The 54,051-nt window shown below is 68.0% G+C and carries 50 protein-coding genes and 2 riboswitches (1 of these 52 running past the window's edge); of the genes, 31 read left to right on the forward strand and 19 right to left on the reverse strand.

The window, feature by feature from the left end; genetic code table 11:
- The 8 genes from AC07PV_RS03700 to AC07PV_RS03735 form a co-directional block, all read right to left on the reverse strand.
- Positions 1-2,669, reverse strand: partial view of a hydantoinase B/oxoprolinase family protein gene (locus AC07PV_RS03700; RefSeq protein WP_494629429.1) — the 5' portion only. It extends 994 nt beyond the left edge of the window; the window shows 2,669 of its 3,663 coding nt (coding positions 1-2,669); its start codon is at positions 2,667-2,669; its stop codon lies off the left edge, out of view.
- Between the two features lie 18 nt (positions 2,670-2,687).
- Complete coding sequence (locus AC07PV_RS03705) at positions 2,688-3,650, reverse strand: TRAP transporter substrate-binding protein (RefSeq protein ID WP_218295214.1); 963 nt, start codon at positions 3,648-3,650, stop codon at positions 2,688-2,690.
- A gap of 82 nt (positions 3,651-3,732) precedes the next feature.
- Positions 3,733-5,043, reverse strand: a complete 1,311-nt coding sequence (locus AC07PV_RS03710) for a TRAP transporter large permease (protein ID WP_494629431.1) — start codon at positions 5,041-5,043, stop codon at positions 3,733-3,735.
- An 11-nt stretch (positions 5,044-5,054) separates the two neighbouring features.
- On the reverse strand, positions 5,055-5,603 hold the full coding sequence (locus AC07PV_RS03715; RefSeq protein WP_492809073.1) for a TRAP transporter small permease subunit: 549 nt from the start codon (positions 5,601-5,603) through the stop codon (positions 5,055-5,057).
- Between the two features lie 67 nt (positions 5,604-5,670).
- Positions 5,671-6,639, reverse strand: a complete 969-nt coding sequence (locus AC07PV_RS03720) for a TRAP transporter substrate-binding protein (protein WP_494629433.1) — start codon at positions 6,637-6,639, stop codon at positions 5,671-5,673.
- A gap of 15 nt (positions 6,640-6,654) precedes the next feature.
- Positions 6,655-7,455 carry a putative hydro-lyase gene (locus tag AC07PV_RS03725; RefSeq protein WP_255594713.1) on the reverse strand — a complete coding sequence of 267 codons (801 nt, stop codon included), beginning with the start codon at positions 7,453-7,455 and terminating at the stop codon, positions 6,655-6,657.
- A gap of 335 nt (positions 7,456-7,790) precedes the next feature.
- Positions 7,791-8,729, reverse strand: a complete 939-nt coding sequence (locus tag AC07PV_RS03730) for a LysR family transcriptional regulator (protein ID WP_255590818.1) — start codon at positions 8,727-8,729, stop codon at positions 7,791-7,793.
- A 300-nt stretch (positions 8,730-9,029) separates the two neighbouring features.
- Positions 9,030-9,488: an Lrp/AsnC family transcriptional regulator gene (locus AC07PV_RS03735; protein WP_218338721.1), complete on the reverse strand. Its 459-nt coding sequence runs from the start codon at positions 9,486-9,488 to the stop codon at positions 9,030-9,032.
- Between the two features lie 448 nt (positions 9,489-9,936).
- Between AC07PV_RS03735 and AC07PV_RS03740 the strand changes: the two genes are divergently transcribed.
- The 10 genes from AC07PV_RS03740 (at position 9,937) to AC07PV_RS03785 (ending at position 22,160) form a co-directional block, all read left to right on the forward strand.
- Complete coding sequence (locus AC07PV_RS03740) at positions 9,937-10,911, forward strand: TRAP transporter substrate-binding protein (RefSeq protein WP_218295219.1); 975 nt, start codon at positions 9,937-9,939, stop codon at positions 10,909-10,911.
- Between the two features lie 205 nt (positions 10,912-11,116).
- Positions 11,117-11,629 carry a TRAP transporter small permease gene (locus tag AC07PV_RS03745; protein WP_218295220.1) on the forward strand — a complete coding sequence of 171 codons (513 nt, stop codon included), beginning with the start codon at positions 11,117-11,119 and terminating at the stop codon, positions 11,627-11,629.
- Positions 11,626-12,921 carry a TRAP transporter large permease gene (locus tag AC07PV_RS03750; protein ID WP_218295221.1) on the forward strand — a complete coding sequence of 432 codons (1,296 nt, stop codon included), beginning with the start codon at positions 11,626-11,628 and terminating at the stop codon, positions 12,919-12,921. Before AC07PV_RS03745 ends, AC07PV_RS03750 begins: the two co-directional genes overlap by 4 nt.
- Before the next feature lie 30 nt (positions 12,922-12,951).
- A riboswitch (glycine riboswitch) is annotated at positions 12,952-13,049 on the forward strand.
- Between the two features lie 13 nt (positions 13,050-13,062).
- Positions 13,063-13,184, forward strand: a riboswitch (glycine riboswitch).
- Between the two features lie 10 nt (positions 13,185-13,194).
- Positions 13,195-14,364, forward strand: a complete 1,170-nt coding sequence (gene gcvT, locus AC07PV_RS03755; protein ID WP_492910574.1) for a glycine cleavage system aminomethyltransferase GcvT — start codon at positions 13,195-13,197, stop codon at positions 14,362-14,364.
- An 84-nt stretch (positions 14,365-14,448) separates the two neighbouring features.
- Positions 14,449-14,823, forward strand: coding sequence for a glycine cleavage system protein GcvH (gcvH, locus tag AC07PV_RS03760; protein ID WP_218295223.1), 375 nt, complete (start codon positions 14,449-14,451; stop codon positions 14,821-14,823).
- A 70-nt stretch (positions 14,824-14,893) separates the two neighbouring features.
- On the forward strand, positions 14,894-17,803 hold the full coding sequence (gene gcvP / locus AC07PV_RS03765; RefSeq protein ID WP_494629435.1) for an aminomethyl-transferring glycine dehydrogenase: 2,910 nt from the start codon (positions 14,894-14,896) through the stop codon (positions 17,801-17,803).
- 174 nt (positions 17,804-17,977) lie between these two features.
- Positions 17,978-18,382: an FKBP-type peptidyl-prolyl cis-trans isomerase gene (locus AC07PV_RS03770; protein WP_218338724.1), complete on the forward strand. Its 405-nt coding sequence runs from the start codon at positions 17,978-17,980 to the stop codon at positions 18,380-18,382.
- An 8-nt stretch (positions 18,383-18,390) separates the two neighbouring features.
- On the forward strand, positions 18,391-19,452 hold the full coding sequence (locus AC07PV_RS03775) for a MerR family transcriptional regulator (RefSeq protein ID WP_494629437.1): 1,062 nt from the start codon (positions 18,391-18,393) through the stop codon (positions 19,450-19,452).
- 49 nt (positions 19,453-19,501) lie between these two features.
- On the forward strand, positions 19,502-20,791 hold the full coding sequence (locus tag AC07PV_RS03780) for an acyltransferase family protein (RefSeq protein WP_494629438.1): 1,290 nt from the start codon (positions 19,502-19,504) through the stop codon (positions 20,789-20,791).
- Positions 20,781-22,160 carry an MFS transporter gene (locus tag AC07PV_RS03785; RefSeq protein WP_494629440.1) on the forward strand — a complete coding sequence of 460 codons (1,380 nt, stop codon included), beginning with the start codon at positions 20,781-20,783 and terminating at the stop codon, positions 22,158-22,160. The genes AC07PV_RS03780 and AC07PV_RS03785 overlap by 11 nt, the downstream gene beginning before the upstream one ends.
- 108 nt (positions 22,161-22,268) lie before the next feature.
- Here the strand turns inward: AC07PV_RS03785 and AC07PV_RS03790 are convergent, their stop codons facing one another.
- Positions 22,269-22,931: an NAD(P)H-dependent oxidoreductase gene (locus AC07PV_RS03790; RefSeq protein WP_218295236.1), complete on the reverse strand. Its 663-nt coding sequence runs from the start codon at positions 22,929-22,931 to the stop codon at positions 22,269-22,271.
- 357 nt (positions 22,932-23,288) lie between these two features.
- Here AC07PV_RS03790 and AC07PV_RS03795 point away from each other — a divergent pair, with 357 nt between their 5' ends.
- Both AC07PV_RS03795 and AC07PV_RS03800 read left to right on the forward strand, forming a co-directional pair.
- Positions 23,289-25,505 carry a hybrid sensor histidine kinase/response regulator gene (locus tag AC07PV_RS03795; RefSeq protein WP_218295237.1) on the forward strand — a complete coding sequence of 739 codons (2,217 nt, stop codon included), beginning with the start codon at positions 23,289-23,291 and terminating at the stop codon, positions 25,503-25,505.
- The gene (locus AC07PV_RS03800) at positions 25,492-26,205 is read left to right on the forward strand and encodes an RluA family pseudouridine synthase (RefSeq protein WP_494629442.1); all 714 of its coding nucleotides are present in this window, start codon (positions 25,492-25,494) and stop codon (positions 26,203-26,205) included. Before AC07PV_RS03795 ends, AC07PV_RS03800 begins: the two co-directional genes overlap by 14 nt.
- A gap of 24 nt (positions 26,206-26,229) precedes the next feature.
- Here AC07PV_RS03800 and AC07PV_RS03805 read toward each other — a convergent pair whose 3' ends face one another.
- Positions 26,230-27,123 (reverse strand): EamA family transporter, encoded by an 894-nt coding sequence (locus tag AC07PV_RS03805; RefSeq protein ID WP_492244848.1) that lies wholly within the window; start codon positions 27,121-27,123, stop codon positions 26,230-26,232.
- Between the two features lie 77 nt (positions 27,124-27,200).
- Between AC07PV_RS03805 and AC07PV_RS03810 the strand changes: the two genes are divergently transcribed.
- From AC07PV_RS03810 to AC07PV_RS03825, 4 genes are all read left to right on the forward strand, one after another.
- Complete coding sequence (locus AC07PV_RS03810) at positions 27,201-27,716, forward strand: MarR family winged helix-turn-helix transcriptional regulator (protein ID WP_218295240.1); 516 nt, start codon at positions 27,201-27,203, stop codon at positions 27,714-27,716.
- A 28-nt stretch (positions 27,717-27,744) separates the two neighbouring features.
- Complete coding sequence (locus tag AC07PV_RS03815; protein WP_218295241.1) at positions 27,745-28,506, forward strand: SDR family NAD(P)-dependent oxidoreductase; 762 nt, start codon at positions 27,745-27,747, stop codon at positions 28,504-28,506.
- Positions 28,507-28,599: 93 nt separating this feature from the next.
- Entirely contained in the window at positions 28,600-29,784 is a 1,185-nt protein-coding gene (bktB, locus tag AC07PV_RS03820; RefSeq protein ID WP_494629444.1) for a beta-ketothiolase BktB, read from the forward strand.
- A 173-nt stretch (positions 29,785-29,957) separates the two neighbouring features.
- Positions 29,958-30,941, forward strand: coding sequence for a tripartite tricarboxylate transporter substrate binding protein (locus AC07PV_RS03825; protein WP_494629445.1), 984 nt, complete (start codon positions 29,958-29,960; stop codon positions 30,939-30,941).
- 198 nt (positions 30,942-31,139) lie between these two features.
- On the opposite strand, the gene AC07PV_RS03830 is transcribed toward AC07PV_RS03825, so the two are convergent.
- The 3 genes from AC07PV_RS03830 to AC07PV_RS03840 all read right to left on the reverse strand — a co-directional run bounded on the left by AC07PV_RS03830 (position 31,140) and on the right by AC07PV_RS03840 (position 33,084).
- Positions 31,140-31,577, reverse strand: coding sequence for a universal stress protein (locus AC07PV_RS03830; RefSeq protein WP_218295244.1), 438 nt, complete (start codon positions 31,575-31,577; stop codon positions 31,140-31,142).
- 123 nt (positions 31,578-31,700) lie between these two features.
- Positions 31,701-32,480 (reverse strand): 2OG-Fe dioxygenase family protein, encoded by a 780-nt coding sequence (locus AC07PV_RS03835; protein ID WP_494629447.1) that lies wholly within the window; start codon positions 32,478-32,480, stop codon positions 31,701-31,703.
- Positions 32,481-32,589: 109 nt separating this feature from the next.
- The gene (locus AC07PV_RS03840; RefSeq protein WP_218338732.1) at positions 32,590-33,084 is read right to left on the reverse strand and encodes a hypothetical protein; all 495 of its coding nucleotides are present in this window, start codon (positions 33,082-33,084) and stop codon (positions 32,590-32,592) included.
- Positions 33,085-33,350: 266 nt separating this feature from the next.
- Here AC07PV_RS03840 and AC07PV_RS03845 point away from each other — a divergent pair, with 266 nt between their 5' ends.
- The 3 genes from AC07PV_RS03845 (at position 33,351) to AC07PV_RS03855 (ending at position 35,454) form a co-directional block, all read left to right on the forward strand.
- Entirely contained in the window at positions 33,351-33,725 is a 375-nt protein-coding gene (locus AC07PV_RS03845; RefSeq protein ID WP_218295247.1) for a PilZ domain-containing protein, read from the forward strand.
- Between the two features lie 222 nt (positions 33,726-33,947).
- The gene (locus AC07PV_RS03850; RefSeq protein WP_218295248.1) at positions 33,948-34,241 is read left to right on the forward strand and encodes a DUF2249 domain-containing protein; all 294 of its coding nucleotides are present in this window, start codon (positions 33,948-33,950) and stop codon (positions 34,239-34,241) included.
- A gap of 22 nt (positions 34,242-34,263) precedes the next feature.
- A complete protein-coding gene (locus AC07PV_RS03855) occupies positions 34,264-35,454 on the forward strand; it encodes an NnrS family protein (protein WP_494629449.1) in 1,191 nt (396 codons plus the stop codon).
- A 105-nt stretch (positions 35,455-35,559) separates the two neighbouring features.
- Here the strand turns inward: AC07PV_RS03855 and AC07PV_RS03860 are convergent, their stop codons facing one another.
- Together AC07PV_RS03860 and AC07PV_RS03865 are read right to left on the reverse strand one after the other, a co-directional pair.
- A complete protein-coding gene (locus AC07PV_RS03860; protein WP_218295250.1) occupies positions 35,560-36,651 on the reverse strand; it encodes a helix-turn-helix transcriptional regulator in 1,092 nt (363 codons plus the stop codon).
- Positions 36,652-36,909: 258 nt separating this feature from the next.
- A complete protein-coding gene (locus AC07PV_RS03865; RefSeq protein ID WP_494629450.1) occupies positions 36,910-37,191 on the reverse strand; it encodes a hypothetical protein in 282 nt (93 codons plus the stop codon).
- 326 nt (positions 37,192-37,517) lie between these two features.
- Between AC07PV_RS03865 and AC07PV_RS03870 the strand changes: the two genes are divergently transcribed.
- Positions 37,518-37,640 (forward strand): hypothetical protein, encoded by a 123-nt coding sequence (locus AC07PV_RS03870; RefSeq protein ID WP_494629451.1) that lies wholly within the window; start codon positions 37,518-37,520, stop codon positions 37,638-37,640.
- 241 nt (positions 37,641-37,881) lie between these two features.
- Here the strand turns inward: AC07PV_RS03870 and AC07PV_RS03875 are convergent, their stop codons facing one another.
- Positions 37,882-38,979 (reverse strand): helix-turn-helix transcriptional regulator, encoded by a 1,098-nt coding sequence (locus AC07PV_RS03875; protein ID WP_492809019.1) that lies wholly within the window; start codon positions 38,977-38,979, stop codon positions 37,882-37,884.
- Positions 38,980-39,016: 37 nt separating this feature from the next.
- Positions 39,017-40,138: a helix-turn-helix transcriptional regulator gene (locus AC07PV_RS03880; protein WP_494629452.1), complete on the reverse strand. Its 1,122-nt coding sequence runs from the start codon at positions 40,136-40,138 to the stop codon at positions 39,017-39,019.
- Between the two features lie 312 nt (positions 40,139-40,450).
- On the opposite strand from AC07PV_RS03880, the gene AC07PV_RS03885 reads away from it, so the two are divergent.
- The 6 genes from AC07PV_RS03885 to AC07PV_RS03910 all read left to right on the forward strand — a co-directional run bounded on the left by AC07PV_RS03885 (position 40,451) and on the right by AC07PV_RS03910 (position 46,359).
- Positions 40,451-40,891 carry a hypothetical protein gene (locus tag AC07PV_RS03885; RefSeq protein WP_218295253.1) on the forward strand — a complete coding sequence of 147 codons (441 nt, stop codon included), beginning with the start codon at positions 40,451-40,453 and terminating at the stop codon, positions 40,889-40,891.
- A gap of 237 nt (positions 40,892-41,128) precedes the next feature.
- On the forward strand, positions 41,129-42,379 hold the full coding sequence (locus AC07PV_RS03890) for an IPTL-CTERM sorting domain-containing protein (protein ID WP_494629454.1): 1,251 nt from the start codon (positions 41,129-41,131) through the stop codon (positions 42,377-42,379).
- 74 nt (positions 42,380-42,453) lie between these two features.
- On the forward strand, positions 42,454-44,001 hold the full coding sequence (locus tag AC07PV_RS03895; protein ID WP_494629455.1) for an IPTL-CTERM sorting domain-containing protein: 1,548 nt from the start codon (positions 42,454-42,456) through the stop codon (positions 43,999-44,001).
- 445 nt (positions 44,002-44,446) lie between these two features.
- Positions 44,447-44,758 carry an HU family DNA-binding protein gene (locus AC07PV_RS03900; RefSeq protein ID WP_494629457.1) on the forward strand — a complete coding sequence of 104 codons (312 nt, stop codon included), beginning with the start codon at positions 44,447-44,449 and terminating at the stop codon, positions 44,756-44,758.
- Between the two features lie 145 nt (positions 44,759-44,903).
- Positions 44,904-45,815, forward strand: a complete 912-nt coding sequence (locus AC07PV_RS03905) for a DMT family transporter (protein WP_218295258.1) — start codon at positions 44,904-44,906, stop codon at positions 45,813-45,815.
- Between the two features lie 100 nt (positions 45,816-45,915).
- The gene (locus AC07PV_RS03910) at positions 45,916-46,359 is read left to right on the forward strand and encodes a helix-turn-helix domain-containing protein (RefSeq protein WP_218295259.1); all 444 of its coding nucleotides are present in this window, start codon (positions 45,916-45,918) and stop codon (positions 46,357-46,359) included.
- 19 nt (positions 46,360-46,378) lie between these two features.
- Here the strand turns inward: AC07PV_RS03910 and AC07PV_RS03915 are convergent, their stop codons facing one another.
- A complete protein-coding gene (locus tag AC07PV_RS03915; RefSeq protein WP_255594675.1) occupies positions 46,379-47,098 on the reverse strand; it encodes an META and DUF4377 domain-containing protein in 720 nt (239 codons plus the stop codon).
- Positions 47,099-47,521: 423 nt separating this feature from the next.
- Between AC07PV_RS03915 and AC07PV_RS03920 the strand changes: the two genes are divergently transcribed.
- Both AC07PV_RS03920 and AC07PV_RS03925 read left to right on the forward strand, forming a co-directional pair.
- A complete protein-coding gene (locus AC07PV_RS03920) occupies positions 47,522-48,469 on the forward strand; it encodes a helix-turn-helix domain-containing protein (protein ID WP_492255257.1) in 948 nt (315 codons plus the stop codon).
- 146 nt (positions 48,470-48,615) lie between these two features.
- A complete protein-coding gene (locus tag AC07PV_RS03925; RefSeq protein WP_369644018.1) occupies positions 48,616-49,800 on the forward strand; it encodes a serine hydrolase domain-containing protein in 1,185 nt (394 codons plus the stop codon).
- Between the two features lie 298 nt (positions 49,801-50,098).
- Here AC07PV_RS03925 and AC07PV_RS03930 read toward each other — a convergent pair whose 3' ends face one another.
- The gene (locus tag AC07PV_RS03930; RefSeq protein WP_494629459.1) at positions 50,099-50,767 is read right to left on the reverse strand and encodes a helix-turn-helix transcriptional regulator; all 669 of its coding nucleotides are present in this window, start codon (positions 50,765-50,767) and stop codon (positions 50,099-50,101) included.
- A gap of 69 nt (positions 50,768-50,836) precedes the next feature.
- On the opposite strand from AC07PV_RS03930, the gene AC07PV_RS03935 reads away from it, so the two are divergent.
- From AC07PV_RS03935 to istA, 3 genes are all read left to right on the forward strand, one after another.
- A complete protein-coding gene (locus tag AC07PV_RS03935; protein WP_494629460.1) occupies positions 50,837-52,288 on the forward strand; it encodes an MFS transporter in 1,452 nt (483 codons plus the stop codon).
- Positions 52,288-52,773, forward strand: a complete 486-nt coding sequence (locus AC07PV_RS03940; RefSeq protein ID WP_494629461.1) for a DUF2165 family protein — start codon at positions 52,288-52,290, stop codon at positions 52,771-52,773. The genes AC07PV_RS03935 and AC07PV_RS03940 overlap by 1 nt, the downstream gene beginning before the upstream one ends.
- Before the next feature lie 613 nt (positions 52,774-53,386).
- Positions 53,387-54,051: IS21 family transposase (istA, locus tag AC07PV_RS03945; RefSeq protein WP_494629462.1), on the forward strand; the 665-nt coding region annotated here is incomplete at its 3' end.

Below are 54,051 nucleotides of genomic sequence, written 5' to 3' on the forward strand. Positions count from 1 at the left end.
GCCGCGATCTGCGCGCGCAGGTCGGCCAGGTTCTGCTCTGGGTTGCGGCTCGGGTACGCCGTGGTGCCGCCGCCCGTGGCCAGCAGGGTGCGCACCTCCTCTTCCAGGAAGATGCCGCGGTCCACCAGCTTCACGTTGTTGATCTGCACGCCCTCTTCGTCGATGCGCGTGGAAAACGGCGGCATGGAGCCCGGCGTGGTGCCGCCGATGTCCGCATGGTGGCCCCGGCTGCCGACGTAGAACGTGGGCTCCGCGCCTTCGGCCACGTACACCGGCGTGATCACCGTCACATCGGGCAGATGGGTGCCGCCATGGTAGGGGTCGTTGAGCATGAACACATCGCCGGGGTGCATCTTGCCGGTGTTCTCGCGGATCACCGTCTTGATGCTCTCGCCCATCGAACCCAGGTGCACCGGCATGTGCGGCGCGTTGGCGATCAGGTTGCCGGTGGCATCGAACAGCGCGCAGCTGAAGTCCAGCCGCTCCTTGATGTTCACCGAGTACGCGGTGTTCTGCAGCTGCAGGCCCATCTGCTCGGCGATGTTCATGAACAGGTTGTTGAACACCTCCAGCAGCACCGGGTCCACCGTGGTGCCGGCGGCGTACTGCACCTTGCGCGCGGTCACGCGGTCCAGCACCAGATGGTCCAGGTCGGTCAGGCGCGCCGACCAGCCCGGCTCCACCACGGTGGTGGTGTTCTTCTCGGCAATGATGGCGGGGCCGGGGACCACGTCGCCGGGGCGCAGGTCCTCGCGCACCACCAGGGCTGCGTCGTGCCACTCGCTGCCCGAATACATCTTCACCGTCTCGCGCAGCGGGTGCTTGCGGTGGGCGTGCACCGGCAGGCGCGGCTCTGCGGGCGCATCGCCGGCGATCACCGCCTCGACCGACACGGCTTCCACCACCAGGCCCTTGCCCACCATCAGGAAGGCAAAGCGCTGGCGGTACGCCGCTTCGAAGGCGGACTGGATGGCCGCCATGTCGCCGAAGGGCACGACCAGCGCCGAGTCGGTGCCCTCGTAGCGCACATGCACGTTGTGGCGCACCTGCACGGGGTTGGCGCTGACCTGCTGGCGCTCCAGCTCGGCCTGGGCGGCAGAGCCCAGCGCGTCCAGGCGCTCGGCGATCAGAGGCAGCACCTCGGCGGCCAGCGGCATCTCCACCGCCTGCTCGCGGATCACGTTCTGGTCCGCCAGGCCCATGCCGTAGGCGCTGAGCACCCCGGCCAGCGGGTGCACGAACACCCGCGTCATGCCCAGGGCATCGGCCACCAAACAAGCATGCTGGCCGCCCGCGCCGCCAAAGCATTGCAGCGTGTAGCGCGTGACGTCGTAGCCGCGCGCCACGCTGATCTTCTTGATCGCGTTGGCCATCTGCTGCACGGCGATCTGGATGAAGCCTTCGGCCACTTCCTCGGGCTTGCGCCGGGTCTGCGTGGCGATGTCCTGAAAACGTTCGCGCACCGCGTCGGCGTCCAGCGTCTCATTGGCGGCCGGGCCGAACACGCTGGGGAAGTAGCGTGGCTGCACCTTGCCGACCATCACGTTCGCGTCCGTCACGGCCAGCGGGCCACCCCGGCGGTAGCTGACGGGGCCGGGGTTGGCACCCGCGCTCTCCGGGCCCACGCGGAACCGCGAGCCGTCGTACGCCAGCACCGAGCCGCCGCCGGCCGCCACCGTGTGGATGCTCATCATGGGCGCGCGCATGCGTACACCCGCCACATGAGTCTCGAACTCGCGCTCGAACGCACCGGCGTAGTGGCTCACGTCGGTGGACGTGCCGCCCATGTCGAAGCCGATGACCTTCTCGTGCCCCGCCAGGCCCGCCGTGCGCGCCATGCCCACGATGCCGCCCGCCGGGCCGGACAGGATCGCGTCCTTGCCCTGGAAGGTGCCCGCATCGGTCAGGCCGCCCGACGACTGCATGAAGAACAGCTTGACCCCTGGCATCTCGCTGGCCACCTGGTCCACGTAGCGGCGCAGGATGGGCGAGAGGTATGCATCCACCACCGTGGTGTCGCCCCGGCTCACGAACTTCATCATGGGGCTGGTTTCATGCGATGTGCTGATCTGCGTGAACCCCACCGACAGGGCGATGCGCTGCGCCGCCTTTTCGTGCTGCGCGTAGCGGTAGCCGTGCATGAACACGATGGCCACGCTGCGCAGGCCGCGCCCATAGGCGGCCAGCAGGTCGCCCCGGAGCGTGGCTTCATCCAGCAGCTGCAGCACGTCCCCCCGGGCGCCCATGCGCTCGCGGGCCTCGATCACGTCGCTGTACAGCAGCTCGGGCAGCTGGATGTGGCGGTCGAAGAGGCGTGGGCGGTTCTGGTACGCGATGCGCAGCGCGTCGCGAAAGCCGCGCGTGGTGACCAGCAGCGTGGGCTCGCCCTTGCGCTCCAGCAGCGCGTTGGTGGCCACCGTGGTGCCCATCTTCACGCACTCCACTTGCGCTGGCGTGACCGGCTCGCCGGGTTTCAGCCCCAGCAAGTGCCGTATGCCCGCCACCGCCGCGTCCTTGTACTGCTCGGGATTTTCGGACAGCAGCTTGTGGGTGGTGAGCGACCCATCGGGCCGCTTGGCCACGATGTCGGTGAAAGTGCCGCCCCGGTCGATCCAGAACTGCCAGCGGTTGCCAGCCGGTGCGGTGGTCACTGTAGAGGGAACTTGCATGGTGATGAGACTCACTGGTTAACGTTGAAAGTAGTACGGAATGAAAATCTTGTTGGCCTCATTGCCGACGGACTGCACCCACTCGCGGGAGAAGCGTTCTCCCAGGCGCCGGAGTTCGGAGTCCAACTCGGCAGGGGCGCGGTCCACCTTGATGCCCCTGCGCTGAAGTTCGGCCACCGACTCTTCGGCCACCGCCGCGCTCAGAGCCCAGCCGCGCGCCTCGGCCTGCGCGGCGGCCTGGACCACCGCCTCGCGCACGCTGGCGGGCAGCGCATCGAAGGCCTGCTGGTTGACAAAAACGATGTTCTTGGGAAACCAGGCGTTGATGCCGTAGTACTGCCGGATCTGGCCCCAGACCTGGTTTTCCACCCCGGTCAGGGCCGAGGTGATCATGGAGTCGAGCTTGCCCGCCGACAGCGCCTTGTTGACGTCGACCATGGGCACATCCACCGGCGTGGCGCCCAGCATTTGCGCGATGCGCACCGTGGCGGGGTTGTACGTGCGCATGCGGGTGCCCTTGAAATCGGCCGATGAGCGCACGGGTGCAACGCTCAGGAGCCCCTGCGGCGGCCAGGGCACGGCGTACAGCGCCTTGATGCCCTTGGCCGCAAGGTGCGTGTCGATCAAAGGCCGCTGCAGGTCCCACAGGCGGCGCGCATCGGCATAGCTGTGCACCACGAAGGGCACGGCATCGGCCCCGGCGATGGGCATGTCTGCCACCAGGCTGGTCATGATGGTCTCGCCCGCCTGGGCCTTGCCGCCCTGCACTGCGGCCGGAATGTCCGCCAGCCTGGCCAGCGTGTTGTTGGCGTGCACCTCGATGCGCAGGGCGCCTGAGGATGCGCGCTCCACATCCTGCGCAAACTGGACGATGTTGCGCGTGTGGAACGACTCCACCCGGTAGCCGGTGGCCAGCTTCCACTGTGTCTGGGCGTGCAGCGCCGGGGCCACGGCGAGCGCGGCCAGCAAGACCATCTTCATGGCAAGCTCCTGTTGGGGGATGAGGGGCCGGCGCGGGGGCCGGCAGACACAGGGGAAAACGGGCCGACGCAGGCCGCGGTTGCTACTTCGGCTGGCCCATCACGAGGTCAGGGACGATGGTGACGATCTGCGGGAAGACCGTGATCAGGCCGATGCACACCACCAGGCACAGGAAGAACGGTATGGCCGCCTTGGCGATCAGGTTGCTGTCCTTGCCGGTCATGTTCTGCAGCACGAAGAGGTTGAAACCGACGGGCGGCGTGACCTCGGCGATCTCGACCAGCAGGATCACGAAGATGCCGAACCAGATGAGATCGAACCCGGCCTTCTCGACCATGGGCATCACGACCGCAGCGGTCAGCACGATCATGCTGATGCCGTCGAGCGCGGTGCCCAGCACCAGGTACACGCCCACCAGGCAGGCGATCAGCGCGTAGGGCGACAGGTGCATCGAATCGACCCATTCGGCCAGCTCGCGCGGTATGCCGGTAAAGGCCATGGTCTTGGTGAGGAACGCGGCGCCCGCCAGGATGAACATGATCATGCAGCTGGTGCGCGCCGAGCCCGCCAGGCCTTCCTTGAAGTTCTGCCAGGTCAGCGCCCTGCACCATGCGGCCAGTGCCAGGGCACCCACCACACCGTAGGCCGCGCACTCGGTGGCCGTCGCCCAGCCGGCCACCAGGGACCAGCAGATGAACACGATCAGCAGCGCACAGGGAATCAGGTTGCGCGACAGATACAGCTTTTCGCGGAAGGTGGTGGGCGGCTCGTCGGCAGGCATGAGCTGCTTGTTGCGCACGGACCACCAGGCGATGTAGCCCGAGAACAGCAGCATCAGCAGCAAGCCGGGCAAGAAGCCCGCCAGGAAGATGCGGATGATGGAGGCATCGGCCGCCACGGCGTACACCACCATGGTGATGGACGGCGGAATCAGGATACCGAGCGTGCCTGCCGTGGCCAGCGAACCGATCGCGATGCTCTCGTTGTAACCGCGCTTCCTGAGCGCAGGCAGCGAGACCTTGGCGATGGTGGCGCAGGTGGCCGCCGACGAACCCGACACCGAGCCGAAGATGCCGCAGCCCAGGATGGTGGTGTGGAACAGCCGGCCGGGCACACGGCTCAGCCAGGGGGCGAGGCCGCTGAACATGTCCTCGCTCAGCCGGGTGCGAAACAGGATCTCCCCCATCCAGATGAACAGGGGAAGCGCCGCCAGCTCCCAGCTCGCGTTGCTCTCCCAGAAGGCCGAAAAGAGGTTCAGCCCGGGCTGGCTGCTGGTGAAGAAGGCCTGGCCGACCCAGCCGCAGATGGCCAGCGTCATGGCGATCCAGACACCGCCGGACAGCATGAGCAGCATGAGCAGCAGCAGGAAGGCGCCGATGGAAAGAATGTCCATGGGGATGCTCCTTAAAGATCCGAAGAAAAGTCGCCCTTGGCGTGGCGCTCTTCCACCAGCCGCACAAAGGTAGGCACGCCGCCCTGCACCACGATCCACCACTCATCGACCACGGCGACGAGAAAGAGCACGGAGCCCAGCGCAAAGCTCATCTGCGGGATCCAGATGGGAATCGCCCACAGGCCCTGGGCCAGTTCCTTGAACTGCCAGCTTTCGTAGGTGAAGACACAGGCCCACCAGGTGAGGTAGCCGATGGCCACGGCCGCGACGGTCAGGCAGGCCACCTCGTACTTGCGGCGCGTGGCGGGAGACAGCTTCTCCAGCACCAGCGTCACGCGCACGAAATCGCCGTGCTTGAAGGCATGGGCCATGGTCAGGAAGGCCGCTGCGGCACACAGCCAGGCCACCACGTCGTTGATGGCGCCGGTCGGAAAGCCGAACTGGCGCCCGAGCGACTGGACCACCATCAGCACGCAGATGATGGCGATGCAGGCAGCCCCGACGGCGCCGGCGGCCAGGTACGCGCCGTCCAGCGCGCGCCGCAGCACGTGCGGCGGCATGGCCAGGGCCGGGGGCGCATCGCCCGCAATGGCCGATGTAGGAGGCATGAGGGACATGGCGGCCTGCTCACTTCTTGCCGTTGTAGGCATCGATGACAGCCTTGCCGTCATCGCCCGCGGTCTTGATCCAGTCGGCCGTCATGCGCTCACCCACGGTCTTGAGCTCCTTCTTGAGGTTCTCGGCGCTCACGTCCACCTGCATGCCCTTGGCGGCCAGTTCCTTGAGGTACTCCTGGTCCTTTTGCTCGCTCAGCGCCCAGCCGCGCTGCTCGGCAATCGCGGCCTGCGCCAGCACCGCGTCCTGCGTGGCCTTGTCCAGGCTGTCGAAGGCCTTCTGGTTCACCACCACGGCATTGCGCGGCAGCCAGGCCGCCACGCCGTAGAAGTACTTCACGCTTTCGTAGAGCTTGCTGTCCACGCCGCTGGCGCTGGAGGTGAGAAAGTTGTCCACGGTGCCCGTGGCCAGCGCCGCCGACAGCTCGGCCAGCTGGATCGTCACCGGCTGCGCGCCGATGAGGTTGGCGATGACCGACGTGGCCGGGTTGTAGGCCCGCATCTTGGTGCCCTTGAGGTCCTTGAGGGCCGTGACAGGCTTCACCGAATACAGGCTCTGCGCCGGCCATGGCACGGTGTAGAGCAGCTTCATGCCCTGTGCCCCCAGCGTCTTGACCAGCAGCGGGCGCGAGGACTGGTCCAGGCGCTTGGAGTCCGCATAGCTCGTGGCAAGGAACGGAATGGAGTCCACACCGTAGACCGCCGCCTCGTTGGCAGCGCCGGAAAGGATGAACTCGCCGATCGCCACCTGCCCGGACTGCACGGTGCGCTTGATTTCATTGGCCTTGAACAGCGATGCGTTGGGGTGCACCGTGATCTTGAGCTTGCCGCCGCTGGCCTTGCCCACGTCCTGCACGAACTGCTGCAGGTTCTGCACCTGGAAGGTGTTGACGGCATAGCCCGAGGGCAGGTCCCACCTGGTCTCGGCATGGGCCAGGCATGCGGCGGCCGCGGCGCACAGGCCGAACATCATTTTCTTCATGGGGAAACTCCTTGGTTAAAAGCTGGCGAGGTGGTGATTGAGAAGGTCGGTGACCAACATGCACCCTGGGGAATGGGTGATGCAGAACGCGGGCTGGGCGTTCAGGATGGCGGACTGTGGCGTGACGCCGCAGGCCCAGAAGACAGGTATCTCGCCCGGCATCAGCGGCACGGCGTCGCCGTAGTCGGGTTCTGCGATGTCCGCAATGCCGATGAGCGCAGGGTCGCCGATGTGCACCGGCGCGCCATGCACGTTGGGAAAGCGCGATGTGACCTGCACCGCACGGATCACGTCGGCCGCAGGCATGGGCCGCATGGAGACCACCATGGCGCCCCCGAAGGGCCCTGCCGGCTGCGTGGCAATGTTCGTGCGGTACATCGCCACGTTCTTGCCTTCGTTGATGTGGCGCAGGCTGATGCCGGCCTCCTGCAGCGCGGACTCGAACGAGAACGAGCAGCCGAGGATGAAGGTCACGAGGTCGGGGCGCCACAGGTCGGCGATGTCTGGCACCTCCTGCGTGAGCTCGCCGTGGCGCCAGACGCGGTACTGCGGCACATCGCTGCGGATGTCGATGCCGCCCCCGAGCGTGGGCAGCGCGAACTGGCCGGGCTCGCTCACCGCCAGCACCGGGCAGGGCTTGGGGTTGCGCTGGCAAAAGCGCAGGAAGTCGCCCGCCTGCACTTCAGGCAGGATCACCAGGTTGCCCTGCACCCGGCCATGGGCCAGGCCGCTGGTGTGTGATGCCCAGCCGCCTCGCCGGATCACGCTGCGCACATGGACGGGGTCGTCGATGCCCTCGGACCCAAAAACCGCCAGCGCTTTTTCTTGAACTGAATCCACCGTGTTTCCTTGTCGTGGGAAATGCCATTCGTCTGGCGTTGGGCGGATTGTGTTGGGGGGTGGCAGGCGCTGGCAAATTCAAAAAATTTTGCTCAGGTCATCGATTTTTTCGATGCACTTCATTGGGGCAAGGGGAACCAAGTTGGTGCCAAGGGATTACCCTGATATCCGCTTCAGGGTTAACCCCAGGGTGTTGTGGAGCGCCCGCCACGGGGACGGTTGCGATGGCGACACCGAGGCACTGCGGCATCCGCAGATGCATGGCCCTGGGCTGTGGAGTGGCACGCCTGTGCTCGGGTGCCCTGTGCCTCTCAGGACCGCGGGGCGCTGCTTCTTTTGCGGGGAGTGCGGGTGGGCCCCTTGGGCCCCGGCTGGATGTTCTCGATGAAGTCGATCGAGGAGCGAACGATGGCTTCCATCGCGGGCGAGGAAGGATCCTCGCGGTAGCTCACGTGGATGGGCAGGGGCTTGAGCACGGTGTCGCACGCCAGGGCGCGCAGGTCTGGAAACGCCAGCATGCGTTCCACCGCCAGGCGCGGCAACGTGGCCACGCCGAAGCCGCCCTGCACCAGCTGCACCATCGCCGAAATGGACGACACCGTGTGCACGCGGCGCGGCTCCACCTGCGCATTGCGAAAGGTGTCGAGCAGGTACACGTGCGGCTGCGAGCCGCGCTGGAAGGTGAGGATGTCCGTGTCGGCAAAATCATCGAGCACATAGCGGCGCTTGCGGTGGATATTGCCGTTGCCCACGAACACCATCTCCATGGGCGTCACCGCCTGGCTGCGCATGCCGTCGGCCGATGCAGGCAGCGCCGCGAACACGACGTCGAGCGAGCCCCGCCGGATCTGATCGAGCAGCACGGGCGTGGACTCGACCGTGAGCTCGAGCTCCAGCAAGGGGTTGTCCTTGCGCAGCTGCTCCACCCATGGAATGAGCCAGGAGTGCAGCACCGATTCGATGGCGCCCAGCCGGATCGACACCTCCAGCGGCCCGCCCGATCCCATCTCGGTCTTGAGCTGGCGCTGCAGCTCCAGCATGCGCTTGGCGTAGGTCAGAAACCGTGTGCCGGCCACGGTGAGCTTGAAGTGCTTGTCGCGCCGGTCCAGCAGCAACACACCCAGCTCCTCCTCCAGCGCGGCGATGCGGCTGGACATGGCCGACTGCGTGAGAAACAGCTTTTCCGCGGCGCGCGTGACACTTTTGAGGGAGGCCACCCAGTAGAAGGCTTCGACGAAACGCAGGTTCATGGCGAGGGGTCCCAGGGCATCACTGACGAATGGCTGACGGGGCGCGCGCACCGCCGTGGTGCGCAGGAGCGCGCCAGGCTGGGTGGCGTCATGCCGTCCGGTGCAAAAACGGCGCCATTCTGCAACGGCCGACTCCACAACACTTTTTGCCGGCAGGAAAAAAAAGGCCACGGCGCAACGCCTGGTGACCCAGGGCATGGCGCGCCGTGCGCGCCGCCAGCGCAGTGCATCGACGACACGGATCAGGACCATCGATGTCCGAACCCCTCCCTCTGCACTGCAGCGCCACGCTGAGGCGAATCAGCCCGCAAACAGTGGCAGGTCTGCCTTCTTGAGCGTGCGCAGCACGAAGCTCGAGCGGCTGTGGCGTATGCCCTTGATCTTGTAGAGCTTCTCGCGCAGCAGGCGCTCGTAGTCGCGCGTGTCCTTGACCACGATGCGCAGCAGATAGTCATAGTCGCCGGAGACCAGATGCGCCTCGATCACCTCGGGAATGCTGGCCAGCGTTTCGCCAAACTTTTCAAGCGTGTTGTCCGAATGGCTGTCCAGCGTGACCTGCACGAGCACCGTGTCCGCCAGGTCCAGCGACTGCGGGTTGATGCGCACGGTGTAGCCCTGGATGACACCGGCCTCTTCCATCTTCTTGATGCGGCCCCAGCACGGCGAAGCGCTCAGGCCCACCGCCTGGCCGATCTCCTGCAGGCTGGCACGGGCGTTTCCCTGAAGCACAGCGAGAATTTTTCTGTCAAGACGATCCATGGCCACAATTATTCATGAATATCACCATATGCAGCAAATTTTTCTGCAAATTTGAAAATTCAAGCGAAACATGGAAAGAACTGCTGCGCCTCGCAGCGCATACTTTGGACATCAAGGCGCTCTTACCGGAGCGCACAAACTGACAGGGCCCCGGACTGGTTACCGCCAGACCGGGGCGCTTGACAAGCAAGCACCTACCTTCGCGGCCGCCCGGCTGCCCCTTCCCCCCTCCCCCTTGCCTGGCCCAGGCCAGCAGCCTGCCTTTGTCGCCCCGGCGACGATTGCCTCCTTCCAGCGCGTTAATAAGCACGCTTACCAGCACAAACCCCGATGCTCGGGGCCATGCTGCAGCGCCATAATTTTCAGAACCGCCAACCCATGCTGCCAGCACCCTTTCCGCTGGTGCGTGCAAGGGGGCGCGGCAAGAAACATACTCACAGGAGACACCATGCAATTGACTTCCCTCGCTGCGGGCCTGGGCCTTGCGCTCGGCTTGATGGCCACCGCCAGCGCGCAGACCACCACGCTCAAGATCGGCTACGCCACGGCGCCCGATTCGCACTACGGCGTGGGCTCCAAGGTCTTCTGCGACGAAGTCGAGAAGGGCACGCAGGGGCGCTACAAGTGCCAGTACTTCCCCAACTCTGCGCTGGGCGGCGAGCGCGAGCAGATCGAGGCCATCCAGCTCGGCACGCAGGACCTGGTGAACACCTCCACCGGCCCCGTGGGCAATTTCGTGCCCGAAGTGAAGATCGTGGACATCCCCTTCCTGTTCCGCGACTACGACCATGCGCGCAAGGTGATGGACGGCCCCATCGGCCAGGACATCCTGACCAAGTTCCCGAGCAAGGGCATCATCGCGCTGGCCTGGACGGAGAACGGTTTCCGCCACATGACCAACAGCAAGCGCGACATCGTCAAGCCCGAGGACGCCAAGGGCCTGAAGATGCGCACCATGGAGAACAAGGTGCACATGGACGGCTACCGCACCTTCGGCATCCTGCCCACGCCCATGGCCTTCCCCGAGCTGTTCGGCGCCATGCAGCAGGGCACGGTGGACGGCCAGGAGAACCCCATCCCCGTGATCCTGTCGGCCAAGTTCTCGCAGGTGCAAAAGCACCTGTCGCTCACCGGCCACGTGTACTCGCCGGCGCTGCTGCTGCTCTCGCCCAAGGTGTGGAACAAGCTCAACGATGCGGACAAGAAGGTCTTCACCGACGCCGCCAAGAGCGCCTCGGTGGCCCAGCGCAAGAAGGTCAACGACGACGAGAACAACGGCATCGCCCTGCTGGAGCAGCAAGGCATGAAGGTCACCAAGACGGTGGACGGCGCGGCCTTCCGCGAAGCCCTCAAGCCCGCCTATGTGGGCTACGCCAAGGAGTTCGGCGCCGACAACATCAAGAAGATCCAGGACGTTCGTTAACTCTTTTGAGCGACTCACACAGCCCTCCTGGCGTCGTTGTTGCGTCTTGCCGTACTGGTTGTACTCTCTGCGACGCAACGCCTTACCAGGACCGCTTCGCTGGGCTGTATGAGCCGCTCTTGACCCGCGCCCCGCATCGCCCGGCCCACACAAGGCGCCGGGCGCTTTTGCTTTGACCCTGCACGCCCTTGTCCAATACCGTCCCGTGAAAACCTTCGAACGCTATTTTCTGGCCGCCAACCGCTGGGCATTGATCCTGCTGCTGGCGGCCATGTCCATCATCATCTTCACCAACGTGGTGATGCGCTACGTCACCCATAACTCGCTCGAATGGGCCGAGGAGGTGTCGCGCCACATGATGATCTGGCTGACCTTCCTGGGCGCCGGCCCCGTGCTGCGCTATGGCGGCCACATCGCGGTGGAGAACCTGCAGGATGCCCTGCCCCGCGCGGGCGCCATCGCCCTGCGTGCCGTGGTCGCGGCCTTGCTGTTCGCCTTCTTCGGCTTCATGGTCTGGTACGGCTGGCTGTACATGCAGCGCACCATGTTCCAGATGACGGCCGTGACGCAGATCCCGTTCGCCTACATCTACAGCGCCATGCTGATCGGCGGCGTGCTGCTGATCGTGCACTTTTTGTTCATCGTGCGCGGCTACGTGCTCGACCGCAACTTTGCGGCCGATGAACACTTCGATGCGAATGCGAGTGCCTCCCTATGAGCGCGTCCATCATCCTCATCGTTTCGGCCTGCCTGTTCCTGGCCATGGGCGTGCCCGTGGCGTTTGCGCTGGGCCTGGCCACCGCGGCCACGCTGATCCTGGCCGAGAGCTACCCGCTGATGGTGCTGCTCAAGGAAACCTTCACCGGCATCGACAGCTTTCCGTTGATGGCCGTGCCCTTCTTCATCCTCGCGGCCGAACTCATGAGCGGCGGCTCGCTGACTGAGGTGCTGCTGAGGTTTGCCGGGCAGTTCGTGGGCCACAAGCGCGGCGGGCTGGGCTACACCAACGTGGTCTCGCTGACCTTCTTCTCGGGCATCTCGGGCTCGGCGCTGGCCGATGCGGCGGGGCCGGGGTCGATGCTGATCCGCATGATGGACAAGGCCGGCTACGACCGTTCGTACGCGGCGGCTCTCACGGCCTCGACGGCCATCGTCGGGCCCATCATCCCGCCGTCCATCATCATGATCATCTATGCGCTGCAGGATGAAACGGTGTCGGTGGGTGCGCTGTTCGTGGCCGGCCTGCTGCCGGGCCTGCTGATCGCGGTGGCCATGTGCGTCGTGAACTTCCACGTCTCCAAGAAGCGCAACTACAAGGGCGACGGCCGGATGCCGCCGCTGGCCGAGATCCTGCAGACCACCTGGAAGGCGCTGCCCGCCATTTTGCTGCCGGTGGTGATCCTGGGCGGCATGCGCGCCGGCTGGTTCACGCCCACCGAGGCCTCGGTGGTGGCGGTGTTCTATGCGCTGGTGTGCGGCAAGTTCGTCTACCGCACGCTGCAGTGGAAGGCGCTGCCCGACATCCTGGCACGCTCGGCCCTGCTGTCGGCCTCGGTGCTGATCATCATCGGGCTGTCGGCCGCGTTCGCGTGGATCCTGACCATCGAGGGCATTCCGCAGCAGATGGCCGACTGGCTGGTGGGCATGAACCTCTCGCCGTGGATGTTCCTCATCATCGTGAACATCTTCCTGCTGCTGTTCGGCATCTTCATCGAGCCGCTGCCGGGCGTGATGGTGCTGGCGCCCATCCTCGCGCCCGTGGCCGTGAAGCTGGGAATCGACCCCATCCACTTCGCGATGGTGGTGATCTACAACCTCACGCTGGGGATGATCACGCCGCCCGTGGGCGGGCTGCTGTTCGTCACCTGCAACGTCTCGCGCGTACCGATGTCGCAACTGGTGCGCGAGCTGGTGCCCTTCCTTTGGGCGCATGGCGTGGTGCTGGTGGTGCTGACCTTCATCCCGCAGCTGTCGACCTGGCTGCCGAAGGTGCTCGGGTTCATCAAATAGCGTCTGCGCGGCTTCAGCCAGCGGATATACTGGCGACCGTCAGGAGAGAGCCCCTTCCTTCAACGAAAGGGGCCGCCGAAGGCGCAGGCAGCAGCCGAACGCTCAGGCAAAAGGACTGGCAACCGCCCGCAGTGATGCGGGCGTTCCCTTGCTGGAGAGAGATGGACCGTGCAGCACGGCACCCATCCACCGAAGGAGCAAGCCGCGCGGCCAGCCAGGGCGCTGCGGTGAATCTCTCAGGTAAAGCGGACAGCAGGGCAAATCCCGCGACCCATGGGGCCGCGGCCACCATTTGCCCCGGAGTCCGCCTTGACCACCCCTACCGCCCCGCTGCTGACCACCCCCCTCAACGCCCTGCACACCGAGCTGGGCGCCCGCATGGTGCCGTTTGCGGGTTACTCCATGCCCGTGCAGTACCCTGCCGGCCTGATGGCCGAGCACCTGCACACGCGCAACGCGGCGGGTTTGTTCGACGTCTCGCACATGGGCCAGCTCAAGCTTGTCGGCCCCGGCGCCGCTGCCGCGTTCGAAACCCTGATGCCCGTCGACGTGATCGACCTGCCCGTAGGCAAGCAGCGCTACGGCCTGTTGCTCACCGACGAAGGCACGGTCATCGACGACCTGATGTTCTTCAATCAGGGCAATGACACCCTGTTCGTCATCGTCAACGGCGCCTGCAAGGTAGGCGACATCGCGCACATCCAGGCACGCATCGGCCAGCGCTGCGACGTCATCCCCATGCCCGACCACGCCCTGCTGGCGCTGCAAGGCCCGCAGGCAGTCACCGCCCTGGCGCGCCTGGCACCCGGCGTCGAAAAGCTGGTATTCATGACGGGTGGCGACTTTTCCATTGCGGGCTGCGACTGCTTCGTGACCCGCAGCGGCTACACCGGGGAGGACGGCTTCGAGATCTCGGTGCCCGCGTCCCAGGCCGAAACCCTGGCGCGCGCGCTGCTGGCCCAGCCCGAGGTCAAGCCCATCGGGCTGGGCGCCCGCAACTCGCTGCGCCTGGAAGCCGGCCTGTGCCTGTACGGCAACGACATCGACACCACGACCACCCCGCCCGAGGCGGCGCTGAACTGGGCCATCCAGAAGGTGCGCCGCACCGGCGGCGCGCGCGCGGGCGGCTTCCCCGGTGCCGACAAGGTGCTGTCGCAGATCGACAACCCCGCCAGCCTGCAGCGCAAGCGCGTGGGCCTGGTCGCGCTGGAACGCGTGCCCGTGCGCGAGCACACCGAACTGCAAGGCCCCGACGGGCAGAAGATCGGCGAAGTGACCAGCGGCCTGCTGGGTCCCACCGTGGACAAGCCGGTGGCCATGGGCTACGTGGCGCCAGCCTTTGCCGCCGTCGGCACGCGCGTCAACGCCATCGTGCGCGGCAAGGCCGTGCCCATGGAGGTGGTGTCCATGCCGTTCACGCCTGCGCGCTACCACCGCGGCTGACCCTCTGCAACCGCCCCAGCCCGGCTAAAGTGGCGGCTGGCATCGGCACTTTTTCTGTTTACCCCTTTTTTTGGAGCTTCCCCCATGACCATCAAGTATTCCAAGGACCACGAGTGGATCGACATCTCCGACCACGAAGCCGCCACCGTGGGCATCACGCTGCATGCCCAGGACGCCCTGGGCGACGTGGTCTTCGTGGACCTCCCCGAGGTCGGCACGACCTTCACCCAGGGTGACGTGGCCGGCGTGGTCGAGTCCGTGAAGGCCGCGGCTGACGTATACATGCCTGTCACCGGCGAAGTGGTCGAAGTGAACGAAGCACTGCGCGCCGACCCCTCGCTGGCCAACAGCGATCCCATGGGTGCCGGCTGGTTCTTCAAGGTCCATGTGACGGACATGCTGCAGTTCGATGCGCTCATGGACGAACCCGCCTACGCCGAGTTCGCCAAGAACGCCTGACCCTCCGATGCCCCGCGGCCCGGCGCCTCCCCGCCGGGCCAATGTGTTTCCTTGCACTGTGCCGCCGCCGATGACCTCCCAAGCCCCCCTGCCCACCCTCGCCGCACTCGAGAACACCACCGAGTTCCTGCCCCGCCATATCGGCATCGACGCAGCCGACGAAGCCCACATGCTGTCCGTGATCGGCGAAGCCTCGCGCAGCGCGCTCATCGAGAGCATCGTGCCGCGCTCCATCGCGCGCAACCGCGCGATGTCGCTGCCCCGGCCCGCCACGGAAGCCGCTGCGCTGGCCGAACTCAAGGCAATGGCGTCCAAGAACAAGGTTCTGCGGAGCTTCATCGGCCAGGGCTACTACGACACGCACACGCCGGGCGTCATCCTGCGCAACATTCTCGAAAACCCCGCCTGGTACACCGCCTACACGCCCTACCAGGCCGAGATCTCGCAGGGCCGCATGGAGGCGCTGGTCAACTTCCAGACCATGGTGTGCGACCTGACCGGCATGCCGATCGCCAACGCGTCCATGCTGGATGAAGCCACGGCCGCCGCCGAGGCCATGACCCTGGCCAGGCGCTCGGTCAAGAGCAAGAGCAATGTGTTCGTGGTGGCCGGCGACGCGCACCCGCAGACCATCGAAGTCATCCAGACCCGCGCCAGGCCCCTGGGCCTGGAAGTGCGCCTGGCCAATTCCGCCGAGGAATGGAACGACCTGCTGGCCGGCGACTACTTCGCCGTGCTGGCCCAGTACCCCGCCACCAGCGGCCGCATCGACGACCTGCGCGCCGATGTGGACAAGGCGCATGCCAAGCAAGCCGCCTTCATCGTGGCCGCCGACCTGCTGGCCCTGACGCTCATCACGCCCCCGGGGGAATACGGCGCCGACATCGTGGTCGGCACCACCCAGCGCTTTGGCATGCCCATGGGCGCGGGCGGCCCGCACGCCGCCTACATGGCCTGCCGCGACGAGTTCAAGCGCAGCCTGCCCGGCCGCCTGGTGGGCGTGAGCGTGGACGTGCACGGCCAGCCCGCCTACCGCCTGGCGCTGCAGACGCGCGAGCAGCACATCCGCCGCGAAAAGGCCACGTCCAATATCTGCACTGCGCAGGTGCTGCCTGCCGTGATCGCCAGCATGTACGCCGTGTACCACGGCCCGGACGGCCTGAAACGCATCGCGCAGCGCGTGGCCAGCTACACGGCCATCCTGGCCAGGGGACTCACGCAGCTGGGCGCCCCCGTGCGCCCCCAGGGCTGCTTCGACACGCTCACGCTCAAAACCGACAGCGCTACAAAATCAATAGCTGCTCGCGCAGTGCAGATGGGCGCCAACCTGCGAATCTACTTCGAGAACTACCTCTGCATCTCGCTCGACGAGACAACCACGCGCGCCGATGTCGAACTGCTGTGGAAGATCTTCGCCCAGGACGGCCAGGCCCTGCCCACCTTCGAGGCGTTCGAGCACGGCGTGGAGCCGCTGATTCCCGCCGGGCTGCGCCGCGCCAGCAGCTACCTCACGCACCCGGTGTTCAACACCCACCACTCCGAAACCGGCATGCTGCGCTACATCCGCCAGCTATCCGACAAGGACCTCGCGCTCGACCGCAGCATGATCCCGCTGGGCAGCTGCACCATGAAGCTCAACGCCACGAGCGAGATGATCCCCATCACCTGGCCCGAATTCGCCGGCGTGCACCCGTTTGCCCCCGCCGACCAGCTCCAGGGCTACCGCGAACTGGATGAACAGCTGCGTGCCTGGCTGTGCGAAGCGACCGGCTACGCGGGCATCAGCCTGCAGCCCAACGCCGGCTCGCAGGGCGAATATGCCGGCCTGCTGGCCATCAAGGCCTACCACGAGGCCCAGGGCGAGGGCCACCGCAACATCTGCCTGATCCCCAGCAGCGCGCACGGCACCAACCCCGCCAGTGCCCAGATGGTGGGCATGCAGGTGGTGGTGACGGCCTGCGACGCCAATGGCAACGTGGACCTGGCGGACCTGAAGGCCAAGTGCGAGCTGCACAGCGCGCACTTGGCCTGCGTGATGATCACCTACCCCAGCACGCACGGCGTGTTCGAGACCCAGGTGAAGGAGCTGTGTGCCCTGGTGCACAGCCACGGCGGGCGCGTCTACGTGGACGGCGCCAACATGAACGCCCTGGTGGGCGTGGCCGCCCCCGGCGAGTTCGGCGGCGACGTGAGCCACCTGAACCTGCACAAGACCTTCTGCATTCCCCATGGCGGCGGCGGCCCCGGCGTGGGCCCCGTGTGCGTGGTGGAAGACCTCGTGCCCTACCTGCCCGGCCAGCCCGGCCGTGGCGACCAGCCCCTGGAGCCGGGCGCCGGCAAGGTCGGCCCCGTCAGCGCCGCGCCGCTGGGCAACGCCGCGGTGCTGCCCATCAGCTGGATGTACTGCCGCATGATGGGTGCCGAGGGCCTGCAGGCCGCGACCGAGACGGCCATCCTCAGCGCCAACTACATCAGCGCGCGCCTGAAGGACCACTACCCCACGCTCTACGCCTCGGCCAACGGCCATGTGGCGCACGAGTGCATCCTGGACCTGCGCGGCCTCAAGGACACCAGCGGCGTGATGGCCGAGGACGTGGCCAAGCGTCTGATCGACTACGGCTTCCATGCGCCCACGCTGTCCTTCCCCGTGCCCAACACGCTGATGGTGGAGCCCACCGAAAGCGAAACGCTGTTCGAGATCGACCGCTTCATCGACGCGATGATCGCCATCCGCGAGGAAATCCGGCAAATCGAAAATGGCGCGCTGCCGCAGGACGACAACCCGCTCAAGAACGCGCCGCACACGGCGCAAAGCCTGCTGGGCGCGCAGTGGACCCGCCCCTACGCCCGCGAGACCGCCGCCTATCCCGTGGCCGCCCTGCGCAGCAGCAAGTACTGGTCGCCCGTGGGGCGCGTGGACAACGTGTGGGGCGACCGCAACCTGGCGTGCAGCTGCATCCCGGTTTCCGACTACGCCTGATCCCAGCGGGCAGGCGCCCGGCGCCGTTCCTCCCCGCCCACCGCAAGCCTTCATGCAGCCTGCCCGCACGAAAGCTTTTTTATTGCCCGGCCCCCACCGGCGGCCCACGGGCAGCCGCCGGAACGCGACTAAGATCGCGGGCTGTCCGATACACCCACCTCCAAGGAGACCCCTTTGCGAAACCTTTTTTGCGCACTGCTTGCCGGCTTTGTGATCGCCCCCGCCGCCATGGCGCAGGCCAAGCCCGTCACCACGGCCAGCGGCCTGGTCTATGAGTCCCTCAAGGAAGGCACGGGCGAATCGCCCAAGGCCACCGACACGGTGAAGGTGCACTACAAGGGCACGTTCCTGGACGGCAAGGAATTCGACAGCTCCTACAAGCGCGGCGAGCCCACCGAGTTCCCGCTCAACCGCGTGATCCCCTGCTGGACCGAAGGCGTGCAGCGCATGAAACCCGGCGGCAAGGCCAAGCTGACCTGCCCGGCAGCGATTGCCTATGGCGAGCGCGGCGCTGGCGGGGTGATTCCGCCCAACAGCACGCTCAACTTCGAGATCGAGCTGATCTCGGTGCGCAAGTAAGAAGACCCATGCTGCTGAAGGTCGGTGACCTCGCGCGGCGCACCGGCCTCACGGTGCGCACGCTGCACCACTACGACGAAATCGGGCTGCTCAAGCCCTCGGGCCGGTCGGACGCCGGCTACCGGCTGTACAGCCAGGCCGACGTGCAGCGGCTGCATGGCATCCAGACCATGCGGCAGATGGGCCTGCCGCTCAGCGACATCGGCGACCTGCTGTTGGGCGACACCATGGCGCCCGAGCGCATCATCGGCCAGCAGATCCGCGCGCTCGACCAACAGATATCGCAAGCCACCGAACTGCGCGGCCGCCTGACCATGCTGCGCGATGGCCTGATGGCAGGGGCCGAGCCCGACATGGGCAACTGGCTCGAAGCGCTGGCGCTCATGACGACCTATGGCAAGTACTTCAGCTCGGCCGAGCTCAAGCAGATCTTCACCAACTGGAGCCTGATCGAAGCCGACTGGCTGGTCGTGAAGGACCTGGTGCAGAGCGCCATGGACCGCCAGCTGCCGCCCGACGCCCCGGAGGTGCAGGCGCTGGCGTACCGCTGGATGGCGCTGATGCTGCACTGGATGGGCGGCGACATGGACCTGCTGGAGCGCTGGGGCCACATGTTCCGCACCGAGCCCACCACCCACGGCCGCAACCATGCGCCGCCGGGCGAAATGATCGAGTACGTCGAAGTCGCCATCAAGCTGCGCATGAACCTGCTCGACAAGTACCTGACCCGCGACGACCTGCGCGCGCTGGGCCATGTGCCCCACACCCAGTGGGCGGCGCTGGAGGGCTCGGTGCAGCAACTGCTGGCGCGCGGAGTGGCCCCGCAGCACGCCGACGCTGCGGCGGCGGCACAGCGCTGGGATGCGCTGTTCGGCCAGCTGACACGCAACGACGCGGCGCTGCGCCAGAAGCTGCTCACCGCGTCGATGCAGGAGCCCTTGCTGCAGGCGGGCTCGCCACTGAGCGCGCCCGTGCGTGCGTACCTGCACGCTGCCCTCGCCCACGTGCATGCCGCCGCTGCGGGGCCAGCCGCGCCACCCATCCGTAAAAAAGCAGTAAAAATCGCTTGACCCTCACGCAACGTGAGGCTTGACAGTCGGTCTTCTGACAGACCGACCCATGACTGCCGACCCTTCCTCTCCCGTTCTCCCCGCGTCCCCTGCCGCCGCAGGGCGCCTGCACGCGCTGGACCACCTGCGCGCCACCATGATGTGGCTGGGCATCGTGCTGCACGCATCCATCGCGTACATGGCAGCCCCCTCGCCCCTGCCCTGGCACGACGACCTGTCCACGCCCGTGGCCGACCTGCTGGTGGCGGTGATCCACGCGTTTCGCATGCCGCTGTTCTTCATCCTGGCGGGGTTCTTCGTGGCACTGCTGGTGCAGCAGCGTGGGCTGGCCGGCATGGCCCGCCACCGCGTGCGCCGCCTGGGCCTGCCGTTCGCGGTGTTCTGGCCGCCGCTGTTCATCGCCACCACCCTGCTCGGGCTGATGTTCCTGCACCGCATGGCGCACGGCACCTGGGGTGTGGACCGCAGCCTGCTGCCCCGGGGCCCCAACGTGCCGCAAGGCCCGCCCACCATGCACCTGTGGTTCCTGTGGATGCTGCTGTGGCTGACCCTGCTCACCCCACCGGTGTGGGCCATGGCCCGGGCGCTGCCACAGTCCGCGCAGCGCGCCCTGCAGGCCATCGCGGCATGGCTGTGCGCATCGCCGGTGGGTGGGGTGGTGCTCACGCTGCCGCTGGCCTGGATCGGCGCGCACTACGACCACGGCATCGTCACACCCAGTGGGTCCTTCCTGCCGCCGCTCGCGGAATGGGTGCACAACGGCCTGTTCTATGCATTCGGCCTGTGCCTGTACGCCCAGCGGCGACGGCTGATGGCGCGCTACGAACGGCTGTGGCCGGTGTTCGCCGCCGCGGGTGTTGCGTGCTTCGTGGTGACCGGGTTTCTGTCGGAGATATTGGCCCAGCCCGAAGCATCGGCCTTTGCGCTGGTGCTGCTGACCGGTGGCTTCACCGACGTGCTGGCCGCACCCGTGTCGGCCACCCGGCACCTCCAGTTCTGGATGGCGCTGGCCTACAACGCGGCGTCCTGGCTGTGGAGCTTTGCGCTCATCGGCCTGTTTCTGCGGCATGTGGCGCGGCCCAGGGCCTGGCTGGCCTACCTGGCAGACAGCGCGTACTGGGTGTACCTGGTGCACCTGCCGCTGACGGTGGGCTTTGGCGCGCTGCTGTACGGCGTGCCGATCCCCGCGACGGCCAAGATCTTTCTCAACGTGCTGGCGACCACGGCCCTGTGCCTGGCCAGCTACCACCTGTATGTCCGCTTTACCGCGGTGGGCCAGTTGCTCAACGGCCACCGCCATTCCCGCCCCTACCCTGGAGAACCTGCCCATGCCCACTGACACCCCCACCCGCGACAATCCGCCGCCGCGCGCCGAGCACGCCCGGCCCGCACCGGCAAGCCCGGCAGGCCCGGACCAACGCGCCGCATTGCTCAAGGACCGCAACTTCCGCTGGCTGACCGGCGGCGCATTCCTCTCGATGCTGGGCGACCAGTTCACGCTCATCGCCCTGCCCTGGCTGGTGCTGCAGATGACCGGCGACACGCTGGTGCTGGGCACCGTGCTGGCGCTCATCAGCGTGCCGCGCGCGCTGTTCATCCTGATCGGCGGCGCGCTGGTGGACCGCCACTCGCCCAAGCAGGTGCTGATGATCACCAAGTACATCAACCTGGTGCTGCTGGCCGTGCTGGCCGCCCTGGTGCTGGCCGGCAGCCTGACGCTGTGGCTGGTGTACGCGCTGTCGCTGGGCATTGGCCTGGCCACGGCGTTCAGCATCCCGGCGGGGGTCGCGATGATGCCGCACGTGGTGGCCCGCCACCAGCTGCAGGCCGCCAATGGCGTGAACCTGGGCCTGCGCCAGCTCACGATGTTCCTGGGCCCGCTGCTCGCGGGCCTGCTCATCGCGCTGTTTGGCGACGCCGCCACGGCCGGCGCCGGCGGCCATGGCGGCACCCGCGCCAACGCCACCGGCATTGGCCTGGCCTTCGCGCTGGACGCACTGAGCTTTGTGCTGTCGGCCTGGACGCTCTCCAAGGTGCGCACCCACGGCGGCACGCCGCAGCCCGCGGCGGCCCCGCAGGCCGTGCTGTCATCGGTGGCGCAAGGCCTGGTGCATTTCTGGCGCGACGGCGAGCTGCGCACCTGCTTTCTCTACTGGAGCGCCATTGCCCTGTTCATCATGGGGCCCATCCACATCGCCATCCCGGTGCTGGCCAGCAGCACGCCGCAGCTGGGCGCGGCGGCCTTCGGCATCATGGTGGGCGCCCATGGCGCGGGAACATTGCTGGGCATGGTGGTGTCCGGCATGGTGCCCCGGCTGCGCATCGGCAGCCTGGGCATGACCATCCTCGCGTTCGATGCGGTCATCGGCGCCCTGTTCATGCCCATGGGCCTGATCACGGCCGTGTGGCAGGGCTCTGTGCTGATGCTCGCCATCGGCCTGCTGGGCGGCTTCATGCAGGTGAGCGTGTTCACCTGGATCCAGCAGCGCGTGCCTCCCGCGCTGCTGGGCCGCGCGATGAGCCTGTTCATGTTCATCTTCATGGGCCTGGCACCCATCTCCGCCGCCGTCACGGGCTGGGTGATGAAGAGCATCACGCTGGCCCAGCTGTTCGCGGCCAGCGGCGGCACGCTGGTCGTGCTGGCGGCGCTGGCCTTCGTGCTGACGCCCATGCGCCGCGTGAGCGATGCACCTGCGGCGGTGCGCTGAAACCCCAGAACCCGGCCGCACCCAAGGAAGGGGGCGGCCGGGAGGGTCGGTACACGAGGCCTGGGACAAGCTGCCTAGCGCAGGCGCACGCGGGAAACCCCGCCGGGCTCAGACCTCGGTCACGAACTGCTCGCGGGGGCGGCGCACCTTCTTCAGGCTCACCAGCCAGTCGCCCTCCTCGGCACGATAGCCCAGCGGGAGAATCGAGACGCTGCGCAGGCCGCGTGCACGCAGGCCCAGGATCTCATCGAGCGCGTTGGGGTCGAACCCCTCCATCGGCGTGGAGTCCACCTCCTCGAACGCGGCGGCAATCAGGGCCGCGCTCATGCCGATGTAGGCCTGGCGCGCCGCGTGCTGGAAGTTCACTTCCGCATCGCGCTGGGGGTAGCTGGAGAGCAGCATCTGGCGGTAGTTTTCCCAGCCTTCGTTCTTGAAGCCGCGCTGGTCATTGGTCAGGTCGAACATCATGTTGATGCGCTCGGCCGTGTAGTTGTCCCATGCCGCGAACACCAGCAGGTGGGAGCCGTCGGTGATCTGCGCCTGGTTCCATGCGATGGGCTGGATGCGCGCGCGCACGGCGGGGTCGGTCACCACGATGATCTCGAAGGGCTGCAGTCCGCTGGAGGTGGGGGCGAGGCGCGCGGCTTCGAGAATGCGCTCGACCTTGTCCTGCGGCACCGCCTTGGCGGGGTTCATCTTCTTGGCGGCATAGCGCCATTGCAGTTTGTTCAGCAGGGGCTGGGCGGCCGCAGTGGTATCAAGGGTGGTCATGGTCGAATCCTGTGGTGAAAGGGTATTTGCAGGGCATGGGTGACAAGGGCCCGGTGTAATGAACTGTAGGCAAACACCCCCGGTTCGGTAAGCCATCCCCGGGAAAAGCATTGTTCCCATTTGGCCAACAATCGGCCCTTGAAATGCGGGTTACCGGTCCGTGCCCGCTCGCGTGCGCCGCTTCGCGGGGGGTGCCCTGCGGCGGCTCCCTTGTGCGTCCAGGGGTTACGCCGTGGGCCCCCCAGGGGCCAGGCCTCACGGGCGTACACTTGCGCGCATGCGCCCCGGGCGGCCCCGGCTGGGCGCCCCACCACGCCCGCGCCTGCCTCTCCTTCACGTTGACGCCACGCCCCCTTCATGAGCGAACCCGACCTGTCCTTTCTGGATCCTGCCCGCCGGATGCCAGCCCATGCGGCGGACACCGCGGGCCCACCCGTCGTGCGGACGGCGCCGCCTGCCGCGCGGGAGGGCTCGCCGGCCGACAGCCTGGTGGCGGAGCTGCGGGCCTACCAGGCCGAACTCGAGAGCCAGAACAAGGTCCTGCGCTACAGCCAGACGGTGGCCGAAAGTGCCTACGAGCGCTTCGAGACGCTGTTCGCCAGCGTGCCGCTGGCCCTCATGGTGGTGGACGAGCACGATCTGGTGGTGCAGGCGAACTCCATGGCGCACCGATCATTCCAGCCCACCGAGCGCGACCGCCCTCTCTCGGCGCTGATGCCCTTCGTGCGCGCGCAGGACGCCAGGCGCGTGCGCGAGGCCTTCGCGCTGGCGCGGGACCTGGGCCGCAGCGAGGCCAAGGAGGTCGTGTTTTCCATCAATGCGGACACGCGCATCACCGGCGACCTGCACATCGCGCACATCGAGGCACCACAAAGCAACGGCCCGCCGCTGCCGCAGTTCCTGTGCGCGGTGATCGACCAGGGCCCGCTGCTCGCGGAACGCCAGGCGCTGCAGCACAGCGCGGCCACATTGCAGCAGCGCAACGAGCAGTTGCACGCGAGCGAAAGGCGGCTCGAAGCCGTCATCAACTCGGCGCTGGACGCCATCATCTGCGTGGACCAGCACCGGCGCATCACGGTCTTCAACCCCACAGCGGCCGCGCTGTTCCAGTGCAGCGCGAGCGATGCGCTGGGCAGCACCCTCGACCGCTTCCTGCCCGATGCCGCCCAGGCACTGGCGTTTGCGCAGCTCACCACGCAGGCCATGCTGGGCGAGATGACCGCCCTCACCGCCAGCGGCAAGGAGCTGGCCGTGGAAGTGAGCGTCTCGTTCGAGCGCCACGCCGAAGGCGAAACCACCACCGTCTTCGCCCGCGACCTCACGGGCCGCAAGAAGGCCGAGGCGCACCGCAACGAACTCGAGGCGCAGCTGCGCGAGTCGCAGAAGATGCAGGCCGTGGGCACCATGGCCGGCGGCATCGCGCACGATTTCAACAACATCCTGGGGGCCATCCTGGGCAACGTGGCGCTGGCCCAGGCCGACTGCGCGCCGGGCTCTCCCGTGCTGGTGAGCCTGGGGGAAATCGACAAGGCCGGCCGCCGCGCGCGCGACCTGGTGCGCCAGATCCTCACCTTCAGCCGCAACGAACCGCCACAGCGCTCAGCCGTGTCGCTGGCCGAGGTCGTGCACGACACCGAGCGCCTGCTGCGCGTGACCCTTCCACCCGCCATCGAGCTGCACATGCAGCTGCAGGCGGGCCTGCCGCCTGTTCTGGCGGATGCCACGCAGGTGGAGCAGGCGCTGCTCAACCTGTGCACGAACGCGGTCCACGCCATTGGCACGGAGCGCGGCAGCATCCATGTGGAGGCGGCCACCGTGCAGCCCGACCAGCGCCTGAGCGAACGGCTGGGCCTGGCCCCCGTGGACTACGTGGCCCTGTCGGTGCGCGACAGCGGCCCGGGCATGGATGCGGCGACGCTGGAACGCATCTTCGAGCCGTTCTTCACCACCAAGCCGGTGGGCCAGGGCACCGGCCTGGGCCTGGCGGTGGTGCATGGCGTGATGCGCACCCATGAGGGCGGCGTGGACGTGCACAGCGCGCCGGGCCAGGGCAGCCGGTTCACGCTGTATTTCCCGGTGGCCGCCGCAAGCGCCGCCGCCGAGCCCCCGGTGCCGATGCCGGCAGCGACGGCCACCGCCCCCGCCGCCGCGCCGGACACACCAGAGCCCCCAGGGTGCGAGCCGCCCCCGAGAAAGCCCCATGTGATGTACGTGGACGATGACGAGGCCCTGGTGTTCCTGGTGCAGCGCCTGCTGCGCCGCCGCGGCTACGAGGTCAGCGGCTTCACCGACCCGCACGAGGCCAAGGCAGCTCTGAACGCGGCGCCCGATTGCTACGACCTGCTCGTGACCGACTACAACATGCCGGGCTTTTGCGGCGTGGACCTGGTGCGGGAGGCCCGCCTCATCCGGCCCGACCTGCCGGTGGCCCTGGCCTCGGGCTACGTCACGGCCGAGATCGAACAGGCAGCGCTGGCCGAGGGAGCGCAGGCGCTGATCCACAAGCCCAACGACGTGGAAGAGCTTTGCGCCACCGTGCAGCGCCTGGTGGGCGGCGACGATGCCGCCCGGTGAAGGCCCCTCCGCGCCCGCGGCCCAGGCGTGCGCGCCTGGAGCCGCCGCCTGCCCCGCCCCACGGGCGCTGTACGAGGACGCGGACCTGCTCGTGCTCTGCAAGCCGTCGGGCCTGCTGTGCGTGCCCGGGCGCGGCCCGGACAAGCAGGATGCCTTGAGCACCCGCGCCCAGCAGCACTGGCCAGGGGTGCTGATCGTTCACCGGCTGGACCAGGCCACCTCGGGCCTCGTGCTGATGGCGCGCCACCTGGAGGCCCAGCGCCGCCTGAGCCGTGCCTTTGCCGAGCGCACGGTGCACAAGCGGTACCAGGCGGTGGTGCGGGGATGCATGGGCCAGGGCGCGGCCGACCCCGCGGCATGGCAGGAGATCGACCTGCCCATCGCCGCCGACTGGGCCCGGCGCCCGCTGCGGGTGATCGACGCCACGCAGGGCAAGCCCAGCCTGACCCGCTGGCGCGCGCTGAGCTGCGACCTGGCCGCCCGCACGACGCGGGTCGAGCTTGCGCCCGTCACCGGCCGCACCCACCAGCTGCGTGTGCACCTGGCCGCCGTGGGCCACGCCATCCTGGGAGACGCACTGTATGCCGACGCGGCCACCCAGGGCCTCGCGCCGCGCCTGCTGCTGCATGCCAGCCACCTGGCCTTTGCACACCCGGCCACCGGAGCGCACCTTGCCCTCGAATGGGCGGCGGATTTTTGACCCCGCGGCCGGTGCCGCCCGCCGCTACAGCCGCGCCGGCGCCACGGGCCGCGACATCGCCCATTGCACCGCCAGGATGCTGGCCAGCACCACCAGCATGCCGGCCAGCGACACGCCCGTCATGGCCTGGCCCAGCAACACCCAGCCCAGCAGCACGGCCGTGACGGGGCTGAGCAGCCCGAGCGACGACACCGCCACCGACGGCAGGCGCGCTATGCCGCGAAACCACAGCGCATAGGCCAGCAACGCGCCCGCGATGCTCAGGTAAAGATACCCGCCCACCTGGGGGGCGGTGAGCGCGGGCAGCGGCGGGTCCACCAGCCAGGCCACGGGCGCGAGCATGATGCCGCCGGCCAGCAGTTGCCACCCCGTGAACGCCAGCACCGGCAGGTCGGACCGCCAGCGCCGCGACCAGAAGGTGCCTGCCGCCATGCACACGGTGCCGACCAATGCCGCGCCGACGCCCACCATGTCCCACCGCGCACCGGGCGACAGCAGCAGTGCGGCCATGCCGAGCACGCCGGCCGCGCCTGCGCCCAGGGCCAGGGCGGGCGGGCGGCGGTGATCCAGTGCCCAGGCCAGGCCCATCACCACCAGCGGGCCCACCGCGCCCACCACGGCGGCCACGCCGCCCGGCAGCCGGTAGGCGGCCACGAACAGCAGCGCCTGGAAAACGCCGATGTTGAGCGCCGCCAGCACCATCAGCCGCCGCCAGCCCACCCAGTCGCCCCACGCCGGCCAGCGGCGGCACCACAGCACCAGCAGCAGGCCCGCGGGCAAGGTGCGCAGCAGCGCGGCGGTGAAGGGCCGGTCGGGTGGCAGCAGCTCGGTGGTGACGATGTAGGTGGAGCCCCAGATGACCGGGCCCACGGCCGTGGCGAGCGCATCCAGCCAGGGAGAGGTGCGGGTGCTTTGCATGGCAACTTATCTTCAAATCAAGATAAAAATACTCTACCATACAATCTTGAAATCAAGATAAATCGATCACAAAGCCCATGGCCACCCCACGCCAGCCCGACGCCGTAGACGCCATCCTGGCCCAGTGGAGCCGCGAGCGCCCCGACCTGGATGTGAGCCCCATGGGCCCCATCGGGCGCATCAAGCGCTGCGCCGCGCTGCTGCAGCGCAGGCTCGACGAGACCTTTGCCGGGTTCGGACTGAGCTTCTGGGAGTTCGACGTGCTGGCCACGCTGCGCCGCAGCGGCGCGCCCTACTGCCTGGCGCCGACCACGCTGTTCTCCACCCTCATGGTCACCTCGGGCACCATGACGCACCGTATGGGCAAGCTCGAGGCCCAGGGCTGGATCACGCGCCTGCCCAACCCCGACGATGCGCGCAGCTCGCTGGTGCAGCTCACCGCCGAGGGGCTGGCGCTGATCGACCGCGCTGTCGAGGCCCACGTCGCCAACGAGCACCGCATCCTGGCGCCGCTCAAGGCCGCCGACCTTGCGGCGCTGGACGCGCGGCTGTCGCTGCTGCTCGCGGCGCTGGAGCCTGCCGGAGACAGCTGAGCCGGGCGTCCCGCAGTACGATGGGGGGATGCCTCATACCCACCTCTACATCCTCACCGGCGCATCGCGCGGCATGGGGCTGGCCATGGCCCAGCAACTCCTGCGCAGCGGCAACACCCTCATCTGCATCGCGCGCAGCGCCAATGCGGACCTGGCCACCGAAGCCAAGGCGGCGGGCGTCACCCTCGAACAATGGCAGCAAGACCTCTCGCAGGGCGAGCAGGCGGCGCACAGGCTGCAAAGCTGGCTCGCGGCGCAGGGCCCGCAGGTGTTCGCGAGCGCCACGCTCATCAACAACGCGGGCGTGATCCCGCGCATCGCCCCCCTCTCGGGCAGCGATGCCGCCGACCTGGCCCATGCCCTGCGCGTGGGCCTGGAGGCGCCCATGCAGCTCACCGCCGCCTTCCTGGGCGCGACGGATGCCTGGACGGTGCCGCGCAAGGTGCTCAACATCTCCTCGGGCCTGGGCCGCCGGGCCATGGCCTCGCAGGCCGCGTACTGCGCCGCCAAGGCGGGCATGGACCATTTCACGCGCTGCGTGGCGCTGGACGAAGCCATCAAGCCCCAGGGCGCCAAGGTATGCTCGCTGGCCCCCGGCGTGATCGACACCGACATGCAGGTGCAGCTGCGCGGCGCCGCGCCCGAGGCGTTCCCGGACCAGCAAAATTTCGCCAACCTCAAGACGGGTGGCCAGCTCACATCGCCTGCCGACGCCGCCACCCGCGTGCTCGCCTGGCTGGAACGCGCAGACTTCGGCACCAACCCGGTGGCCGATGTCCGGGACGCCTAGAGCCCCAATACTCCTGTTTTTATAGCTGCCAGCTCTTTATGGACAAGCGCTAGCGGCCAATTTGATCTGAAACTCATCTGAAAGGACCTCCCCATGACCCGTGAAGTCGTCGTCGTTTCCGCAGTGCGCACCGCCATCGGCACCTTTGGCGGCAGCCTCAAGGACGTGCCCCCCACCGAGCTGGGCGCGCTCGTGGTGCGCGAATCGCTCGCGCGTGCCAACGTGGAAGGCAAGGACGTGGGCCACGTGGTGTTCGGCCACGTGGTCAACACCGAGCCCAAGGACATGTACCTCTCGCGCGTGGCCGCCATCCACGGCGGCTGCGGCGAAGGCACGCCCGCCTACAACGTGAACCGCCTGTGCGGCTCGGGCCTGCAGGCCATCGTCAACGCCGGCCAGTCCATCCTGCTGGGCGACACCGACGTGGCCATTGGCGCCGGGGCCGAGAACATGAGCCGCGTGCCCTTTGCCAGCCTGAACATGCGCTGGGGCGCCCGCATGGGCGACACCAAGATGGTGGACATGATGATCGGCGCGCTGCACGACCCCTTCCACAACATTCACATGGGCGTGACGGCGGAGAACATCGCCGCCAAGTGGGGCATCAGCCGCGAAGACCAGGACAAGTTGGCCGTGGAAAGCCACAACAGGGCCGAGCGCGCCACGCAAAACGGCCTGTTCAAGGACCAGATCGTGCCCGTCACCCTGAAAAGCAAGAAGGGCGACGTGTTGTACGCCACCGACGAGCACTTCCGCCCCGGCGCCACGATGGAGGACCTGGCCAGGCTCAAGCCCGTGTTCCTCAAGGAAAACGGCACGGTGACGGCCGGCAACGCCTCGGGCATCAACGACGCCGCCGCCGCCGTGGTGCTGATGGAAGCCGGCGCCGCCAAGGCCCGTGGCGCCAAGCCCCTGGCCCGCCTGGTGGCCTATGCCCACGCGGGCGTGGACCCCAAGTACATGGGGATCGGCCCCGTGCCCGCCACGCAACTGGCGCTGAAAAAGGCAGGCCTTACGGTGAACGACCTGGACGTGATCGAAGCCAACGAAGCCTTTGCCGCCCAGGCCTGCGCGGTGACCAAGGACCTGGGCCTGGACCCGGCCAAGGTCAACCCCAACGGCTCGGGCATCTCGCTGGGCCACCCCATCGGTGCGACCGGTGCGCTCATCACCGTGAAGGCGCTGCATGAGCTGCAGCGCGTGCAGGGCCGCTATGCGCTGGTGACGATGTGCATTGGCGGCGGCCAGGGCATCGCAGCGATCTTCGAGCGCATCTGACCCGTGCCGCCCGGCCTTGCCATCGCCAGTGGCGATGTTGCCACCCTGTATCGGCAAGGCCAGCCCCGCGCAGGATCGGCGATCATCCGCGGGTGCTGGCGCCAAGACCAGCAGAGCGGAGCGCGCCTGCGCGGCCGCCTGTCCATATTGAACCGACGGAGACATCTCTCACCATGATTCGCACCCTGCTTTCCTTCACCGCCCTCGCCTTCGCCATGGGCACCACCGCGCACGCCCAGGCCCCCGCACCGGCTGCGGCCTACCCCACCAAGCCCATCCGACTGATCGTGCCCTTCCCGCCCGGCGGCGGCACCGACATCCTCTCGCGCCTGGTGGCCACCAAGCTCACCGAGAGCGCCAAGTGGACCGTGGTGGCCGACAACAAGGCGGGCGCCGGCGGCACCATCGGCATCGGCGAGGCCGTCAAGGCGGCCCCCACGGGCTATGACCTCGTGATGGGCCAGAAGGACAACCTCGTGATCGGCCCCTGGCTCTACAAGAACCTGCCCTGGGACCCCACCAAGGACCTGACCGCCGTGGCCCACGTCGCCTACACGCCCGTGGTCATCGCCACCAGCGTCAACTCCAAGTACAAGACCCTGGCCGACGTGGTGGCCGCCGCCAAGGCCGCGCCCGGGACCATCACCTATGGCTCGCCCGGCAACGGCACATCCATCCACCTGGCGGGCGACCTGTTCGAGAAGGCCGCGGGCGTGAAGCTGAGCCACATTCCCTACAAGGGATCCAATCCCGCGCTGATGGATGCGCTGGCGGGCAATGTGGACCTGCTGGTCTCGTCCCTGCCCTCGGCCATGGGCCAGATCAAGTCCGGCAAGCTGCGCCCCCTGGCCGTGACCTCGGCCAAGCGCAGCTCGTCCCTGCCCGAGGTGCCCACCGTGGCCGAGTCGGGCTTCAAGGACTTCGACGTGAGCACCTGGTACGGCGTGTTCGCCCCCGCCGGCACGCCGGCCGCCGTGGTGAGTGCCATCAACGCCGAGATCAACAAGCTCCTGGCCACGGCCGACATGAAGGCCGCCATCCATGCCCAGGGCGCGGAGCCGGAAGCCATGTCCGCCGCGCAGTTCGGCACCCTGCTCAAGACCGACTACGCCAAGTGGAAGGGCATCGTCGAAGCCTCGGGCGCGAAGATTGAGTGACCCCCTGAGGCGCTTCGCGCCTTCCCCCTGAAGGGGGACGCAGCCGGTGGCCTGGCAAAGCCAGATCCACGGGTGCACCGGCGAAGGGCGTGCCTGTTCCACGAGCTGTGGAATGTGGGATGCGCTGGTGCGCGGCGCCATCGAGAACTGAAATGAAGAACGGCTCCTTTCGGAGCCGTTCTTCATGGGGGATGGCGCTCAGTCCCTCACGACCAGCACCGGGATGTGCACCACGCCCAGCACGCGCTGCGTGACGCTGCCCAGCACCAGCTTTTCAAGTCCGCGGCGGCCGTGCGAGCCCATCACGATGAGATCGGCGCCCGTGCTTTCCAGCGCGCGCAGGATGCCTTCATGCACTGCGTGGCCTTCGCCCACCACGGTGGTCACCGGCACGCCAGCCTCGGCCATGGCCTTCTTGGTGGCATCCAGGGCGCTGTTGGCCTCGGCGGTGGCCGCGTTGATGTACTGGGCCTGGCCGTAGGCGAAATCAGCCCCCACGCCCGTGAAGGGATAGGGATCGACCACGTAGACCGCCGTCACGGCGCTGCCAAAGGTCTTGGCCAGGGCCGCGGCCTTGGAGACCGCGAGCATCGAGGTGTTGGAACCGTCGACTGGAACCAGAATGTGCTTGAACATGGTGCTTCTCCTTGAGTTGAGTGTGGGACCTGGCTTGTGGCCCGGCCATGGACATCAGTTTGAACGCCCACCATACCGCGCATCTTGATTCGCATCAAATCGGACGCACTCCCTTGCCAGCGTTCAGCGGCCCGCAGGGGCCTGCCCGACCACATCCGCCCCCTGGAAACCACCCCGGCGGCAGGTGACCACGAGGGTGTCGCGATACCCCCCCTCGGCCAGGGGCTGGATGGGTGTGGATTCATGGATCATGCGCGCGTCGTCCAGCAGCAGCAGGGACCACGGCTCGGTCAGCGTGAAGCGCTGGCCGCTGGGGCCCACCGCCTCGAACACCCGCGTCTCGCCGCCCTTGATGCCCTCGCGCCCCACGAGGAACACGGCCACCAGGTCGACGCCGTCGCGGTGGGCGCCCTCGGGGGTGGGCCGGCCAATGCCGTCGGTGGTGTCGATGCGGAACTGGTGGGCCTCGACGAACCAGGATGCAGGCGCCTCGGAGCGCGCAAACACGGCATCGGACACCCCGGCCAGCGCTGCCAGCAGCTGCTGCCACACCGGCCGGGCGACGGTGGCGGGCTCCATGGGGGCAAACCAGCGCTCCATGCCGCCATGCAGCGCGTTGTACTCCACAGGCTGCCAGTGCGCGCGGTGCGGCACCTGCCGCACCTGCCCGTCCTGCACCACAAAGCAGGCATGGCGGCGGCGGCGGTAGCGCCCGCCGTCCTTGAGGAAATCATCGGGGGGCAGCCCCGCCCAGTCGCCGTTCAGGCCCAGCAAGTCCGGCAGGGCGCAGCCCGTCCAGCGGGCCACGTCCGCCGGCGACAGGACGGCAAAGCCGTTCTGCCGCAGCTGGCTGGCGACATCCTGGGGGGCGGTGAAGGGGGGAGAAAAAGTGACTTGGGCCATAGAGGCCCGAGCTTAACCGCTGGTGCCGGCACCGCGTCTGCGATGGCGCAAACGCGGTGCAGCGCGGCGCGGCCTTGCAGGGAGGTGCGCCGCGCGGTCCGTCAGTCAGTCAGTCGCGGTGGCCATGTCCATGGCCCTTGCCATTGTTGCCGCGGCCCCGGTCATGGTCGCGGTCCTGCTTGCCGCCGTGACGATGGTCGTCATCCCACCGGCGGTCATCGCGGCCAGGGCCCCGGTGCGGAGGGCCACGGCGTGGTGGCGGCTCCTGCACGAAGTACACCGGCTGGCTGCACGCGTTGTAGCGCGCACAGTGCTTGCCCCAGTTCTTGGCATGGCCGGGCGGCACGTAGAGGTAGATCGGCGAGCGCGGCACCACGACCGCGGGGCGGTGGATGATGACCGGCTCGGCATACAGCAGCGGCGGCGGTGGCGCATTGCCGATGTTGATTCGGCCGTACACGCCGGGGGCCAGCTCGCCGCCCACCGTGGCATTGATGTAGGTCTGCGCATGCGCGCCGCCCGCCGCGGCGAGCAGCAGCGCGGCCGCCGCGCCAGACAGGAGGAGACGGATCGTGGACATCGTGGTCATGGTTGTGGTTTTCATCGGGAACTCCTTGCTTGTACCGCCCGGAACAGCACACGATGTGCGGCTGCGGTGCGCGGACCCTGATTTGTAACAAAGCCCGCCCTACCCTAAACCCGAATCCGCGCAAAAGATGTAAGCAAATGGCGACAGAACCAGGCTGCCCGCCGCCGCCCCACGCCGCCTGAAGCAGGTTCATCCGGCGGCCCGGCGTGCCCGGCAAATGCGTGCAGCCGCCGGGCTTGGAGTAGCATGTGCCACCACCCGCTTCGGTCCAGGAGACAGCGATGCCCCACGAACGCCGCCACTTTGTCCGCGTCGGCTTTGACGCGCCGGCCTTGCTGACCACGTCCACCGACGCCTTCAGCGTCCACGTGCAGGACCTTTCGCTCAAGGGCGCGCTGCTGGTGGCACCGGCGCAGGCGAACCTGCAGACCGGCATGCTGTGCCAGCTCACCATTCCCTTGGCCGAAACCGGCAACCACATCGCCATGTCCACCGAGGTCGCGCACGTGGAGGGGCTGCACACCGGTCTGCTGTGCCGCGGGATCGACCTGGACAGCGTGACCCACCTGCGCCGCCTGATCGAGCTGCAGCTGGGCGACCCCGCACTGCTTGAACGCGACCTGGGCGAGCTGACCGCGGCCTCCTCCCTTTCCTGAACAAGCGACGGCCCCCGGCGCCGAAGCCGGCCGGGCTTGCGGCGGGCGCAGGCACAGGCACAGGCAGGCCCCGCCCTTGACCGCGCCGTGCCTGCCCGGGCTCGGCATGGCGACGGCATTCATCACGGCATCCCTCACGGCATCCATTCATTGACACTCATCAATTGACGTTCCGGCGGGACGCGCCATAATAGATTCATAAAACATGAATCTTTAAGCACCATGCAAGACCAAGCAACCACCGCAGCCACCATCGACGTGCGCGCAATCGCCCCCCGCGAGCGCCATCCGTCCATTTTTCTCGCCTTTGGCAAGCTGGCTGCCGGGCAGGCCATGGACCTGGTCAACGACCACGATCCCCGGCCGCTGTACTACCAGTTCCAGGAAGAACTGCCGGGCCAGTTCACCTGGAGCTACCTGGAGAACGGGCCCGCGCAATGGCGCGTGCGCATCCAGAAACAACGCGCCCCGGGCCACGGCAGCGGGCAATGCTGCGGCGCCTGCGGCGGTGCGTAGCCCGGGCCGGGGCCCTACCGCCATGGCACTCCCTATCGGCATGGAAGAACCGCGCCCCGCCCCGTCCCGGCGGTTGGCCCTGTTCGCGCTCGGTTTCCGGCCGTTCTACCTGCTGGCAAGCGTGTTCGCAGCGCTGTCCGTTCCCTTGTGGGCGCTGCAGTTCTCCGGCGCGCTGGGCCGCCCCTATCTGGCGGGCCCGCTCTGGCATGCCCACGAGATGCTGTTCGGCTTCGCGCTGGCGGTCATCGTGGGCTTTCTCTTCACCGCCGGCCGCAACTGGACCAACCTTCCCACCCCGACGGGATGGCGCCTGGGTGCGCTGGCCGCCCTGTGGGTGGCGGGACGGATTCTGGTGCTCACACCCTTCGCAGCCACGGCCGCCGTGGTGAACGTGGCGTTTCCGCTGGCCGCGGCGGCCAGCCTGGGCATTGCGTTCTGGAAGGCGCGGAACCAGCGCAACTATTTCTTTGTGGCGCTGCTCCTGCTGCTGGGCGCCGCCATGCTGCTTTTCCATCTGTCGCAGCTGGGCGTCTTTCCCGTCCCCGCAGGGCTCGGCATCCGGATCGCGCTGGACGTGGTTCTTTTCATCCTGGCCGTCATGGGCGGGCGCGTGATCCCCATGTTCACCAACAACGGCGTGGCGGGTGCGCAAGCAACCCGGCGGCCTGCCGTGGAAAAGGCCGCGCTGGGATCGGTGCTGGCCCTGCTCGCCGCGGACGCCACGGGCCTGAGCGGATGGCCACTGGCCACCATCGCGGCATTCGCCTGTCTGGCTCACACCTGGCGCTGGGCGCTGTGGCAGCCCTGGACGGCGCTGCGCGTGCCGCTGGTCTGGGTGCTGCACATGGCCTATCTCTGGATTCCCGTGCACCTGCTGCTTCGCTGCCTGGGCGACCTGGGCCTGGCGGCCTCCTCCCTGGCCACCCACGCCCTGACGGTGGGCGCGGTGGGCGGTCTCATCATCGGAATGATGACGCGCACCGCGCGCGGCCACACGGGGCGGCCCCTGCGCGCGGACCGCTGCGACACCGCCTGCTACCTGCTGGTGCTGCTGGCCGCCGCCGTGCGTGTGGCGGTGCCGCTCGCCAGCCCCGCGCAGACGGTGCACGCCAGCCTGCTGTCCGCCGCCCTCTGGTCGGCAGGCTTTGCGCTGTACGCCGTGCGCTACTGGCCGGTGCTGTCCCGCCCACGGGCCGACGGCCATCCAGGGTAGCGGCCGTGCGCCGCGCCGCCGTCAAGGCCATCTCCACTCCGGCGCCAGCCCACCGGGTCCGTGGTGCGTGCGTGGGCGCGTGCGCGCGGCTGGCCGTGCCCTCCCTCATGCCGGTGCGAAGAGGTAGTCCTGCAGCTCCAGCCGGCTTTGCACGCCCAGCCGTGTGTAGATCTGGCGGCGGTGGTAGGTGGTGGTGTTCTCGCTGATGCCCATCCGCGTGGCGATCTGCGCCTCGGGCAGGCCGCGCGCGAGCCAGTACGCAAGCTCGTGCTGGCGCTGCGGCAGGCCCAGCGCGCGCAACGCGGGCAGCAGCTGCGCCACGCGCGAGACCCGCTGGGTGATGTGGATGCCCGCCGCCCGGCCTTCGCCGGCCGCGGCGGCCATCAGTGTCGCGCGCAGCGAAAACGCGCCGCTGGCGTTGCGCAGGTCCAGCTGCGGCGGCGCGCGGACGCTGCCCCCCTGGCGGGCATGTTCCAGGCGCTGCAGCAGCGCCTGGAGCGCGGGCGGCAGTTCGGCACGCCGGTACCAGCGCGGCCCGAACGCCAGCGCCATCAGCCGGTCGGCCTGGGGCGATGTCCACAGCAGCTGCCCTTGCGGCGAGGCCACCAGCATGGCGCTTTCATGCACCACGCTGTCGTGCGCATCCACTTCGCCGGGCTGCAGGATGCGCGCCAGCCACGGCTCCAGCCGGGCCAGCAGGGCTGCGTCTTCGGCCCCGAAGCGCGGCGCCTGCGGCCTGCGATACAGCTTGAGCGCGCCCACGCCCGCCCCCTGTGGCGTGCGCAGCACCAGGCTCAGGCAGTCCAGCAGTTCCGCAGGGCGCAGCGCCAGGTTGTAGAAGTCGCTGCGCAGCAGCTCGCCCATCGGCACGGTGATCAGCTGCTCCATCACCTGCGGCCCATGGTCGTCGCGCACGGCGGCGGCGAAATCGTGGGCGCTGCGGCGGATCACCTTGTGCTCGCTCGCCCTCACCTGCGGCTCGAAGTACAGGTGCATCAAGTCACGCGCCAGCGATGGCTCGATGTACACATCCAGCGCGCCGTCGCTGCCAGGGTGGAAGTAGCCGCTCGTGTCGAAGGCGATCAGGTGGTGCAGCTCATGCAGCAGGGGTTCGATGAGCTGCGGACCGTTGACGTCCAGACAGGCCAGCTGTTGCAGGCGCGCCAGGGCGCGCCGCTGAATACGGGAAAAAGGCATGGAGTAGTTGAGTTATGTGCCACAGCGCATCCAGGCAATGCGTGGAGGCAAAGCTAGCACACCGGCCCCCCACAGCAACCCACCCCCAGGGGTGGGGCGCGGCGCCCCGGGGACGCATGGCCTCTGCTTTTTGGCGCCGGGCCCGTGGTGGCGCGGCGCCCCGGCCGGGCCTCCATGCAAGGTTTCAGCGCGGCCCGCCGCGTGTCTCTTTGGGGGTACCCGCCCCCCCGCAAGCCGCGCAGCATCCTCGCGGTTTCCTTAGAACAGGGATGAAGGTGACTGGCGTTCCCACTGGGGGGAAGGCTGCAGCTCGCCAAAATGGCTTGTCTCGGATTCAATCGCATCCTCGACCAGATGCAGCAGGTGCGCAGCCCGCAACTCGTCGTGCGAGTCGCGCACACCGGTGAAGTCGTGCCGCTCCACGCGGATGGACAGGCCTTCGAAGTTGGGATCGGTTTCTGGCAACCCCTGGGCCAGGGCCTCTATTCGCTCAAAGGCCTCGCGGGCGACCGTCGGCGCGACGGTGATGGTGATGGACATACCGCACCTTCCATTCTGGGCGCTGCGGTACTTACGGCGAACTGCCCAGCTCCGGTCGCAACCAAGGTTTGTCCCCATCATGCGCGGACAGGGCGAACAATGGTTTCCCCCATACCCCTGCGGACAGCGTGGTCGGCCTTCCAGAGGCAAGGCATCCACCGTCCGCTGCAAGCGGTCCCGCCCTGCGGACAGGCCCCGCTTGCTCTCGCTGATTGCGCGCCCCACCAAACCCGCTCCCGCCAGGCCTTCCCTTCGCGCCGCTGCGGTACATGCCCAGTCAAATGCTGTATATTTACACAGTATTCGTATTTCCCTGGAGCGAAAACATGAAAACCGCCGCGCTCAGCCACGCCCTCCCCTGCTGGCTTTTTGCCGGAGCCACGACGCCCCTGCTCGTGGGCCTGTTCGCCATTGCCCTCGTGCTGCGCAGGATTTGGAAATGGGCATGACCTCCGCACGCCCTGCCCTCCCAGGTCATGGCTTGTTGTGCGGCGCCTTGGGGTCGTCCTGAGCCTGGTGGACCGGGTTCACGCCCCGACGGACCGCTGAGCCCTGCTGCCGGCTCTGGCCGCCGGCCTGCTGTTGCTGGCCTGGCTGGCTGACTGACTGACTGACTGCCGCATGGCCAGGATGCTCCTAATTTGATAGCTTATGGCGCTTGATGCACAAGCGCCAGCGTGCCAAAACACCTCAGACAATATCGCCCACCGCCAGGCACTCGAGCAGCTCCGCCCGGCTCGCCACGCCCAGCGCCGCATAGAGCTGCCGCCGGTGGTAGACCACCGTGTTCGCGCTGATGCCCATGCACCCGGCGATGCGCGATTCGGGCAGGCCGCGCGCAAGCCAGTAGGCCAGTTCGCGCTGGCGCGGAGGCAGGCCGGTGCGGCCGAGCGCCTCCAGCAGGCGGGCCGCGGGGGCCACGCGCTGGGTGATGTGCAGGGCCACGGCCTCGCCGGGGCCGGTGGCCGCGGCCAGGGGCGCGGCGCGCAGGTGGAACGCGCCGTGGGCGTTGCGCAGCGCCATTTCCGGCGCGGGCGCACCGGGCAGGCGCAGGCGCTGGATGAGCAGCTGCAGCGCATGCGGCAGCGGCGCGCGGCCCGCGCCGCGCCAGCGCCAGCCCAGCGCCTGGGCCATGAGCGCCTCGGCCTCGGGCGAGGCCCACAGTGGCTGGCCCAGGGGCGTGGCGACGAGCACGCCCTCGCGCAGCACCTCGCCGCCCGCGTTCACGCCGCCGGGCCACAGCGTGCGCGCCAGCCACGCCTGCAGCCGCGCCAGCATGGCGAGGTCTTCGTCGGCAAAGGGCCGCGCCCCGGGAGGGCGGAACAGGAACAGCATGCCCACACCCTGGCCCATGCCCTGGCCTTGCGGCGCGCGCAGTGGCAGGCTGAGCCAGTCGGCCACGCCGGCGGGGCGCATCACCACGTTGTAGTAGTCGCTGCGCAGCAGCTCGGCGGCGGGCACGCGCAGCATCTGCGCCAGCGACTGCGGGCCGCGCGGGTGGCGGGCGATGTCGTCGCCGTGCTGCAGCACGTTGTGGAAGACCCGCGCCTCGCTCGCCAGGATGCGCGGGTCGAAGTGGTCGGGCACGGCGGCCTGCACGGCGGGGTGTTCCATGTGCACGTCCAGCTCGCCGCCCGCACCGGGGTAGAAGTAGCCGCTGGAGTCGAAGCCGATGAGCGCGTGCAGCGAGGCGAGCACGGGCGCGATCAGCTCCGGACCGCTCGCATCCAGGCGGGCGAGGTGGCGCAGGTGCGCAATGGCGTTCGTCGCCTGGTGGTGCGTGGGCATGGAGGGCCGAATCTATCGGCCCCGCGCGCCGCGCGGCCTACCCCAGGGGGGTAGTTGTCGATGGGGGTGGCAGCAGCCGCTCGGCCAGCCCCTGGCGGCCCTGCACGCCCAAAGCGTCGTAGAGCTGGCGGCGGTGGTAGGCCACGGTGTTGATGCTCACGCCCATGCGCTCGGCGATCTGCGACTCCTGCGCACCGCGCACGAGCCAGTAGGCCAGCTCGGCCTGGCGCCGGGGCAGGTCCTGCGCGCGCAGGTGGGCGAGCAGCCGGGTGCCGCGCGGCACCCGGCGGGTGATGTGGATGGCGGCCGCCTCGCCCGCCCCCGCCACGCCCGCCAGGCGCGTGGCGCGCAGCGAGAACGCGCCGTGGGCATTGCGCACCGCCACGTCGGGCAGCGGCGCCTCGCCGTCCGTGGCGGGCCAGAACAGGCGCTGCACCAGCAGGCGCACCACGTCCGGCAGATCACTGCCGCCGCCCGCGCGCCAGCGCGTGCCCAGGGCCAGCGCCAGCAGCGCCTGCGCCTCGGGCGACATCCATTGCAGCCGCCCATCGGGCGACACGACGAGCAGGCCCTGGCCGCAGACCTCGCTGTCGCCGCCGGCCTCGCCCGGATCCAGCGACTGCAGCGCGCGCGCCAGCACGGGTTCGAGGCGGCCCAGCGCGGCGGCGTCCTCGGGCGTGAAGCGCCGGTCCGCCTCGCGGCGGTACAGCCACAACATGCCGACACCCTGGCCCGCGCGCGTGTGCAGCGGCAGCTTCAGGCCATCGCCCACGTCGCCGGGGCGCAGCACCGCGTTGAAGAAGTCGCTGCGCACCAGCTCGGACAGGGGCACCTTGGCCATCTGCGGCAGCATCAGCGCGCCGCGTTCCACGCGCAGCGCCTCCTGAAACAAGCGCGCACCCCGGTGCATCACCCGCGCCTCGCTCGCCAGGATGCGCGGGTCGAAATAGTCGGGCATCGCGGCCTGCAACACGGGGCTCTCCACGAACACCTCCATCTCGCCGCCCGCGCCGGGGTGGATGAGGCAGCCCGCGTCGAACCCGATCAGGTGGTGCAGCTCGCCCAGCACGGGCGCGATGGCGTGCGGCCCGGTGGCATCCAGGCAGGCCAGTTGCCGCAGATGGGCGGCGGCTTGGGTGGCGCGGCGGGGCGTGGGCATGGTTTTTTTCACGAAAGCGCGAATGTAGCGCGCCGCGCCGCCGCACGACTACCCCGCCGGGGTGGGGCCGCACGGGCGGTGCGCCCCTAGCCTTGCGCGCATCCCCACGGCGGGCCGGCCCGGCTGCCTGGATACATCGACAGGACGTGCGCAAACAAGGATGCCACAGCGGCCTTGCCATGGTGCAAACGTCTTTCCGGAACCCGTTCTTGCGTAAATCCTCATCGAATTTGATAGCTGCCAGCGCTTGTACAGCAAGCGCTTCCGGCCATTTTTACTTCAAACCAAAACCTTGTCCTCGTGAACACTGCCATGCCCCTTGCCATCACCCACACCCTCGCCGCGCTGGCGCTGGTCGCCACCACCGCCAGCGCCTGGGCGGCGGGCGCCGCCGACCCGGCGCACTTTCGCCTCACGCCCGCGCTGCTGGACCGCATGGAAGCGGCGGCGGCCGAGCTGCGCAAGCTGCCGCAGGCGCCCGGGAGCAGCGGCGATGAGGACGACGACGACGCCGACGCCGAGTCGGTCGAGGACCTCGCCCGCAAGCTCGACGCCCACCCCCAGGTGCGCGCCGCGCTGGCGCGCCAGGGCCTGACCAGCCGCGAATACGCCACCGCCACGCTGGCCGCCCTGCACGCGGGCATGGCGCTGGCCGTGGAGAAGGCGCCCGGCGCCCAGCCCGCGCCAGGCTTCACGCCCGAGCAGCGCGCCAACGTGGAAGTGATGCGCGCGCGCCGCAAGGGGCGCCCTTGAGCACTCTATTTCACGTCCTGTTCCCAACGACAGCACATCCAGAGGAATTCTTCTTTCCATGCCCGGCCACAGCCAGCCCTGGTGGCGCGCACCCGACGCCCCCGTCACCTACCTCGGCGACGAGGACGAACGCTCCATCGCCGCCAAGGACCAGCGGGCGCGATTGGAATCACTCCTGATTCGATAGCTTCCAACGCTTGACAAATAAGCGCCGGTGGCACTTTTTAACCACAACCCATGACATACACCATGCACCACCCCCTGCGCCACTGGCTCGCAGCCGTGCTGGCCACTGCCGCGGCCTGCGCGGCGCAGGCCGCGCCGTTCGCCATCACCAGCACCGGCACCATCGACCAGTCCACCTTCGCCGAAATCCGCGATGGCGAGCGCTACGCCGTCACAATGGTCTACGACAACGGGGGCAATACCGCCCAAAGCCAGACATGGCGGCCCGCCGACCTCAGGTGCGTCATCTGGCGCATGAACAATGCCGCCAACGTGGTCTACACGCAGGCCAGCTTCAACGGGGCGCAGTTCTCGGGCCCCTTTACCGCCACGGATGCCAGCGGAGCGCTGCTGCCCAACGGCTTGAACATCACCAGCCTGGCCAGCAACAACAACCCCTACACCGTCGATGGCTTGGTGCTCGCCACCGCCCCGAGCTGGAATGCCGAGTTCAGTGGGAGCATCAATACTTTCAGCGAGGGCATATCGGGCGGTCGGAGCTTCCGGCAGCTCAATCTGGGCCTGCGCATAGGCACCGCCAACCCCGTCGCCGTCGCCAGCGACTGCGAGGCACCGCCGCTGCCGCCGGGCGTGCCCACCCAGGCCGCCGCCACGCCCGGCGATGGCGAAGTGGCCGTGCGCTGGCAAGCACCCGCGGGCGGCGCGGTGAGCGCCACGCCGGTGAGCTACACCGTCACCGCCCTGAACCTGAGCGCCGTCAGCGGCACCTGCACCGCGCCGCACCCCGCCACCAATTGCATCGTGAGCGGCCTGAGCAACGGCACCAGCTACCGCTTCCTCGTGAGGGCGGCCGCAGCGGACGGGTCCATCTCCCCTCCTTCATTGGCCTTCGCGACACCCAGCGCCAATCCCGCCCCTGGCGCCCCCACGGGCGTGACGGCCCAGCCCGGCAACGGCCAGATCACACTGAACTGGCTGGCACCCGTGGGCGGCACGCCGCCCGTGAGCTACACCGTCACGGCCAGCCAAGGCGGCGCCAGCTGCACCGTGCCAGCGCCCACCACCCGCTGCACCGTGCCGGGCCTGACCAATGGCACGGCCTACACCCTCTGGGTGACGGCCACCGGAGCCAATGGCAGCGTGTCCGCCAACTCGTTCCCGCTGGTCATCGCCACGCCCCGCGCGATGCCTCCAGGCCCCGGTGGTGTGCAACCCGTGCCCACGCTGTCGCAGTGGGGCGTGCTGCTGCTGAGCGCGCTGGTACTGCTGGCAGTCGTTTGCCGCCGTGCCATCCACTCCTGATTCGATAGCTGCCAGCGCCTTTCCAGAAAAGCGCTGGAGCCACTTTTAACCACAAAAAAGAGGATCTCACCCCCATGCACTCACCCACCCACCACCACCGCAGAGCCCTGCGGCGCCTGCTGCATGCCAGCGCGCTGTGCCTGGGCATGGCCGCCGCCCATGCGGGCTGGACCCCCATCGCGCCCATGGACGAGGCCCGCACGCTGCACACCGCAACCCAGCTGGCCGATTCCACCGTGCTGGTGGCGGGCGGCGACACCGGCAACGTGGATGGCGGAAACAACCCCATCGCCCTCGCCACCACCCGCCTGTACAACCCCGCGGCCAACACCTGGAGCAGCGGCCCCGACCTGCCCAGCCCCCGTTTCGGCCACACCGCCACCCCGCTGCCCGGCGGCAATGTGCTGCTGGTCGGCGGGCGGGAGGCCGGCCCGGTGAACAGCGCCAACGCCAACAGCCTCCTCTACAGCCCCCTGACCAACACCTTCGCCGCCAGCACGGGCCAGCTGACGCTGCGCCGCTCCCACCACACCGCCACGCTGCTGCCCAATGGCACCGTGCTCGTGGTGGGCGGCCGGGGCATCGCGGGGCAGGAGGCGCTGTCCTCCGTGGAAATCTTCGACCCCGTCACCGGTACCTGGTCCAGCGGCATCGACCTGCCCGCCCGCAGGCGCGAGCACACCGCCACGCTGCTGCCCGATGGCCGCGTGCTGGTGGTGGGCGGCTACGACAACGGCAACATCGCCGCCCAAAGCGCCTACCTGCGCGACCCCGCCACGGGCGCATGGACGGAGGTGCCCGTGCCCGCCCTGAACACCTTCTACCGTGCGCGGCACACCGCCACGCTGTTGCCCGATGGCCGGGTGCTGGTGGCAGGTGGCAATAGCCACGTCACGACCACCCTGGTGTTCAACCCCGCCGACAGCACCTGGGCGGCGGGCCCGAATCTCCCCGCTTTCGAGTTCGGCGGCAACAGCGCCACCCTGCTGCCTGGTGTCCCTGGCAACGTGCTGGTGGCAGGGGGCGACAGCGCGGGTGGCGCCAGCGTCATCGCCTCGACAGTCTCCTTTGCCTCCGGCCCGGGTCAAGCCACCCGGCAGCCCGACTTGGTCACCGCCCGCCGGGGCCACACCGCGACCCTGCTTGCTGGCGGCCAGGTGCTGGTGCTGGGCGGCGAAACCACTGGCAACGCCGTCACGAACACCGGCGAGCTGTACACCCACACCGCCCCCCTGCCCCCCGCCAACGTCACCGCCCAGCCCGGCAACGCCCAGGTCACCGTGCGCTGGCAACCCCCCGCAGGCACCGGAACCACGCCCGCCCACTACACCGTCACCGCCCAGCCCGGCGGCCGCACCTGCACCGCCAACTACCCCGCGACCAGCTGCACCGTGACGGGGCTGACCAACGGCACGCCCTACACCTTCACCGTTGTCGCTTCCGCCCTGGGCGGCATCGACTCGGCCCCCTCGGCGCCGCCCGCCGCCGCCACGCCCAGCGCGGCGGCCCCCGGCGGGCCGGGCAACGCACAGGCCGTGCCCACGCTGTCGCAATGGGGCGTGCTGCTGCTCAGCGCGCTGATGCTGCTCGCAGGCGTGCGCCTCCGCGCTGTGGGCTCCTGATTCGATAGCTGCCAGCGCAACCCCGACAAGCGCCGGCAGGGTTTCACAGGCCAGCAGCAGGGCGCCGGCAATTGCCAGCCCCCTCACGCACAAGGGCGGCCGTGGCCACCGCGCAGGACACGCCCGGAGGCTTGGCCAACCACCGCCGGTGTCGAGCAGACCCGCACTGGCCAGGCAGACCGGGCTCCCTGTGGGCTCTCTGTGGGCGCCTTTTCTTTTTGCCTGGAGGGAAGCGGGTGTGCAGGCAGCCGCAAATCTGCGCGGATCCCGCTCAAGAGGGCTGGGAGGGGAAGACGGTCAACCAACCGATCAGCGGTCAAGCGCTGGCCGAGAGGACCGGGGTGGAGTGCTTGCCAAAGGTGCCTCCCCGCACCGAGCGACGGCGCTCCGGGTGTCTGCGCTATAACTCCACTTTCCCCATCTCTTTGCATCGAGAGCCACCACCATGAACCGCGCCGAACTCGTTGACATCCTGGCCTCCAGGAACAACCTGTCCAAGACCGCTGCCAATGCGGTGCTGGAAACCCTGATCGAAGCCGTCCAGACTGCCGTCAAGAGGGGCGACGCCGTTCAACTGGTGGGCTTTGGCACCTTCAAGTCCGCCAAGCGCGCTGCGCGCACGGGCAAGAACCCATCGACCGGCGCGGCGCTGAAGATCCCTGCCAGCACGGTGCCCAAGTTCGTGCCCGGCGCCAGGTTCAAGGCGGTGGTGGATCCCAGGGCGGCCCAGCGCAAGGCTGAAAAGGCGGGCAAGTAGGCCTGCGTCCGTCGCGCTGGCCCGGGGCCGGCGCGGTCCTGTCTCTTCAGACGCCAGGAGTTTTGCGCGCAGTGCGCGCAACCCTTGCGCTTCCTTGTGTTGTGTGTCGAGACGACCGGACTCCTTCCATCCTGTGCCCCTTCCGATGAAGCTTTCCGCATTCCAGTCCATCCGGCGCGAGACCGCAGGTCTTTGGCTGGGGGTGCTGGGCGTGGCGTTTTTTGGCATCACGCTGCCCGCCACGCGCCTGGCCACCGGCACGGCCGATGCGCCGCAGCTGTCCCCCTGGTTCGTCACGCTGGGGCGCGCCGCGCTTGCGGGCATGCTGTCCGTCCTGTTTCTCGCGCTCACCAGGCCGCCCTTGCCCACCCGGGTTCAGTGGAAGCCGCTCGGGATGGCGGTGCTGGGGAACCTGCTGGGATATCCCTTGCTGCTGGCCTATGCCCTGCGCACCGTGACGGCTGGCCATGCGGCAGTGATCACGGCCCTGCTGCCCCTGGTCACCTCGGTGTGTGCCGCCTTGGTGCTGCGCCAGCGCGCGCGCCCGGGGTTCTGGGTTTGTGCCTTGCTGGGCAGCGCGCTGGTGGTGGCGTTCTCGGCGCTGCGGGCGCACAGTGCTGGCGGCCATGGGTTGGGCTTCGAGGTCGCGGATCTGCTCCTGGTCGGGGGCGTCATTGCCGCCTCCGTGGGATATGTCTACGGGGCGCAGGTGACTCCTGCACTGGGTGCCGAGCGGGTGATCTGCTGGGTGTGCGTGATGGCCCTGCCGGTGACGTTGCCCGCCACTTTCCTGTTGTGGCCCGCGCAATCCGTGTCGGCGACTGCGTGGGCGGGATTCGTCTATGTGGGAGTGTTTTCCATGTGGGCCGGGTTCTTTGCCTGGTACCGTGGCTTGGCGCTGGGGGGTGCGCTGCGCGTGGGCCAGGTACAGCTCTTGCAGCCGTTCTTTGCCATTGCGGCATCCATACCGCTGCTCGGCGAACCGGTGGATGCCACCACGCTGGGGTTTGCGCTGGCGGTGGTGGCGACCGTGGTGGTGGGGCGAAGGTTTGCGTGACACGGTCGCTGCCAGATGCGTCCCGGGCCGCCGGTGCAAGCCGGTCATGTCGTCAGTGTCGCGCCCTGCGGGGTGCGTGCAGATCACGTACCATCCGCCCATGAATTCCTTCTCGAACGCATTCCGGGCCGAAGTCGTGCGCATGGCGCGCAAGGAGCTCAAGCCTGAGTTGCAGAGCATGCGCAAGGCGATCACGAACCACCGCTCGGAGATCGCTGCCCTGAAACGCGAAGTCAAGTCGCTCGCTTCGCAGCTCAAGGCTGCGAAGCGTCAGCCCCCGGTGGCGGAAGAAACCCCGCCTGTTGCCAAGAAGGCCATCGCACAGGGGTCGAAGGCGGAGTTCCACCCCGAGGTCGTCCGGCAGATGCGCGCCGCATTGGGCATCACCCAGGCGCAGATGGCGCAGTTGCTCGGTGCCTCGCAGTTGTCCGTGAGCCGGTGGGAGTCGGGCAAGGCGCGTCCTCGGGCCGCGCAGCTGGCGCGCATTGACGACCTCCGGAGCATGGGGCCGAAAAACGCCCGGCGAAAACTGGGGCACGCCTGAAGTCAGTCGAGAACCTGCCTCAGCGCACGGTCTCCGTCTCCACCACCATGTCCAGCACGTAGGCGTAGGCCGATGCATCGGCCGGCACGTTCTGGCGCTTGAACCGGTTCACGCGCAGCACCGTGCGGGTGCCGCTCTCGTGGGCAAAGCCCTGGATCTCGTCGTAAAACAGGCTCCATGGGCCTTCCGACTGCTTCACGCCGTCAGCGGAATAGCGGATCTCGCGCACGCGCAGGCATTGAGCGCCCTTCATCACGCCGTGGCTGCAGGCCGCCCGCTGGGGCGCGACCTCCAGGAACAGTCGTTCGCCTGCGCTGCCGTACAGTGTCTGCGGCGTGGGCGTGCCCGCCAGCTCCCAGCGGCTGCCGTCGCCAAAGTGCAGGACCATGCGCGGCTGTGATGCCCCGCCGGGCAGCAGATCCAGGCGCTGGGCACCCGGCAGCTGGGCCAGCACCTGCTGCTCCAGGGCCATCAGCGCGCTGTCGGGGCAGGCGCGCAGCGTGCTGGTGGGACGCGCCAGCTGGATGCGATGGCCGTCGAGCTGGTATGCGGCTCCCACGGCATTGCAGAGGTTGCGCACCAGAAGCTGCCCCTTGTCGAACTGCAGCCGGACGGGCGCGCGGCCGTCCAGGCGCCAGTAGGCGGCCGCCCGCCCCTGGCTGTCCACCGCGGACGTCACATCCCACACATGGGACTGCACTGCGCCCGGCAGGCTGGCAGGCGGAAAAGGCTCTGGCATGGGTGCTTTTGGAGGTGGTGCAACCGTGGCACACGCCGACAGCAGCAGGGCTGCAGCGAAGGTGGTCGCAGCCCGAAGGGGTAGCCAGGGGTGATCAAGTCTCGTTGTCATTGCAAAGGGTTGATTTCTGATGGGTGGAGTGCCCGCACGCAAGCTGCGGGGCCGTGAACAGAGGCCATGCCAAGGGCGGCAAAGTACCTTCGATGCCCGCGCTTCCAATTGGTTCACGCCGGGGGGTGTCACGGCTTGCATGGCTTTGACCTGGTGGGCATCGGGAACACCTTTCGCGCCGCCCTGGCGCTGCTGCCAGCCGCCCGTCGCTTGACGGTCGGCCACGCCGACTCCTGGGCCCCACAACTTGCGCCAGGTGGCCAAGCCGGTGGGTGCCGCGTTATGCTTGCCCATCAATCGCCGAGGTCTGAGATGCGAAGCCTGAGCTCCTGGTCGTCGGAAAATCTGCCTGAATCCATGCGGTTGCGGGGCTGGCGCGATGCGCTGCATGCCGAAGTGCTGGAGATGGACGCCTTGCCGCTGCAGCGAGACGGTTTCTTCGGCAGCATTGAGCGCTGCACGCTTCACTGCATCCTGCCGCACCAAGCACGAGGTGCGCCGCAGAAGGTCCTGCGCTCCGCCGCAGAGATAGCCCGCGGCCCGCGCAATGCCTACTACCTGCTATCGCAGCCCCAGCTTCCATGGCGCGCCGTACACGTGGGCCGCACGAGCATTTTGCAGCCCGGGGATTCCATCCTCATCGACTCTCGCGAACCCTACGAGTTCGACTTTGGCGCTGGCCTGGACGACCTGTCGGTCGAACTGCCCATTGATTGGGTTGAACGGTGGCTGCCCGAGCCTTCGCGGCTCATTGGACGCCCGCTGCGGGGCGACGCTGGCTGGGGGCTGGCGCTGCGTGGCATCAAGGAGGCGTTGGTTCCTCGCGGCCTTGTGGATCGACCCTGCTCCCAGGACGAGTTGATCGAAGACCAGTTGGGAGGACTGCTGTCACTGCTGGACGATGTCGATGGTGCGCAGCGCCCCGCCATGCAGGTGGCCTACGAACGGTCCCTCCAGGTCATGCGCGCCCGTTTCATGCAGCCTGGGCTGACAGCGGCAGAGGTTGCAGCCGATGCCGGCTTGTCGCTGCGCACGCTGCACCGGGCGATGGCCGCGCAAGGCCAGGGATACCTGACCACGCTCATGACCCTGCGCGTGGAGGCCGCAGCGGGCCTGCTCGCTCAGCCGCGGTTTCGCCGGCTGGGGGTGGGCGAGATTGGCCGGCGCTGCGGCTTCACCGATGCGTCGCATTTCGCTCGCCAGTTCCATCGGCAACGCCAGATGACGCCACAGGCTTTCCGGGCGCATGCATTGCGCTGACAAGGCAGGCCGTCGCTGGCACATGGCGGCCAGAGACCTGGCGTGATACGGCCAGCCGCAGCGCACTTCGTTTCCTAGACTTTCCTCGCTGACGCCCGCAATGCTGCGGCGTTGAAGCGAGTGACTAAAAATTCCCAGGAGACAACATGAACATGAAAAATGCGCTCGACGAAATTCTTGCCGACGGCGTGAAACGAGGTCACGCACCGGGCGTACTGGCTCTCGTAGCCGATCGGGACGGCATCCTGTACGAAGGAAGCGCCGGTGAGCGCCAGTTGGGAGGCGGTGCGGCCATGGGCCCCGACACGGTGTTGTGGATTGCTTCAATGACCAAAGCGATTACTTCGGTAGCCGCCATTCAGTGCGTCGAGCGCGGCCTGCTGGACCTCGATGCGCCAGCTTCCCGTGTGGTGCCTGCCATTGGCGCGCTGGGGGTGTTGACCGGTTTTGACGCGCAAGGGCAACCGATCACCCGCCCACCGAAGCGCCCGATCACGCTGCGGCATCTGCTTTCGCACAATTCCGGCTGCAGCTACGAGATCTGGAACCCCGACATGCAAAAAGTGCAGGCGGCGCTCGGCATCCCCGGAACCATCGACTGCCGCTTGAAGGCGCTGGAACTGCCTCTGGTGGCCGACCCGGGCGAGCGTTGGGAGTACGGCATAGGCATCGACTGGGCCGGCCGCATGGTCGAGGCCGTGACCGGCCTCACGCTGGGCGAGTTCATGCACCAGAACCTCTGGGGGCCGCTGGGCATGACCAGCACGGGCTTCCATATCACGCCCGACATGCGCCAGCGCCTTGCCGGCGTACACCTGCGCGGCGAAGACGGCGCCTTTGCCCCCTTCCCTTTCGAGATCACTCAGGAGCCCGAGTTCCACATGGGAGGTGGCGCGCTCTACAGCACCGCAGGCGACTATGCCCGCTTCATGCGCATGGTGCTCAACCTCGGCCAACTAGACGGCGAGCGTGTACTGAAGCCGGAGACGGTGGTCAGCCACCTGATGCTCAACCAGATCGGCAACGCGCGAGTGAGCCTGCTCAAGGCTGCCATCGCGCTGACCGCTGACGCGGAGTTCTTCCCGGGCCTGCGAAAAACCTGGAGCTTGGCATTCCAGATCAATGAAGAGGAAGCCCCTACGGGCCGCCCCGCAGGCAGCCTCTCGTGGGCCGGCCTGGCCAACAGTTTCTTCTGGATCGATCCGCACACCGGCATCGCCGGACTGCTGGCGACCCAGACCTTCCCTTTCGCGGATGCAAGGGTCATGGATCTGTTGTACGCCTACGAGAAAGGCGTCTACGACGCCCTGCGCCGGACAAGGAAGGGATAACGGACAAGGTCATACCGCCAGCGCCACTCAACGGTGGCGCTGGCCAAGTAGGCAAACAGCAAACAGGAAATGCATGCCGCCGTTGGGAAGGAGCAAGGAGCAGGCGGTATGCACCAGGCCGAAACTGAAAAATCCACCCCTGCCGACGAGCCGCCGAGGCCAAGTCTTCGGCTGTGTTTTTTTGGGTCAGCCCTGAATGGCAGCCACCGGGAAAAGCAGCCCGTGGACTGCCGGGCTTTCACGACCACACTCCACCTGCAGCAGGCCGATCTCACCTTTGCAGGTGTCTTGAGAGCGCTCAGGACTGGCGGTTGACGGCAACGATGCGGTACACGCAACGCGTCGCGCCCTCCAACAGATGTTGCTCACGACTGACTCGGGCATCCGCACCAGCGACTTCCTGGAATAGCTGCAGTTCCGAACGGCAAAAACCCTGGCAGGTGCGCGCGGCGATGCAGATCGGGCAGTGGTCCTCGATCAACAGCCAGCCGCTCCGGTCACGTTCGACACGCGCCATGTAGCCTTCTTCGGTACGAACGGTGGCGAGCTGTTCAAGCCGCTCCTTCAGGGTCCGGCCTTTGCAGACCTGCAAATACGTGGCCCGCGCCTCGGCTTCGCGCTGCGCGATCAGCCGGTCCATCCCTTCTTCGCCAAACAACGCGCGCACCGACCCGATCATCTGTACGGCCAGCTGCGCATGCGTGTCCGGGAACCGGCCGTTGCCGGCCTCGGTCAGCACCCAGTTCTGGCGCGGGCGCCCCACGCCAGGCAGCGCTTCCTGCCGCCCCTCGATCCATCCCGACGCCACCAGTTTCTGGACTTGCTGCCGGGCCGCCTCCGGCGTCAGGTCCATCGCCGTCGCAAGCATGGCAGTGGATGCGGCGCCCTTGGACTTGATGAAAAAAAGGATGCGATCCGCCGTCGGCAGATCTGCCTTATTTTCAAAGTTTTTACTTGTATAAAGCATGGCACCCACCTAATATGCAAGGAATGACTTGGATTTTAAGCCATCCCGTTTTCCCTTCTCCGTGAATCCATGAGTTCTCCTGTGTCCCCTTCCCTTTCTCCTTCTGTTTCAACGGCCACCTGGAGCGACTTGTTCACCGGCACGAATGGCTGGCTCGCCCTGGCCCTCACCGGTGGCGTGGCGCTGCATGCGGTCAACGTGCACATCGTGACCACTGTATTGCCGTCGGTGGTCCGGGACATCGGAGGGCTGGACTGGTACGCCTGGAGCACCACGCTCTTTGTGGTGGCCTCCATCCTGGGGGCCGTGCTGTCGGTTCGGCTGCTCGGTGTGGCGGGGCCCCGCGACGCCTGCATGGCGGCGTTGGCGGTGTTCGCGCTCGGCTCGGCCATCTGCGCCGGTGCGCCGTCCATGCCGTGGATGCTGGCCGGGCGCAGCGTGCAGGGCCTGGGAGGCGGCACACTGGCCGCGTTGAGCTATGCGCTGATACGGATCGTTTTCGCGCCTGCGCTGTGGCCGCGCGCGGTGGCCCTGGTGTCCGGCATGTGGGGCGTGGCCACCCTGTGCGGGCCGGCCGTGGGCGGCCTGTTCGCGCAGGCGGGACATTGGCGATGGGCGTTCTGGACCCTGTTACCCGTGGCGCTGCTACAGGCGCTGCTGGCCGCCCTGAAGCTGCGTCCTGCACGCACCCAGGCAGCGGCCGTCCCTGCGCGGGCGGGCATCCCTTTGGCCCAGGTCGTGTTGCTGATGGCATCGGTGATGGTGGTCGCCGTGGGCGGCCTCTCGTCGGCACTGATGGTGCAGGGGGCGGGTGTCGCAGCGGGGCTGGCGTTGGGCGCCGCGGCGATTGCATGGGATCGCCGGGCATCCGTGCGCTTGCTGCCTTCGGGCGCCACGCGGCTGCGCTCACCTTTGGGAGCGGTCTATGCGAGCATCGCCTTGCTGCTTATCGGCACCACCACCGAGATCTTCGTGCCCTACTTTCTGCAGGTGCTGCAGGGCCTGACGCCACTGGCCGCGGGCTACCTCACCGCCGCCATGGCAGCCGGCTGGAGTGTGAGCTCGCTGGTGTCTTCGGGATGCACCGGAGCCCGCGCCGAGCGCCTGCTTCGCACGGGACCGATGCTGTGCGCGGCCGCCCTGCTGGCCCTGGCGGTGCTGGTGCCTGCCGGCGCCGGTCTGCCGGCGAGCGCAGGAATGGCGCTTTGCGGTGTGGCGTTGGCAGGCGTCGGCGCCGGCGTGGGCATGGGCTGGCCGCACCTGGTCACCCGCCTGCTGACACTCGCTCCGCCCGGTGAAACCGACACGGCGTCGGCCGCCATCACGACGGTGCAGCTCTATGGCATGGCGATCGGGGCGGCCATGGCAGGGCTTGTGGCCAATGCAGCGGGGCTCACCCGCCCAGGAGGCGCGGCGGGCGCACAGTCTGCCGCGCTGTGGCTGTTCGCCACCTTCGCGCTGCCGCCCGCAGTGGCCATACTGCTGGCGCGCCGGATCACCCGTCAGCAAGGAATTTCGTGATGGGGGCCGGTATGTCACAGGAGCTGTTCCTGGCGGTCCATGCCTTGGGCCTGGCGATCTGGCTGTCCATCAGCGTCATCAACAACTGCCACGCGCTTGGCGGCTCTACAGCTGCCATCGGCGCAACGATGTCGATGGCGCCGCTGAAGCAGCAGCCCGCGATCGACACGCCACTCCTTTCACGGGCCATCGATTCGCCCGCCGTTCACCGATTCGCGCTGCTGTGGGTGCTGGCGCTGCAGACCGTGGCGGCAGCCGCGTGCTGGGCGGGCTGCTGGCAACTGCTCGCCGTGGGCGACCTGGTCACCGCCCGGCCCTGGCTGAACCTGGCATTGAGCACCTTCGCTGCGTTCTTGTTGTCCATGCATCTCGGGGGGCTGTGGTTCGGCTATTGGATCCGGCAACAGAGCCTGCAACTGACCCACATCGCCCTGCTGATCTGGGTGGCTGCTGCCTTTGTTGTCTTCAATATGGCGTGGGCATAGGCGGGGCAGTGCCACGTGCTCCGCCCATCGGTGCCTGAAAACTGGGAAAGGCTCCCCAACAGAGTGCACGCCAGAAGCGGAGGTGACTGGCGGCCTGAAGGACGTTGAAGCGGTCGGGGGTACCTTACCGGAACCCCTGTCAAGTTCGCCACACCTCTGCCTCCACCCTGCCGACCTCTGGCCAGAACCCCTGGTACGCCGCCCAGCAGTTGGGACATGAAGACGTGGAGGTGTTCCGGACCTGCGGAAAGTTCATCCGCAAGGACTACCAGAAGCCCAAGGCCGAATTGCGCATTGTGGGAAGCGCCTGATCGGTGCGATTCGCGTGCGACTTCGGTGCGATTCTCAGCACCCTACGAAGACACTTCGGGGCAAAGAAAACCGCCACAGACTAGCGGTTTCCAGTGTGTGGCGGTGTCTTGGATGGGGCACGGGGGTACAAAACGATGGATGAGGGCAGCCGGCGGGGTACAGATTCCCCTATGGCGAACCCCCTTCTACAGAGTGTTGATTTCCACGCAGAAGTGACCCACTAACCCCCAGGATTTCCATCCAAATCTGATCCACGTACCAACCCTAACCTGCTGCTTTGTTGAGCAGCAGGAGACCAGGAGTGATAGACGTGGCAACACTGAGTGTCATCAGGCGCTGGGCCCTGCGAGAGCAGCTGTCCATCAGGGAGATCGCCCGCCGCACGGGCCTCTCGCGCAACACCATCCGCAAGTACCTGCGCGCTGGCGAGGCCGAGCCGCACTATGCCAAGCGAGTCAGTCCATCCAAGCTCGATCCCTTCGCCTTGAAGCTCGCCGGCTGGCTCAAGACGGAAGCTGGCCGATCCCGCAAGCAGCGGTGCACCGTCAAGCAGATGTACGTGGATCTGCAGGCGCTCGGTTATGGCGGCTCCTACAACCGTGTGGCGGCCTTTGCGCGCCTCTGGCACGAGCAGCGTCTGGTTGCACAGCAGACCACCGGCCGCGGCACCTTCGTTCCCCTGACCTTCGGTCCGGGTGAGGCCTTCCAGTTCGACTGGAGCGAGGACTGGGCTGTTCTCGCCGGCGTGCGCACCAAGCTGCAGGTAGCCCACTTCAAGCTCAGCCACAGCCGAGCGTTCTACCTGCGCGCCTATCCGCTGCAGACGCACGAGATGCTGTTCGATGCCCACAACCATGCGTTCGTGGTCCTGGGTGGCGTGCCCCGCCGCGGCATCTACGACAACATGCGCACCGCTGTAGACCGGGTGCGCCGTGGCAAGGAGCGCGACGTCAATGCGCGCTTTGC

The organism is Acidovorax sp. GW821-FHT09A11 (assembly GCF_059418365.1).

What these genes read in the sequence shown, in the direction of transcription:
- AC07PV_RS03825 (WP_494629445.1), top strand. Translation starts at nt 29,958, where the DNA reads ATGATTCGCACCCTGCTTTCCTTCACCGCCCTCGCCTTCGCCATGGGC.
- AC07PV_RS03845 (WP_218295247.1), top strand. Translation starts at nt 33,351, where the DNA reads ATGCCCCACGAACGCCGCCACTTTGTCCGCGTCGGCTTTGACGCGCCG.
- AC07PV_RS03860 (WP_218295250.1), bottom strand. Translation starts at nt 36,651, where the DNA reads ATGCCTTTTTCCCGTATTCAGCGGCGCGCCCTGGCGCGCCTGCAACAG.
- AC07PV_RS03905 (WP_218295258.1), top strand. Translation starts at nt 44,904, where the DNA reads ATGAAGCTTTCCGCATTCCAGTCCATCCGGCGCGAGACCGCAGGTCTT.
- AC07PV_RS03740 (WP_218295219.1), top strand. Translation starts at nt 9,937, where the DNA reads ATGCAATTGACTTCCCTCGCTGCGGGCCTGGGCCTTGCGCTCGGCTTG.
- AC07PV_RS03865 (WP_494629450.1), bottom strand. Translation starts at nt 37,191, where the DNA reads ATGTCCATCACCATCACCGTCGCGCCGACGGTCGCCCGCGAGGCCTTT.
- gcvP (WP_494629435.1), top strand. Translation starts at nt 14,894, where the DNA reads ATGACCTCCCAAGCCCCCCTGCCCACCCTCGCCGCACTCGAGAACACC.
- AC07PV_RS03885 (WP_218295253.1), top strand. Translation starts at nt 40,451, where the DNA reads ATGCCCCTTGCCATCACCCACACCCTCGCCGCGCTGGCGCTGGTCGCC.
- AC07PV_RS03810 (WP_218295240.1), top strand. Translation starts at nt 27,201, where the DNA reads ATGGCCACCCCACGCCAGCCCGACGCCGTAGACGCCATCCTGGCCCAG.
- AC07PV_RS03920 (WP_492255257.1), top strand. Translation starts at nt 47,522, where the DNA reads ATGCGAAGCCTGAGCTCCTGGTCGTCGGAAAATCTGCCTGAATCCATG.
- AC07PV_RS03710 (WP_494629431.1), bottom strand. Translation starts at nt 5,043, where the DNA reads ATGGACATTCTTTCCATCGGCGCCTTCCTGCTGCTGCTCATGCTGCTC.
- AC07PV_RS03750 (WP_218295221.1), top strand. Translation starts at nt 11,626, where the DNA reads ATGAGCGCGTCCATCATCCTCATCGTTTCGGCCTGCCTGTTCCTGGCC.
- AC07PV_RS03910 (WP_218295259.1), top strand. Translation starts at nt 45,916, where the DNA reads ATGAATTCCTTCTCGAACGCATTCCGGGCCGAAGTCGTGCGCATGGCG.
- AC07PV_RS03835 (WP_494629447.1), bottom strand. Translation starts at nt 32,480, where the DNA reads ATGGCCCAAGTCACTTTTTCTCCCCCCTTCACCGCCCCCCAGGATGTC.
- bktB (WP_494629444.1), top strand. Translation starts at nt 28,600, where the DNA reads ATGACCCGTGAAGTCGTCGTCGTTTCCGCAGTGCGCACCGCCATCGGC.
- AC07PV_RS03735 (WP_218338721.1), bottom strand. Translation starts at nt 9,488, where the DNA reads ATGGATCGTCTTGACAGAAAAATTCTCGCTGTGCTTCAGGGAAACGCC.
- AC07PV_RS03880 (WP_494629452.1), bottom strand. Translation starts at nt 40,138, where the DNA reads ATGCCCACGCCCCGCCGCGCCACCCAAGCCGCCGCCCATCTGCGGCAA.
- AC07PV_RS03940 (WP_494629461.1), top strand. Translation starts at nt 52,288, where the DNA reads ATGGGGGCCGGTATGTCACAGGAGCTGTTCCTGGCGGTCCATGCCTTG.
- AC07PV_RS03800 (WP_494629442.1), top strand. Translation starts at nt 25,492, where the DNA reads ATGCCGCCCGGTGAAGGCCCCTCCGCGCCCGCGGCCCAGGCGTGCGCG.
- AC07PV_RS03925 (WP_369644018.1), top strand. Translation starts at nt 48,616, where the DNA reads ATGAACATGAAAAATGCGCTCGACGAAATTCTTGCCGACGGCGTGAAA.
- AC07PV_RS03815 (WP_218295241.1), top strand. Translation starts at nt 27,745, where the DNA reads ATGCCTCATACCCACCTCTACATCCTCACCGGCGCATCGCGCGGCATG.
- AC07PV_RS03840 (WP_218338732.1), bottom strand. Translation starts at nt 33,084, where the DNA reads ATGAAAACCACAACCATGACCACGATGTCCACGATCCGTCTCCTCCTG.
- AC07PV_RS03830 (WP_218295244.1), bottom strand. Translation starts at nt 31,577, where the DNA reads ATGTTCAAGCACATTCTGGTTCCAGTCGACGGTTCCAACACCTCGATG.
- AC07PV_RS03850 (WP_218295248.1), top strand. Translation starts at nt 33,948, where the DNA reads ATGCAAGACCAAGCAACCACCGCAGCCACCATCGACGTGCGCGCAATC.
- AC07PV_RS03790 (WP_218295236.1), bottom strand. Translation starts at nt 22,931, where the DNA reads ATGACCACCCTTGATACCACTGCGGCCGCCCAGCCCCTGCTGAACAAA.
- AC07PV_RS03795 (WP_218295237.1), top strand. Translation starts at nt 23,289, where the DNA reads ATGAGCGAACCCGACCTGTCCTTTCTGGATCCTGCCCGCCGGATGCCA.
- AC07PV_RS03900 (WP_494629457.1), top strand. Translation starts at nt 44,447, where the DNA reads ATGAACCGCGCCGAACTCGTTGACATCCTGGCCTCCAGGAACAACCTG.
- AC07PV_RS03780 (WP_494629438.1), top strand. Translation starts at nt 19,502, where the DNA reads ATGACTGCCGACCCTTCCTCTCCCGTTCTCCCCGCGTCCCCTGCCGCC.
- AC07PV_RS03805 (WP_492244848.1), bottom strand. Translation starts at nt 27,123, where the DNA reads ATGCAAAGCACCCGCACCTCTCCCTGGCTGGATGCGCTCGCCACGGCC.
- gcvT (WP_492910574.1), top strand. Translation starts at nt 13,195, where the DNA reads ATGGGGCCGCGGCCACCATTTGCCCCGGAGTCCGCCTTGACCACCCCT.
- AC07PV_RS03720 (WP_494629433.1), bottom strand. Translation starts at nt 6,639, where the DNA reads ATGAAGAAAATGATGTTCGGCCTGTGCGCCGCGGCCGCCGCATGCCTG.
- gcvH (WP_218295223.1), top strand. Translation starts at nt 14,449, where the DNA reads ATGACCATCAAGTATTCCAAGGACCACGAGTGGATCGACATCTCCGAC.
- AC07PV_RS03715 (WP_492809073.1), bottom strand. Translation starts at nt 5,603, where the DNA reads ATGCCGCCGCACGTGCTGCGGCGCGCGCTGGACGGCGCGTACCTGGCC.
- AC07PV_RS03875 (WP_492809019.1), bottom strand. Translation starts at nt 38,979, where the DNA reads ATGCCCACGCACCACCAGGCGACGAACGCCATTGCGCACCTGCGCCAC.
- AC07PV_RS03935 (WP_494629460.1), top strand. Translation starts at nt 50,837, where the DNA reads ATGAGTTCTCCTGTGTCCCCTTCCCTTTCTCCTTCTGTTTCAACGGCC.
- AC07PV_RS03870 (WP_494629451.1), top strand. Translation starts at nt 37,518, where the DNA reads ATGAAAACCGCCGCGCTCAGCCACGCCCTCCCCTGCTGGCTTTTTGCC.
- AC07PV_RS03890 (WP_494629454.1), top strand. Translation starts at nt 41,129, where the DNA reads ATGACATACACCATGCACCACCCCCTGCGCCACTGGCTCGCAGCCGTG.
- AC07PV_RS03915 (WP_255594675.1), bottom strand. Translation starts at nt 47,098, where the DNA reads ATGCCAGAGCCTTTTCCGCCTGCCAGCCTGCCGGGCGCAGTGCAGTCC.
- AC07PV_RS03930 (WP_494629459.1), bottom strand. Translation starts at nt 50,767, where the DNA reads ATGCTTTATACAAGTAAAAACTTTGAAAATAAGGCAGATCTGCCGACG.
- AC07PV_RS03785 (WP_494629440.1), top strand. Translation starts at nt 20,781, where the DNA reads ATGCCCACTGACACCCCCACCCGCGACAATCCGCCGCCGCGCGCCGAG.
- AC07PV_RS03895 (WP_494629455.1), top strand. Translation starts at nt 42,454, where the DNA reads ATGCACTCACCCACCCACCACCACCGCAGAGCCCTGCGGCGCCTGCTG.
- AC07PV_RS03705 (WP_218295214.1), bottom strand. Translation starts at nt 3,650, where the DNA reads ATGAAGATGGTCTTGCTGGCCGCGCTCGCCGTGGCCCCGGCGCTGCAC.
- AC07PV_RS03730 (WP_255590818.1), bottom strand. Translation starts at nt 8,729, where the DNA reads ATGAACCTGCGTTTCGTCGAAGCCTTCTACTGGGTGGCCTCCCTCAAA.
- AC07PV_RS03855 (WP_494629449.1), top strand. Translation starts at nt 34,264, where the DNA reads ATGGCACTCCCTATCGGCATGGAAGAACCGCGCCCCGCCCCGTCCCGG.
- AC07PV_RS03775 (WP_494629437.1), top strand. Translation starts at nt 18,391, where the DNA reads ATGCTGCTGAAGGTCGGTGACCTCGCGCGGCGCACCGGCCTCACGGTG.